We start from the raw sequence: 57,671 nt of genomic DNA, 5'->3' as shown, positions 1-57,671 counted from the left end.
CGGCGGCCAGGCACTTGCCGGAGACGCGCAGTTCGCCGGCCGTGGTCTGGGTGATGGTCTGGTTGGCGTTGCCCGAGCAGTCGTAGATCTGCACCTGGACGCCCGTCTGGCCGCTGGGGACGTCGAGGCAGCGGCCGGAGTAGCTGCCCTTGAGGGTGAAGGTGGCGTCCGTGGGGAGGGGGTCCTGGACCAGTTGCCAGTCCTGTGAGCCGTCGGTGGTCGACGCCGCCACGGTGACGGAGCCGCCCGCCGTCGAACCGGTCATGTACAGGCTGGTGTTGAGGACCGAGCGGAGCTTGTAGTACCCGCTGGTCGACGACGAGACCTGGGTCCACTGTTTGTCGGTGGCTCCGTCGTCGACCCACTGGGCCAGCTTCTGCCCGGCCGTCGCGGTGCCGGTCCAGATGGCGACCGAGCGGCCCCCGGCCTTGTTGAGCAGCGTCACGTTGCTGCCCTTGGCGGTCAGGTGCCAACGCTGGGTGGCGGCCGTGGAGTCGGCGGCACTCAGGACGAGGTCGGGGGTGTTCCCGGTGAGGTTCGCGTCCTGGGTCTTCCCGGACGCGGTGGCGAGGACCTGCCCGGTCAGCCGGTTGACGAGGCTGTAGTAGGCGCCGTCGGAGCGGCCGAGGTCGACCTCGGCGTACTTCACGGGGCCGACGCTGGTGCCGCTCCAGGACGCCTGGAGGATCAGGACGCGTCCTGTGCCGTCGACGTACTGGAGAGTGCGGCTGTATCCGGCGGCGATCGGCGTCTTGTACTCCTTCCACGTGCCGGTGCTCAGCCCGGACTCGTTGACCCAGACGTCGCCGCTGCCGGCGGCGTTGTAGACGATCCGCCCGTCCGGCATCGGGAGCAGAACCGGGCTGCCGCCGATGGACAGCGTGCTCCCGCCCGAGGGCACGGGCAGCGAGGTGATCGCGGCGTCCGTGGCCGAGAAGAACTTCGTCGGGTCGTCGGAGATCCGGTAGCGGACGTTCGTCCCGCCGCCCCAGTACTCGTACGTCAGGAGCCACTTGCCGTCGGTCGTCGGGGCGATGGTCGTCATGCCCGGGCGGCCGCCGCCGATCTCCGTCTTGCCGCTGCCCATGCTCACCGTGGAGCCCGGGACGTCGACGACGGGGCTGCTCCAGGACGTGCTGCTGCTGCCGTTCCAGGTGCGGTGGAGGAGGACCTGGCCGCCGGAGTCCGTCGCCGTGTCGTTGTCCGGGTCGAGGGTCGGGGCGCCGGTGCTGGTGTCGTAGCCGGTGTAGTCGTCCTCGTCGGAGTAGTAGGCGATGAGCGTGCCGTTGTGGGCGAGCAGGTGCGGCTCCCAGACGGGGTCGACCTGGGCGTGGGTGTTGGCCGTCGAGACACGGCCGACGCTGCCCGCGCTGCCGCCCTGCCAGCCGCCGGCGGCGATGATGTTCTCGAAGCTCCAGGTCGCGCCGTCGTCCGTGCTGGCGTACAGGGCGAGTGCCACGTCCTTGCGGTCGCCGTCACTGGTCGGCGTCCAGCTGGAGTTGGCGGCCTTCTGCTCCTCGTAGTAGTAGTCGTCGCCGGAGACGATGCTCGCGAGCAGCAGCGTGCCGGCGCTCAGGTTTCCGACGTCCTGCGGGAGGACGTAGAGATACGGGTTGGTCCAGTTGCTCGTGTACTTCGCGTACGCGCTGTCGCTGGACAGGTACGCCGGGGCTTTGACGTCGGCCAGCTTCGCCCACGTCGTGCCGCTGTCGTCGCTCTTGTAGACGGGCAGCGTCTGGCCCACCGGAGCGCTCTGGCTGTTCTCGAACGTGGCCACGAGCCGGCCGTCCGGCAGCTGGGCCGACTTCGGGTAGAGCACGCACGGGCTCTTGTTGCACGCGGCGGTGTTGTCCGCCGTATACAAGTTCGCGGGGCTCGGCTGATACGCCGACGCATTTGTCGCGGAGGCGATGGCGATTGCCACGCCTATGCCGAAGGCCGTCGCCGAAGCGAAAACCTTTCGCGCCCAGGATCTTTTCAACGGCGTTCCTTTCACCAGGGGAACAGCGCACCCCGGTCCATGGAGTTCCACGCAGTGCACGGGCTTCCATGCGGTGCACGGGTTTCCCCGCAATGCAGGGGTTTCCATGGGGTTCCACGGTTTTCCGTGGGGAGGGGGAAAGAGGGTGCGGGGCAGGAAGCCAGTATTCGCAGGCGACATCGCGCTGTCACCGGCACGTTGCGAAAGGATTTCGCGGAATTGCGGGTTACGGGGTATTGACGCGACTGCGCGCGGACGTCGAGGTCCGCAGGACGAGTTCCGTCGCCAGTTCGATGCGTGGCGCCGCGGGCGGGCGGCCCTCGGCGAGATCCATCAGCACCCGGGTCGCCTCGCGCCCCAGCTCCTCGAACGGCTGGCGCACCGCGCTCAACGGTGGGCAGGCCATGGCCGCCACGAGCGTGTCGTCGAAGGACATGACCGACAGGTCGTCCGGTACGGAGAGCCCCTGCTGCCGGGCGGCCTCCAGCACGCCGAGCGCCTGCGCGTCGCTGGCGGCGAAGACGGCCGTGGGCGGGTCGCCGGCCCGCAGGATCTGCAGGCTCGCGGCGAGCGCCTCGGCGTAGTCGAAGTCGGTCGAGCGGACGATCGCCGGGTCGTAGGCGACCCCGGCCTCCTCCAGCGCGGCCCGGTAACCGTGCACGCGCGCCGCCCCTGCCAGGGAGTGCGAGCGGCCCGCGACCATGCCGATCCGGGTGTGCCCCAGCGCCAGCAGATGCTGGACGGCGTCCCGGGCCCCGCTCCAGTTCGTCACCCCGATGCTGGGAATGTCCTCCGACGGCGCGCTCAGGGGGTCGATCAGCACCACCGGCAGCCGCTGCTCGACGATCCGCCGCTGGTCCTCCTCGGCCAGCATGGAGATCACGATCACGATCCCCGCCGCGCCGAGTGACACGCACTCCTCCAGCCACCCGGAGATCGACCGTCGGCTCGTCGTCCCGGTGACCACGTCGATGCCGAACTCACCGGCCGCGTCCACGATGCCCCGGGCGACCTCCAGGGTGTACGGGCCGGACAGGTCACGGAAGACGACGACGATCTGCCGTGGCGTCGCGGGACCCCGCTCCCACGGGCGGACGTATCCGTACCGCACCAGCAGTTCCTCGACCCGGCCCCGGGTCGCCGTACCCACGTCCCGGCGTCGGTGCACCACCTTGGACACGGTGCTGAGCGAGACCCCCGCCTCGGCGGCGATGTTCGTGAGCAGGCCGTGCTGCGCTTCCTGCCGGTCCTTGCCTCGACCTGTCACCCGATGTCCGTTCCGTACCCCGAGCCTCGACGCGCCGGACGCACCGCGCACCTGGCCAGAACTCCGCCGCAACGTAACGGGCCCGGGGACGGGGAGGCAAGACCGGTGCGCACTGTTCTGTGGCGCGGATGGATCAGGCGGAACCACCTCTGGCCGGAGGCTGGAGGGGGCGGACGCGCGCCTGGGTCGACGGACTCTGTGACCGCGCAGTGTGGTCTTCGCCGTCAGGCGGCCTGGTGCTGGAAGGTGCGGCGATAGGACGTGGGCGTGATGCCGAGGGCGTCACGGAACCGGGCGCGCATGTTGGCGCCGCTGCCGAGGCCGCACCGGACGGCGATCTGTTCCACCTGGAGGTCGGTGGTCTCCAGGAGTTCTCGCGCGCGGTTGACGCGGGCGGTCAGGAGCCATTGGTGGGGGCTGACGCCGGTTTCCTGGCGCCACAGGCGGGTCAGGGTGCGCGCGGAGACGCCGGCACGGTCGGCGAGGTGGGGGATGGTGAGGTCTTCTTCGAGGTGGAGCAGGGCCCATTCACGGGTGTCGGCGAGCGTGGTGGCCTGGGGGGTGGGGAGGGTCCTGTTGATGTATTGGGCCTGTCCGCCGTCGCGGTGCGGTGCGGCGACGATGTCCCTGGCGATGTCGTTCGCGACGGCTGCGCCGAGGTCTTTGCGGACCAGGTGCAGACACAGGTCGATGCCGGCCGTGACGCCCGCGGAGGTCAGGATGGTGTCGTTGTCGATGTAGAGGACGTTGCGGTCGACGCGCAGCCGGGGGTAGAGCTCTTCGAGGTCGTCCGCGCTGGCCCAATGCGTGGTGACGGTGCGGCCGTCGAGCAGTCCGGCCGAGGCGACGGCGAAGGCGCCGGTGCAGATGGAAGCGATGCGTATCCCGGCGCGGCCGGCGAGCTTGAGAGCGGCCCTCACCCGTGGGTGCGGAGGGCGCCGGAAGTCCTCGAAGCCCGGGACGATGATCGTGTCCGCGTCGGCGAGCGCCTCGAGACCCGCGGTCAGCCCGAGGGTGAAACCGGCGCTCGTGGTCACGGCCTCCTCGGTGTCGCCGCACACGGTGAGCTCGTAGGGGGTGTTCGGGCGGGCGTTGAAGATCTGCGTGGGGATCCCCAGATCCATGGGCAGCACGCCGTCGACGGCCAGGACCATGACCCGGTGCTTGTTCATGGCCGCAATATTACGTACGACACCAATCTCGTGGGGAAGGCCAGGGAACCGTCATGCCCTGACCCAGGGCTGTTCCCGGGATAAATCCCCTGATCAGGCCGCTGATCGTGTGACCGGAAAGCAAGGGCCCATCCGCACCGGTCTGGCCCAAAAGATGCGCATGTCGGCAGATGAGCCGTGGCCTGGAGGGGAGGTTCCGGAGCAGGATCGAAGAGCGAGCGCGGGGCAGCCGACTCCACACACCGGTGGAGCGGTCCGAGAGCCCCGGCCGTGGACGAGGAGCCGGCGATGACTTCGCAGAATGTGGGCCGCTTCTTCGACGTGCGGGGCGGCCAGGTGTACGCCCACGTCCGCGAGGGTGACGGCCCGGCGCTGGTCTTCCTGCACTACTGGGGAGGCTCACGGCGCACCTGGCTCCCGGTGCTGCGGCGGCTGGACCCCGGGCAGGGCTTCGTGGCCTACGACCACCGCGGATGGGGCGACTCCGCGGGCGTGCCGGGACCTTACGGCCTGGAGCAGCTCGCGGACGACGCGCAGCGCGTCGTCGAGGCACTCGGATACTCCCGCTACGTGCTCGTCGGGCACTCCATGGGCGGCAAGGTGGCTCAGCTGCTGGCCGCACGCAAGCCCGCCGGTCTGAGGGGAGTCGTCCTCGTGGCACCCGCGCCGCCCGCACCGATCGGGGTGACCGCGCAGGTGCAGGAGACGGTTTCCCACGCCTACGACAACGAGGAAGCGGTTCTTCAGAGCATCGACCTGATGCTGACCGACGGCGGGCTGACTCCCGAGCTGCGCCGTCAGGTGGTCGAGGACAGTCTGCGCGGCGGCGACGAAGCCCGTCTCGAGTGGCCGCGCCAGGGCCTGCTCCAGGACGTGTCGGCCGGCGTCTCGGCCATCGAGGTGCCGGTGCTGGTTCTCGCGGGCAGCCACGACAAGGTCGACCCGCCGACCGTGCTTGCCGACCACCTGTTGCCGCTGATCCCGACCGCCACGCTGACCGTCCTGAAGGACACCGGCCACCTCTCGCCCCTTGAAGTGCCCGACCAGGTGGCCGCGCACATCGGCGCGTTCGTCGCCCAGCTGTAAGCACAGCACTCCAGCCGCACATCCCTCCCCGTGGGCGATCGGCTGTCGCTCCACGGGCCGTGCAGCCGCACGCCCCATACCCGGCAGGGGTGAGCCCGCGCCGCATGGCGCCCGGCCACCGTGGCGATCTGTCCCGGACCGGGCCCAAATGAAGGAGACCATCATGACCACCGACGCACACCTGTCCGTCTTCGACCAGCTCGACCTCCCCGACACGAGCCTCGCCCGGGACGCATACGCCTATGCGGCACAGGCCACGCCTGCCTTCGTTCACCATCACAGCGTCCGCAGCTACGTCTTCGCTCGGGCCCATGCCCAGAACCAGGGTCTGCGCGCCGGTACCGACTACGACGACGAGCTGCTGTTCGTCAGCTGCGTCCTGCACGACATCGGACTGAGCGAGGAGGGCAACGGCGACCAGCGTTTCGAAGTCGACGGCGCCGACATCGCGGCGGCGTTCCTCCGTGAGCGCGGTGTCGAGGAACGGCGTATCGCCGTCGCCTGGGACGCCATCGCTCTGCACACCTCGGACGGCATCGCCTCGCGGAAGGGCACGGAGGTGGCGCTGGCCCAGGCAGGCATCGCCACCGACATCCTCGGAGCCCGGCGTGAGAGCCTTCCGGCCGGCCTCGCCGACGAAGTGCACGCCCTGCTGCCGCGTCAGGACCTGGCCTACGGGCTCAGCGACGCGATCATCACCCAGGCCCTGGCCAAGCCCCACAAGGCGTCCCCGATCACCTTCCCGGGCGAGCTGCTGCGCCGCCACCTGCCCTACGGCGCCCAGCCCAGCTGGTACGACCTGATCGCCGCGGCCGGCTGGGGCGACAAGCCGGTCGGCGTCACCGCCCGGCGCCGTGCCGAGACGCCCCAGCAGGTGGGGACCTTGTTCATGGAGTACCTGGAGGCCGGTGACGTCGAGGGTCTGGTGTCGCTCTACGAGCCGAACGCCCACTTCGTCCCCACTCCCGGAACCCACCTGGTGGGCGCGGACGCCATCCGCCAGGCCATGCGGCAGATGGTCGACAGCGGTGCCCGCCTCAAGCTCGAACCGCGCGAGATCCGACAGGTCGACGACGTCGCCCTGGTGTCGAACAACGCCACCCTCACCGGAGCCGGACCGGAGCCGGTGATCTCCACCACCACCGAGATCCTCCGACGCCAGCCGGACGGCGGCTGGGTTCACGTCGTGGACGACCCGTTCTTCAGCTGACCGCGTCGGGCGGCCTGGGCACGGATGCGCAGGCCGCCGGCCCCTCCCAGGGCTTGGCGGGCATCTGATCAATGTTCAGGATGAGGCTCCTTGTCTCCGGCATGGCCACGGCGGGGGACCAGCGGCCGGCTGCGCGGCTATGCCGCGCTCGGGTCGTACGCCTGCCGGAGAGCCCGCGTTCGGCGGCCTCGGCGCTGCCGGGCGCCCGCTGCGAGGACCCCGCCGTCCCTTCGCCGATGGGGTTTCCCCCGCACCCGGTTCTCGTCAGTCGGTGGTGAACAACAGGACGGCGTTCTGGCCGCCGAAGCCGAACGAGCAGCTGAGGCCTGCGTTCTCGGCCACCGGCCGCGGTCGGCCGGCGACGATGTCCAGCTTGTGATCGCCGTCCTGGCCCTCGAAGTTCGCCACGGGCGGCACTGTCCGACGGCGCAGGGCGAGGACCGTGTACGCCGCCTGGATCGCACCCGCCGCTCCGAGAGCATGGCCGATCACGCCCTTGGCGGCCGTCACGGGCGGCGGGTCCGTTCCGAAGACCCGGGTGAGAGCCGCAGCCTCGGCCGCGTCGTTGTGCGGCGTGGAGGTGCCGTGCGCGTTGACGAGGCCCACGTCTCCCGGATCGCACGCCGCGTCGTCCAGTGCGACGCGGATGGCCCGGACCGCTCCGTGCCCGTGCGGGTGCGGGGCGACCGGATGGTGTGCGTCCGCGCCGGCGCCGTAGCCGCGCAGCACGGCCTGCACCGGTGCCCCGCGGGCGCGGGCGTGGGAGAGGCGTTCCAGTACGAGGACGGCGGCGCCCTCCCCGAGCACGAAGCCGTCCCGTGCCGCGTCGAACGGCCGGCTGGCCAGCTGCGGGTGTTCGCGCCGCCGGGACAGCGCCCGCATCCGGGTGAAGCAGGTGGCCGTCATACGGGAGCGCGCGGACTCGCTTCCGCCGGCCAGCACGATGTCGCACGTGCCGGACCGCAGCAGGTCCCGTGCCACACCGATCGCGGTCGCGCCCGAGGCGCAGGCGCTGGACGTGGTGAAGTTCGGCCCCTGGGCGCCCAGGTCGATCGCGACCTCGCCCGCTGCCATGCTCGGCACACTGCGCGGCAGCGCCAGCGGCGAGACCCGTTCGGGCCGGTCCGCGCCGAGATGGCAGAACTCGGTGACGTACGTGCCAAGGCTGTTGGACCCGACGCCCAGCACGACCCCGACCCGTTCCGCCGGCCAGGTGCCGGTGTCCAGCGCGGCGTCGGCGACGGCCCGTCGGGCGGCGGTCAGGGCGAACTGGATGTACCGGTCCACGCGCCGGGCGAGCGACCGGCCGAGTTCGGCCGCGGCGTCGAATCCGGTCACCTGGCAGGAGAAGTCGACGGGCAGCCCGGCGAGTTCGGGATCCGGGGCGGCCAGTGAGCGGCCCCGGCACAGGGCCGCCCAGTTCGCGTCCGCCGTATGCCCCGCCGGAGTCACCAGGCCCAGCCCGGTGACCGCGATCTCAGGCCGCATGTTCGAACGCCCGCGCCGCCTCGCCGAGCGTGGAGGCCGGGAACAGGTCCAAATCGTCCTCGGCCAGAACGATCCCGAACTCCTGCTCCGCCGCCACGACCAGTTCCATCAACGACATCGAGTCCATCCCGAGGCTTTCGAACGTCGTCGCGGCGGTCAACTGCTCCGGCGCCACATCGACTTCGAGGTGACCGGTGAGCAGGGCGATGAGCCGCTCGGGCAGTGCCCGCTCCGTATCTGTTTCCGCTGCTTGTGTCATGCCGTGATCTCCCGCTCTGTCGCACCATGTGATCTTCGCGATAGCAATGACTGTGATATCGCACGCCTGGTTGCGGAGCCGCTCGCGACGTCCCGCCCCCGCACAACGCCGGAAGTTCCGCCAGGTCACGAACTGCCGATTCGGTAAGGGGCCTTCGGTGTATTCGGACACAAGATCAGCGTGGGGCGCACGGCCGCCTCCCGCGCACGCTCGTCCGTTGGGGTGGACCCTCCGGGATGGAATTGCAGTACGCAATCCTGCTAACGCACCATCCTGGGGAGTCGAGCGAAGGAGCAGTCGAGCGTGACGCGAACCGGAGCGGTCTTCACCGTCCCGTGGCCCTTGCGGGTCAACCCCCATCTGGATCAGGCGCGCGACAGCGCGCTCGACTGGATGCGGAGGTCCGGCCTGCTGGACGGCGAGCAGGCCGCGCAGGACTTCGTCGACTGGCGGCTGGCCGAAGTGGCCGCCTTCTTCTATCCCCACGCCAGTGCCGAGGACTGCTGTACGGCGGCACAGATGATGGGCTGGTACTTCCTGCCGTTCGACGACCAGTTGGACGGCGAGGCCGGCCGTGATCCCCGCACGGTGGCGGCCGTCTGCAACGCCCTGATCGGCATCATGCACGGCGCGACCGGACCGCAGCCGCACGCTGCGCCGACGGTGCGGGCCTTCGCCGATCTGTGGAGCCGGATGGTGCGGGGGATGTCGCTGCCGCTGCGCACGCGCGTGGCGTTCAACTGGGCGTCGTACTTCTCCTCCCAGGTGACGGAGGCGATGGACCGTACGACGGGATTCGCCTACCGCGACCTGGCGGACTACTTCTCGCTGCGGGCGGCCACGACGTGCGCCTTCGGTCAGAACGACCTGGGCGAGAAGTGGGGCGGCACCGAGGTGCCGCCGGAGCTGTGGCACCACCCGGTGCTGCAGCGCATGCGTCAACTGGGCGCCGACGTGGTCGCGTTGAGGAACGACTCGATGTCGCTCAGGCACGAGGACGTCACCGGCGGGCACAACGCGATCCACGTCATTCAGCGCAGCCGCGGCTGCACGCGGCAGGAGGCGCTGGTCGAGGCGTCCCGCCACGCTCAGGAAAAGGTCGATGAACTCGTGGAGTTGGAGGAGAGGGCTCTGTCACGACTGCTACGGGCCGTCGACGAGAGCCGGCGCGCGGCGCTGCGGGGTTACGCGGACATCATTCATGACTGGATCCGCGGTGACTACGAGTGGGAGCGGATCACCACACGGCACGACGAGCACCGCGTGATGCCCGACTGGGCGTCCGGTCTGCTCGTGGGCGCGGGGAGTTGAACGATGGCGACCACAAGCCTCCCGGCATCCCTCGTTCCCGCCCCGCGCGCACCCGGTGCGCTGCCCGGCGTGGGCCACCTGCGGCAGTTGCTTGTCGACCCCACCCGGTTCCTGGCCCGGCTGCCGTCCTACGGCGACCTGGTGGAGATCCGGCTCGGTCTGCGCCCCACCTACGTGGTCTGCAGTCCCGAACTGGTCTCCGAGATCCTGGTGCGCCGCCATCGCGACTTCGACAAGGGCGGCCCCTTCTTCGACAACATCTCCGAGTTCTTCGGAGACGGCCTGGCGACCTGCCCCAACGCCAAGCACACCCGGCTGCGCCGCTTCACCCAGCCGGCCTTCCACCCGAGCAAACTGCCCGGGTACGCGGAGCTGGCCGGGCGCGAGATCACGGCTATCACCCAGGAGTGGCGTGAGGGACAGGTCCTGGACGTGCGCCGGCTGATGCAGGAACTGGCGATGCGGATCACCGTCTCGACGATGCTGGGGTCATGGTTCGCCGACACAGGTGCGGACGCCGACACGATCGGCCGCACCCTGGGTGACGTGGACGTCCTGGTCAGCGGCGCGTTCCTGCGTATGGTCGCGCCAGGCATCGCCCGCCTCCCGCTGCCGAACAACCGGCGCTACGTACAGGCCCGGGAGTCGTTGTACGCGCACATCGACGCGACGGTCGCCTCCTACCGCCGGGCCGGTACCGACCAGGGCGACCTGCTGTCCATGTTCCTCGCCGAGGACGGCGACGGAAACGCGCTGTCGGACACGGAAGTACGCGAGCAGGTGATGACCATGTTCATCGCCGGTATCAGTACGACGGCCGCGATGCTCGCCTGGACCTTGTACTACCTCTCGCTGGACGACGATCTCGACGCGGCCGTCGCGGCCGAGGCACAGCAGGTGTGCGGCGACGGCCTCGCCCGGCACGAGCACCTTCCGCAGCTGCCGGCCCTGATGGCCGTGGTGACCGAGGCCTTCCGGATCAGGCCCTCCGCGTGGCTGTTCAGCAGGACCACCGTCACGGACACGTCCTTGGGCACCTACCGGGTGCCCGACGGTGCCGACATCCTGATCAGTCCGTACATCATTCACCACCGGCCCGATCTCTTCCCCGAGCCCGACCGGTTCGACCCGGGGCGCTGGACCGGCGACGGACGCACGTGGGCCAAGGCCGAGCGGGCGATGGAGTTGGTGCCCTTCGGGACCGGGATCCGCAAGTGCATCGGACACGACTTCACCGTCATGAACGTCATGCTGTCCCTGGCGTCGATCCTGGCCGGCTGGAAGCTGACCCCCGCCACCTCCCGCCCGGTCACCCTCATCGGGCGCAGCATCATCGAACCCCGCAACCTCGACCTGCGGCTGCACCGCCGCCAGGTGTCCTAGCGGGGGAGTGCGCCGCTGTTCGCCGCGTCTACTCGAGCAGTGCGCGGTGGACAGCCCGCTCGATGGCGTCGGCCAGGTCGTCGGTCTGCCGTGCGGTGAACCAGTCCGCGGCCATGACCACAGTGATGTCGAGGCCCGCCGTGTCGTCCTGGCTGCCGGTGAGGAAGACCGAGGGCAGGGGGCCGGGGGGAAGGGCGCACCCGTCGATGGGGTCGGACCTCAGGTCCGGGGGAAGCTCCAGCGGCGGAGTCTTGGTCATCAGGTTGCTGACCAGGACGCTGATCGGAGCGTGCGCCACGTCGTCCATCAGCTCGGCGGTCGCGGCGATGGCCTTCTGCACCGTGTTGTTCAGGACGGCTTCGCGCAATTGCTCCAGTACGCGGCGTCCGAGGTCGACCGGATGGACGTCGGGCCCCACCTCGACCACGACCTCCGCTGCGGTGGCGGCCAGCACCATCTCGTGCGGGGGCATGGGCGGCCTGAGCCGCCGCCGGAGATCCAGTGTGGACAAGCACGTCATGGGGACGGTTTCGTCCGGGTGAGGCGACTGCGAGTGGACCGCGCGCAGGGCGATGCCGCAGGCCAGCGCGTGCAGACTCATGCGTGCCGCCTTGGCCCGGCGCGTCAGTTGGCCGACCGACCCGGCGGACAGCCGCACCTGCCGCCGGTGGACGCCGGCCTGCGCCGGCGTGCCGTGGCCGGCCGCGAGGGCGGGGATGCACGCGGGGCTGATGTCCCGCATCCGCGCCGAGCGGTCCCGGAGGAATTCGTCCAGCTCCTCGGCGGAGAAACGGGCGCGGAAATACTCCTCGACGGGGCGGGGCAACCCGGCGGTACGCGGCGGCAGCACAGGCGTACGGCCGGTGACGCGTTCGCTGTAGCTGCGCCACAGGGTGTGCAGCAGCGTCAGCGCACTGACGCCGTCGCTGATGGCGTGGTGCACCGACAGGGCCAACCGGTGGCGGTCCTCCGCCTCCTCGGTCACGACGGCCCTGAGCAGGGGCGTGTCGGGCGCGTAGGGCGCCCCGGCCTGTTCGATGCCGTCGGCCACACCGAGACGCGGGCCGGGCACCGACGGGTCCAGCCGCAGGACGTGGCCCTGGTCCACGGCCACGATCCGCGCGGACAGCACAGGGTGCAGGACGAGCAGATCCCCGAAGGCGGCCGCCAGCGCGTCGAGGTCGAGCCGGCCCCGCAGCCGCTGACTGAAACAGATCGGCGTACCGAACGAGGCGAAGGCCAACTCGCTGGCCGCGAGCGGGCGTTCCTCCACCACGGTGGCGTCGGGCACGATGATCTCCCTGCAGAGGCGGCGGGCCGGCGCCATGATGCTCGTGCACGGCCGCCGGTCACCGCAACGCGGTCCGCCCCGGTTCACTCCGTCGAGGTCTTCGCACGTCAACGGCGTCGGGCATGGTTCAGCCGAACGACTCAAAGGGCCACTCCGACGGTGCCGTATCCCGCCGAACAGAGCCGGTCCGGTCCCGAACTGATCTAGACACGGTCCCGGACATCGGCCGCTGTTGACCCCACAGCCTGTGCGGAAGGAACCCATTCCCCATGAGCAGGACACGATCCGACTTCCGATTCGCGGACGCACCGGGCGCGTTGCCGGGCCTGGGGCACGCACTGCGGGTCTGGAGAGCGCCGTTGTCCTTCGTCTCCTCGCTGCCGAGCCAGGGGGATCTCGTACGCGTCCGACTCGGGCCGCAGCCCCTCTATGTGGTCTGCCATCCGGAACTGGTCGACCAGGTACTGCGGGACCCCCACACGTACCCCAAAGGGGGTCTGGGATACGCCCAGACACGCACGCTCCTCGGCGACGGCCTCTTCACGTGCTCGAACGCCAAGCACAAGCGGATCCGCCGGCTGCTCCAGCCACCGTTCCAGCGCACCCGCGTCGCCGATTACATCCCCGCCATGGTCGAGACGGCCGACGCGGTGACCGGGGCTTGGCGATCCGGCGTTCCGTGCGACGTGATGCGCGAGATGACGGCCGTGGCCGCGCTGATCGGCGTGCGCACGATGTTCGCCGCGGAGATCACGGAGCACTACCGCGACGAGACCCAGGCCTGCATCGGGGAGATCATCGGCGGGATCCACCACGAGGTGCTCACCTCCGCGCTCGGAGTGCGGTGGCTGTTCCCCCACCGCACCCGCCGCTTCCATCGGACGCTGACCAGGTACGAGCAGATCATCGACGAAGTGATCCTCGCCTACCGCCGCTCCGGCGAGGATCACGCGGACATCCTCTCCATGCTCATGGCGGCACGTGATGACGCAGGGGAGCCGATGAGCGACCGCGAGGTGCGCGACAACGTCATCACCATGTTCACCGCGGCGACAGCGGCGGGCCGTGCCAGCGCCATGGCGTGGGCCCTGCACCTGCTCGACCGCCACCCGGACATCGCCCGTCGTGTCCAGCACGAGATCGACTCCGTCCTGGGAGGCGATCCACCGGACGATGCGGCGCTCCGACGCCTGGAACTCACCCGGCACGTCGTCCTGGAGACATTGCGGCTTTATCCGCACGGCTGGCTCATCCCCCGCACCGTCGCCACACCCGTCGAACTGGCCGGGCAGATCCTGCCACCCGGTACCAGCCTGTTCGTCAGCCCGTACCAGCTGCACCGCCAACCGCGTCTCTTTCCCGACCCCGAGCGGTTCGACCCCGACCGGTGGGCAACCGAAGCCCCCGGCCCCCGCGAGGCGTACATCCCGTTCGGCAACGGCTCCCGCAAGTGCCTCGGAGAAGCCTTCGCGCTCACCGAGATCGTCGTCATCCTCGCCCGGGTTCTCCAGAGCTGGACCCTGGACGGGCAAGCCGCCTCCTCGCGCCCCGTGCTCCCCCGCGTCAACGCGCTGCTGGAGGCCCCGCCCCTGGTGATGACGCCTCAGCTGCGGGGCTCCCGGTCATGACCGCTCCACTCACCTCCGCCGCAACCGCCCTCAGTGCGCGGGACGTTCACAAGGCATACGGCAGACACGTCGTACTGGCAGGCGTCGACCTCACCATCCGCTCCGGGGAGATGGTCGGCATCGTCGGGGAGAACGGCGCCGGCAAAAGCACCCTCCTGCGCATCCTGTGCGGAGACCTGCGGCCGGACAAGGGCAGCGTCACGATCCACGGCACCCTCGGCCACTGCCCCCAACACCCCGTTCTCAACAACGCCCTTACGCCGTTCCAGCACCTGAGCCTGTTCCAGGAGGCCTTCGGCCTCCGGAACCTGGACCACGCCCACGAGCTGATCGACCGGCTCGCCTTCGCCGACCACCTGCACCGTCCCGTCAAAGTCCTCAGCGGCGGAACACGGCAGAAGCTCAACCTCGTCCTCGCCCTCATGCACGATCCCGACGTGGTACTGCTCGACGAGCCCTACCAGGGCTTCGACTGGCAGACCTACCTGGCCTTCTGGGACCTCGCCGCCGCCCGCCGCGCGGCCGGGCGCACCACCGTCGTCATCTCCCACCTCGCCTACGACCTCGACCGCCTGGACTCCGTCATCCAACTCACCGACAAAGTGGCCGTCCTGACCAAGGGAGCCGACCGGTGAGGGCCTATCGCATCGCGGCCCGCCACAACCTGGCCGAACTCGCCAAGAACACGCTCGCCGCCCTCCTGCTGGCCGTCCTCATCCCCGTGTGGATCCTCGCCGCGCCACAGGTCTTCGCACCCGCCTCGCTGACCTTCCGGCTACGCGCCACCGGCCGGACGCTCACCGCCGCGACGGACCACGTGGGCCTGATCCACGGTTGCCTCGGCGTGGTCATGCTCCTGATGGCCTTCCTCACCTTCAGCGCCGCCCGCCAGGCTGCCCCCTTCGACCACAGGCTCATCGCGGCCGGCTACCCGCGCACTCCGCTCCTGCTGGCCAAGGCCACCTCGCTGCTCTCGGCCGCCGCGCTCGTCGCCCTGTACACCACCGTATGGACACTGGCCGTATGGTCGCCCCGCCACCCGGAGTTCCTCTGTCTCGGGCTCTTCACCGCATGCCTGGTCTACGGAGCGCTCGGCCTCGTCCTCGCCCTCTTCCTGCCCGGTGAACTCGAAGGCATGGTCGTCATCTTCGTCACCAGCAACCTCGACCTGCTCCCACAAAGCCCCCTGGTCAACCCCGATCCGCACGGTTTCCTGGGCCCCTTGCTCCCGATGTACGGCCCCATGCAGACCTGCCTCGCCGCCGGCCTTGCCCCCTCGACCCCGCTCCGCCCCGTCATCGCAAGCCTCTCGTGGACCGGTGCCCTCACCCTCATCGCCCTCCTCGCCTTCTGGACCCGAACCCGCAGGCGGCGGCAGCCCCGTGACACTTCACGCTGGGTTCTATGCGGCGGCTGACCCACGAAAAGGCGCGGCGACTGGCGCGACCCGGAAGCGGGGTCCTGAACGACCGCGTCGGGGCATAAGTGAGGCTGAGATCATCCGTCAGGGCATCCATCTCGCGGCCATGGCGAACCGGGTCTGGGACGAGCCGTTGTTCTCGCGCACCTTCGAGGGGCCGGGTCGTACGCCGTCCAAGGGCGAGGTCCGCGAGACGGTCGCCGACGCGGTCCGCCGTGAGTCGGACCCCGGAACCGCCGCGTGATCATCGTCATCGCGGACACGTCCGGACTCCTGGCCGCCCTGGATTCGGCTCACCCTGAGCACGGGGCGGCGAGCGAGACGATCATGGCGGCCGGTCTCCTGGTCATGTCACCACTTCTGCTGGCCGAACTCGATCACGTAGCCACACGCGAACTCGGGCGGGAGGCCGCCCTCGGCACGGTCGACGACATCCGGCGCTGGATGGGCCGGGGCCGCGTCGTCATGCCGGAGATCACGGAGGGCCAGCGGGTGACGAGAATCGAACTCGCACTCTCAGCTTGGGAAGCGACGGAGCTTGGGCGAGGACGTCGCTTCTGACCTGCGGATAAGTGCTCCACGGTAGCGGTGGGACCCTGCGTGGAGGCACTCCTGCCGACCGTGGCTGTCCGCCGTGAAGGGCACGCCGTGGGCACGACGCTGCTGAGCAGTCTCGCCAGGGGTCTGGGTGGCGCTCTCTTCCATGCGCTGTTGCGCGGCTTCGCACTCCCGAAACGGGGCGGCCGAGGTACGAGCCAGGGCGGACAGTGTGCTCGTCGACCTCTTGTGCGGTCATGCCTTCAGTCGCCCCGCTGCACGAACCGGCGCGTGACGCTCAGCCGGTGTGCGGTCATCCGGCGTTCGCCGGGGCGATTTTCTTGTTGAATCGGAACAGGTTGTCCGGGTCCCAGGTGGCCTTGACCGCGGGCAGGCGCTGGTGCTTGGCCGCGCTGCCGTGGACGCCGCTGCGCCACGCGTCGCCCAGGTCGTCGGTGAGGTTGGTGTAGCCGCTGGTCAGCGACTGGGGGCGCATCGCCTCGCCGATGGTCGTGTGCTGGGGCCGGGGCGAGCGTGCCCGCCGGCACGGTCAGCACGCGATGAACCCGCTCGCCACCGCCCTGCTCGGCGACCAGACCCGACACACCGGCCTGGCCCGCAGTGCCTACTACCGCTGGTTCACCGACCCGGCCCGGCCGAGCGCTTGGTGTCGCTTTCGCTCTGCGCAGGTACCAGTGCACGGGGTGTCCGGGGCGCGTCCGCCGTTCTTCCGGAACCCGCGCCCCGAGCGATGCGTCGCCACAGCCGTCCCAGAGCCCGGTAGAAGCGGTCCGGCAGGAACACGGCGTCGGCGATGATCATCGCGCCGGAGAAGAGAGGCAGTCCCATGAGTACCGCGATACCCAGGTGCATGCCCAACAGCATGGTCAGGACCGGGTACTTGAGCCGCCCGAACAGAACGAACGGGAAGGCGACCTGCAACAGCACCGTCATGTAGCAGGCGATGGCGATCAGTAGGTCGTGCTCGTCCACCATGAGGGAGAGTCCGGGCCAGGGCCGGAACAGGTCGAGATTCAGGACGTAGTGGAGGGCGGTCCCGTTGCCCCAGGATCCGCCCTGCACCTTGTACAGACCCGCGGACCCGTAGAGGAAGCAGACCTGGGCCGCGATGACGAACATCCCGCAGTTGTGCAGCACGGAGGTCAGGGTCTGCCGGGAAGCGCGGAGGTGATGCCGGAGCCCACCCGCCATCGGGTCCACCGACGGGCGCGCCGTACCACCCGCGCATGCGCGAAGCCGGGTTCTGCGTGCGTCCAGGGACCAGCGACGGCCGCATGCGGTGAGGACGAGGTAGACGGCCATGAGGAGGATGAGGTTGTCTCCTCCGTCGGTCATGAAGATCGACCTGCTGTGGAACGACGCGACCACGACCGCGAACAGCACCGACACCGCTCTGGTCCGCCAGCCGAGGGCGAACAGTGCCGATGTGACGACGGCCAGTGCGTAACAGGCCTCGAAGTAGGCCCGGTTGTCGGACAGGGTGAGAACGCTGATCCATCCCGTCTGGTCGAACAGTTGCCTCGCCAGCTCCGGCGTCCACGGTGATCCCGGACCCCAGATCTCGTCGCGGTGCGAAAACTCGCGCAGCAGGAAGACGAGGTAGGCAAACCCGTATCCGATGCGCAGGACAGCCGCGGCGTACAGGGAGACCGGCCGCTCGGTCAGGACGTCGAGGGCCGCACGAACACGGTCGGGTACGCGGTGCTGCGCGCCCGCCCCCGCCCCCGCCCTCTCGGCGGTACGAGGGCGCGATGCGGGTAGCTGCTCAGTTTCCATGGGAGTCCACCTCCACCTTCCACCAGGGCAGATACCGCGTATCGGCCGCCTTCGGCGCGACTGCGGCCGCGCCCGCGCCGCCGGCCGGGGCGGGCGCGGCGATGGGCAGGGTGACCACCCGTAGCTGGATGGACTCGAAGCTCCCGCCACGATGGGCGGCGACGCGATCCGACGCGATGTTGGTCAGGTACTGCTGGGTCATCAGCGCCCGCTGCGAGTGCGGCTGGTCGTCGCCGACGTGGTTCTCGAGGTAGGAACTCCAGGCCCGCCGCAGCATGTTCTGCGCCGTATGACTCGGGAAGGGGTTGTGCTTCACCGCGGAATCGTCCACGGCGGTCAGATCGAACCAGCCGCTCACCTGCGCGGTTCCGTCCGGGGCGGTGTGCATGGTCCTCGCCGAGATCTGCCGGTTGACGGACTCCGGATCCGGGGCGAAAAGTCGCCAGTTCTGTTCGAACAGCGGGAAGACCCACGCGTTGACTTGCCGGCTGTACTGCTGGGAGAGCGGGTTCGGGGGCGCCACGTGCAGAAACACCAGGAGCACATGGATCAGGGCCGTCGCCAGGCAGAGAAACACGGCAGTACTCGTCACCGCTTGCAGGAAGACCGGCGGAGGCTGCGACTGTTCCGCGGATCTTTCCGCGGACTGTTCCACGGACTGTTCCACGGATTGTTCCGCGGACTGTTCCGCGGATTGTTGAGGGAATTCGTCCGCAGATTCATCCGCATCAGTCGATGCGGTGCCATCCAGCACGGCCCCACCCGGCCTTTCGATCCCGGCTTCTCTCACTGCTTCTCCTGGGCTTTCGGCGGCGGCGGCGCGCGACGGAATCGACAACGATCCGCCGCGTGCCGCCCGTCCCGTCGGGGACGTATGCACGACTCAGTGACGAACGCTGCCGTAGTCGTCGTCCTTGCCGGGTTTGTTGCCGTACTCGCTGTAACCGCCGTGCTCTTCGGGCTTCCCGCCGTGATCGTGGTGACCCGGCTTTTCCGGCTTCCCGTGGTCGTGGCCTTCGGGCTTGCCCGGATACTCGCCATGGTCGTGTCCGGTCCCGCCGATCACGCCGCCGTGGACACCGCCCGTGGCGGCGCCCGTGGCCCCGTTCGTCGAAGCGCCCGCGACGAGGCCGCCGAGCGCTCCGCCCGAGGTGCCGCCCGTCGACAGGACACCGCCGAGGAGACCACCCAGGACGCCACCGGTTCCGCCGCCCGTCGGCACGCCGCCGATGGCGCCGACCGTGCTGGTGCCACCGCTCGTGCTGGTGCCACCGCTTGTGCTGGTGCCACCGCTCGAAGCCCCGGCGACCAGACCGCCGGTGACCAGACCGGTCGTGGTCCCACCAGTGCCCCCGGTCGCGCACGGCCCCTGGAAGATCCTGTTGCTGTCCAGCGTCACGGCGCCGTCACCGCGCAGGCCCGCATCGGCCAGCAGCCGGCCGTTGATGGTCGCCCCCGTGGTGGCGGTGATCGAGGTGTCGGCCAGGATGGTGCCCACGAACGTGGAGTTGGTACCGAGCGTGGCCGAGCTGCCGACCTTCCAGTACACATTGCACGGCGAGGCGCCGTTGATGAAGCTCACTGTGCTGGCGGATGCCGTCGTCAGCGTCGAACCGATCTGGAACACCCAGACGGCACTGGAGTTGCCCTGGGCGTCCAGGGTCAGTGTGCCGGTGATCCCGGCGGAGCTGTTCGCCCTGTAGAGGCCCGGCGTCAGCGTCTGGCCACCGAACTCGTGGGGAGCGTCGTTGTAGATCGCGTCCGTCAGAGTCTGTCCGGCGGCCTGGTTGTACGCCGTATTCAGGTCGGTCTTGGCTTGGCCCGCGACGGCATCGGCAGAGTGCAGAACCCCGGGCGGGGTCACAATGCCGGGCCCTCCGTCGGACGTCTGGAACCCGGTGATGGCCGTCCCGGGGCTTACGCCGACGTTGAGACCGTTGACCACCGTGGGACCGGTGTTGGTGACTGTGGCGCCGGCCAGTACTCCGAAACTGGCTGCCGTGCCCAGAGGCACAGGGCTGGCAACAGCGCTTGCGCGTGTCGGCGTCATCGCGAGGACGACGGCGGCGATTACCACCGCCGTCACCGCCGCGATCCATACCGACATTGTGCGCCGTGGAGGCGCGTCAGGGATATTCAGCGTCATCGAGGGGGCCAACTCCTTTGAGAGGATGATCTTGGAGATTCCCGGCCACGCAGAATCTGATTCTGCGGCTGGCATATTACGTAGGAAGATGGCCCGGTTACGGCTTCTCCCGGCGCTTTCGCTGGAATGGGAGAATGCGGCGCGTAATCTGCACAAATGATTAATGGGCTGAATGGCGCTGCTGTTTATCCGGCTCGATGACGGGCGAGCCGCCCACGATTTCCTGGCAGGCCGGTCCAACAGGCGGGCGCCATACGGCGGGCCGGGCGGCGGGATACGGAGGCCGGCGGTCGGCCTCGGTCTTTGCTCGAACGCGGAAAGGCCCGCCCCCAGTCACTCGGCGAACGGGTGCGCCGAGCGACACGCCCTGGGTCTGCTGCCCCACACCCCGCTGGCAACCCGCTGGCACGCCTCCCGGCACGAACGACGCAGACCTCACGCCCCGCGGCAACCTGGCCGCCCTCGCCGCACCGCCGATCCCGGCATGCCTGTCGGCCGGTCGCAGTTCCGGGCCGGGGGGCCGGAGCTGACAAGTTCCTCACACCTCTCCTTCAGCCTGACGATCATGGCTTCATCAACTCGTCGTCTGTCCGGACGCCTGTGCCGTCGTGTCCCGGCCGGGAATCGACAAGCGACCACCTCTGCAACCCTCGGCGCGAGCCGTCTCGGGATACCGGCCGCCGGCCTGGCCCTGCTCGTCACGCTCACCGGATGCGGCCGAACGGGGACGGGTGTCAGGACGGCCGACGACGGCCGGCCGGTGACCGTGGGTGCGCACGACGGATCGGCCACCGTGTCCGCCGCTCCCAGCACGACCCAGGCCAGGCCCGGGCAGGCGTCCTCGAACAGCGCCGGCCCCGCGCGGCTGCCGGGCCTGGGGCCCCGGACGCTGGCCGAGATCCCCGGCAACGCACGCCAGGTCGTCCTGGTCACCGGCCGAGGCAAGAACTCCTCGACCTCGCGGGTGGTGCTGTACCGGCGCACCGGCACGGGCTGGGAGCCGGGAGCCACCTGGCCGGCCCACAACGCTCTCAAAGGCTGGACGGACGACCATCACGTCGGCGATCTCCGCTCGCCCATCGGCGTGTTCGCCCTCACCGACGCGGGCGGACTACTGCCCGACCCCGGCACCAAGCTGCCGTACGACCACGGGCGCGGGTTCACCATCAACGGCACTGGCTTCGAAGGCGAGCCGCTCGCGGGCTCCTTCGACTACGTCGTAGCGATCAACTACAACCACAAGCCCGGAACGACGCCCCTCGACTGGACCCGCCCGCTCGGCGCGGACAAGGGCGGCGGTATCTGGCTGCACGTCGACCACGGCGGCCCCACGCACGCCTGCGTGAGCGTGGCACAGCAGCACATGAAGGAGCTGCTGCGTACCCTCGACCCCGCCCAGCACCCGGTGATCGTCATGGGCGACGCCGCCTCCCTCGAACGCTGACGGGAGCGGTGGGAGACGAAGAAGAGCGCCCCGCCCCTTCCGACAGTGGTGTGGCGCAGGCCACAGGAACCGGGCCGGGGCGGCGGAGAGTAAAGAGTGTGAGCCATACAGAACCAGCGGAATCGTTGCGTGCGCGCATACGGGCAGGGGACCGCGCGGCGTTCGCCGACCTGTACGACCAGTACGCGCGGGCTGTCTACAACCATGCCCTGCGGCTGACCGGCAACTGGTCGGAGGCCGAGGAGGCGATGTCCGAGACCTTCCTCGCCGCCTGGCGCACCCGGGAATCGGTGGAGCCGGAGGGCGGCTCACTCAAGCCGTGGCTGCTCGGCATCGCCACGCACAAGGCGCACAACGCCAACCGCGGCCTGCGCCGGCGGCTCGCCTTCCTGGCGCGCAGCCCCGAACCCCGCCCGGTCGAGGACTTCGCGGACGAGACGGCCGGCCGGATCGACGACGCCCGCCGCCTCGCGGTGGTCCACGACGCCCTGCGCCAACTGCGGCGCCAGGACCGGGAGGTGCTCGCCCTGTGCGTGGCGTCCGGGCTGGACTACCAGCAGGCCGCCGAGGCGCTCGGCGTCCCGGTCGGCACCGTGCGGTCGCGGCTCTCGCGCGCCCGGGCGCGACTGGCCCGGCTCAGCTCCGGCCGACTCCGGGGCCTGAAAGCGGAACTGCCGGGCGTCCGCGGAGAGATGGAGAGTGAGGCCGCGTTCGCGGCCCTGTTCCTGCAGGAGGAAACCCGATGAACGCCGACAACCTGCCCCGCGCCGGGTCCGCCCGGAGTGAGACGGAGGAACTGCTGGCATCGGCCGAATGGGACCTCTCGCCGAGCCGTCATCTCCGTTACAAGGAAGCCCTGATGCAGCAGATCGACCGCGACCACGCCCCCTCCGCCCAGACGTCCCCGGCACCGCGCCGCCGCCGACTCCCGCGCCCGGTCCTGGTGTTGCCGGCTGTGTCGATGGCCCTGGCCGGGGCGCTGGTCATCACCTTCTCCGGCGGCGGCCACAGCTCCGCCCCGGCGGCCGGTTCCACCACCGCACCCGCCAAGGCGACCAGCGCCTCCGTCACCCTCGACCGGATCGCCGCCGCGGCGATGGAGACCGACGCGACGCCGGTGAAGGACGGCCAGTTCGTGTACGTCGAGAGCGTGACCCGCGAGAACACCGGCACCTTCGACGGCCCCGTGCGGCTCGGCGGCCTGCACACGCGGGAAGTCTGGACGTCGCAGAGCTCCGACCCCGTCGTCAGGACGGGGTGGATGCGCGATACGGGGAAGGACGCCGTGATGCCCGGCGAGGAGCTCCCCATCGAGTCCACCGACCCCGTTTCGCCGGGCATCGATCACCCCACGTACAAGTGGCTGGCCTCGCTGCCCACAGACCCCGACGCCCTGCTCAAGTTGCTCTACTCCCAGACCAGGGTGGAGAAGGGTGATGCGAAGGACCAGGCCGTCTTCGGGACGATCGGCGACCTGCTGAGCTCGACGATCATGCCGCCGGAGACCGCCTCCGCGCTCTACAAGGCCGTCGAGAGGATTCCCGGTGTGACCCAGATCCCCGACGCCGTCGACGCCGCCGGCCGGCACGGCATCGGCATCACCCGCGAGGACGCCGGATCCGCGACCCGGGACGTGTGGATCTTCGACGCGCACACGTTCGCCTACCTCGGCTCGCGGTCGTACATGACCAAGGACAAGGCCAAGGCCAAGGGCGCCACGGCCGACACGCTGTACGGCATCGACGCCGTCATGAAGCGTGCGGTCGTCGACCGTCACGGCGAGGAACCCGCCAAGACCGACGGCTGACCCCGGCCGCACAGACGGGGACAGGGGCCTGATCCGCTCGGCGGATCAGGCCCCTGTGCGGTGGGGGGACTGGGAATCACTCGTGCATGTGGGAAAGAGCGTGTCCCAACGGCCTGAGAAGAACGGGGAATCACCCGAGAAGATGCAAGAACAACGAGATGCCGTACGACGCTTCACACGGACACTCGCCTTGCGGCCCGCGATCGAGTTGCAGCCGGCGACCGAGGACGAACCATACGGATGGGCTCAACCGCCCGACCGGGCTGATGAGTTCAGGGCGGACACCCCCGCCGTGCCGTGTGTGGTGATCTCCCTCGCCCGGGAGCGGAGCGGTCGGCTGCTGAGGGAGGCGCGCAGAACGCAGTTGCTGCCACCGTTGGTCAACCCCTGGGGGACGCTGCCCGCGTACGGCGAGCTCCTGACCCGACGACCGCGCCCGCTGGCCGTCCTCGACGTGCCGGACGAGGGATGTGCGGATGAACTGGGGCAGCGCGTCGGCATTCTGCAGCGGCTGGCCCCGGTGACGGTCCTCGCACCCGAAGGCACCTGTCCCGCGGGGCTGCTCGAAGCGGGCGCCACCAACGTCCTGCCCCGCGGCATGCCGGTCGAGGAGCTGGCTGCCCGGCTGATGGCGGACCAGCGGTGGGTCGCCAGGGCGGCACGCGAGCCCCTGTCGCGGAAGCAGAAGCCGACTCCGATGCCGCCCGGGCCGCTTCCCGAGCACGCTTCGCAGAGAGTCCTTCTGACGCTCGTCCTCGCCGATCCACGACCCTGGTGCTGCCATGATCTGACGCTTCTCCTGGGCTCGGCCGAACAGCCCCTGACCAGGGCCGCCCTCCGTGCACGCATGCCGAGGCTGGAACCGCACCTCGGCCGCCTCGGCCTGGCCCTGCGCAGGACCGGAGGCTGGGGCCGCTTCTCCTACCTGGTCGTACCCTCGCCCGAGCTGACCCCGGCGTTATGCCACGCGGCCTGAGGCCACACGACGACGAAGGGTTCTGATCGGTTGTGGAGACCCATCCGGGCGAGATCATGATGAAGGGCACCCCGGCCGGGGCCGTCGGCACGCCGGACGCCATCGCGCATGCCGTGGTCTGGCTGGCCAGTGACGAAGCGGCCTTCGTGCACGGAACAGTGGTGGACGTCGACGGGGGCAGGACAGGGGTCGCCGTCATCGCCGTGTAGCGCGCGGACCCTGAGCCTTCCCGTCTCCGCTGCGTGCTTGCCGTGGCATCGGCAGCTCACGCGGCCCTCGGATCGGACGGGAAAACAAGCAAGGCCCGGGTCTTCGACCTGGCCTTCTCCATGGAGCGGGTGACGAGAACCGAACTCGCACTCTCGGCTTGGCAAGCGACGGCGCTTGGGCGGTCACATGGCTGCTGACCTGTGTGGATTCTTCGTGCCGAAGCCTTTGCATGGGCCCGATCACACCGCTGTCGACCGTGGTTGTCCGCTCTTACGGGCAGGCCCTTCATCTGCTCGGCCGACCGCGGAGTACACGAGACACGGACGTTGGCGGTGCCGGCCGTGCGGCTCACTCGGTGCCGGCGGGACGGTGGGCGACGGCGCCCGGGAAGAGGGCTGCGCCCACGTGCCTGGTGTCGGCGTATTCGATGACGGAGGCGATCTTGCCGTCGCGGATCGTATAGATGCCGATGCAGCGATTGTCGTAGGTGCCGCCGTACACGGTCGTGGCCTTGGAGGTCCATTCGGCCACCACGCGGTCGCCCTCGGCGATCGTGCTGACCAGTTCGATCTCCATGGTGCCGGGGACCAGGACCGGTCCCATGCTGCCGAGGAAGTCGTTGATGATCTCGTCGCGGCCGTGCCACACCTTGGATATGGGCAGGTCGCCCGGGTAGTGCCAGGTCGCGTCTTCGGAGAAGCTGTCGTGGATGACGTCGGCGTCGCCGTCGCGGACGGCCTCGACGTAGCGGATGACGACGGCCCTGGGGTCGCTGGTGGTCATGGGTGTGCTCCTTCGGTTGTTCTTGCGTCCGGTCGTCCGGGCGTGGATCAGGACAGGGTGAGGACGGCCTTGCCGCGGATGCGGCGGTCGCGCAGGTCGGTGATGGTGGTCGCGGTGTCGGCCCAGTCCGTGACGCGGCCGATCTCGGGGTGCAGGCGGCCTTCGGCGGTCAGCCGGACGAGCGCCGTCAGGTCGTCGTCGAGGCGGCTGTCCGCGTCGAGGTAGTGGAAATGGCGGACGACAGCCGATTCGGGTCCGCTGAAGAAGTCGAAGAAGTCGAGCGTTGCCGGTGTGCGGCTGGCCTGCCCGAACCAGATCAGCGTGCCGCGCTTGGCGAGCCGCGCGAGTGCGAGGGAGAGAGTCTCTCCGCCGGTCGACTCCAGCACGATGTCGTAAGGACCTTGAGCGGCGGTGACGTTGTGGACGATCTCGGTGGCGCCGAGTTCGGTGAGCCGGGCGCCGCGATCGACGTTCCTGGTCACAGCGGTGACCTGGGCCCCGGCGGCGGCCGCGAGTTCCGTGACGAAGTGGCCCACGCCTCCGGAGGCACCGGTCAGCAGGATCCGCCGTCCCAGCACCGGTCCGGCAGCGCGCAGCAGCCGCAGCGCGGTGAGCCCGGCCAGCGGCAGCGCCGCGCCCTGAAGCACGGAGACGTTGTCCGGCAGCTCGGCGAGCGCGTCGGTCGGCACAGCCACGTACTCTGCCCAGCCGCCTTCCATGGGGTGGCCGACGACCCGGGTGACCCCGGACGGTCCGCTGCCGTCGGCGGCCGACTGCACCACCAGCCCCGCGATGTCCTTGCCCGGGCGGTCGCCGGAGGCGGGCTTTTCCAGCTTGAACGTCTCACCCCGATTGACCGAGAACGCTTCGACCTTCACCAGAGCCTCGTTGGGGCGTGGTGTCGGCTCCGGGACATCGGCGAGCACGACCGGCTCGGCGGGATCTCCGGTCGGTATGAAGGCCTTCATAGTGGTCATCTCCTCGGTGGTCCTCGGTGGTGTCTTCTGGGACCATTCGGCCGGGTGGAGGGGCGGCTCTGCCAACAACGAAGCTTCCTGGCCGACAACTTGGGGTTGTCGCATAAGGTCAGCAGCATGGACCTCGACCTCGCACTGGTCCGGGCTTTTGTCGCGACCGCCCGGACGTTGCACTTCGGGCGGGCCGCCGACGAGCTGAACACCAGCCAGCAGGCGCTGTCCAAGCGCATCGCGCGGCTGGAGAAGCTGCTGGCGGTGCGGCTGTTCGAGCGCCAGGGCGGCACCCGGCTGAGCGAGGCGGGGGAGCGGTTCCTGCCGGCCGCGCGTGAGGCGCTGATGGCGGGCGAGCGCGCGATCGCGGCGGTGACGGGCGCCGGTTCGGTCGTACGGATCGACACCTGGGGGCATCTGTACGCGCCGATGCGCACTGTTGCCGACGCGGTTCAGGAGCTCGGCCCGGTGCGGTGGGAGCCGAGCCCAGGACGTGACTGGCCGTCAGTAGCAGGGGCGTTGCTGCGCGGCGACACGGACCTGGGATTCGGCCGGGTGCACCCATTGCCCGACGGCCGGGATGCGGGACTCACCCAGCGGCTGGTGCGGCTGGAACCCGTCGATGCGGTGGTCAGCCCGTCTCACCCGCTGGCCGGCGCCCACGCGCTGCGCCCGGCCGACCTGCGCGACAGCGTGTTGTGGTGCCCGGCCGAACTGAGTCGGCTGGACTTCCTGCGCCGCTTCGCCGACGAATTCCGGATCACTCGGTGGCACGATGGCCCCAATCTGGGCCTGGACCACCTTGTGCAGCACCTCCGCACCGAGCCCGACGGCTTCACCCTCTTCCCCGCCGACGCGCCGCTGCCGGACCCCACGCGCCTGCGCTGCATACCGCTCGTCGAGCCGACACCGCTGTACGCGTGGTCGCTGGCCTGGCGCGAGTCCTCCCGCCATCCCATGCTCGACACCTTGCTACGAGGCTTCACCGAGGCCGGCCGTAGCCGACGCTGGCTGGACTACACGCCGCAGCGTGACTGGCTCCCCGACATCGACCATCCGAAACTTGCGGTTCGTCAGGCCCTCCAGCTGTCGCGGACAAGCTCGTAACGTGCGGCGCGGCTCCGGCGGAGGCTTGGGCTTGGGGGAGCTGTCGGGTCAGGAAGCACATCCCGGCGTGTCCACGGCAGTCGATCGGTGCCGCATCGGGTCGAGGCGAGGATCGCGCAGCTGGCGTCGTCTCGGCCGGCGAGATCTTCGACGCCCCCGGCTCCCTCCGGAGGCGTTCCGGCGGTCGTCGGTGTGGATGTACGTGGTACCGGAGGTGCCGGCGACCGTGATGATGTCGTTGGTCTGGCTGCCGTGTGTGTGCCGTCTGCGGCTGGATGCCGGTTTTGAGACCAGAGTTATCGGTTTCTGGACAGATGCGGTGGCCACTCTTTACAGATGCAGGCGGCACTAATCGAAAATGATCGGAAGCCTGAGGTCCGGATCACTGCTCGGTGCGACTGACCACACCGCTCACGTTCAGGACCTCGTGACATCCCTGCGACCGGCGGCCGGTGGCCGGAGTGCCCGGCTTCGCGCAGGTGACTTCGATGGTCACGGTGTTGTTCGCGGGGATCTTGATGGGGGTGACCCAGTGGTAGTCCTGGTTGCGGAAGGTTTCCAGGGCGATCGTGGTGATCTTGCGGTCGCCGAAGCTGATCGTCATCACCCCTTCATCACCCTGGAAGTTGGCGACGACGATGTCCGTCACACCGAAGACGCTCTTCTCGGGCACCTTGTAGGTACCGGTTTTGGTCTCCCCGCTGGAGCTCTTCAGGTCGATGGTCGCCGAGCTCTGCTGACCGTCGCCGACCGTGGTGCCGCCCCCGGTCGAGGTGCCGTCGCCGCCCGCTCCGGAACCCTGACCCTGACCCTGACCGTCGGGCGAGGCGCTCGCGCCGCCGGAACCGTTGCCGGGTGTCTGCCCGTTGCCGCCCTGTTCTCCTGGGGGCGTGGGGCGCGGCTGGACCGCCTCGTTGGCCGCCTCCTTCGCGGCGCTGCGCACCGCCGGGCGGACCAGCATGAACCAGGCGAGCAGCAGCGCGAGCAGTGCCGCGAGCACGGCGAGCAGCCACTTCGGGAAGACGGGGATCTGGACGAACTCCGCGTCCAGCGGCGGCCGGTCGGGGGTCTCGTCCGGCTGGGTCTCGTCCTGGTCACCGGTCTCGGCGGTGGCCAGGGTGAACGGCCACACCACCGGGGAGCCGAACCACACGGGCTTGCCCGTACGGACCCGCAGCCCGACCTCGACCGACTCGCCGGGCTCCAGCTTCGGCTCGGCCGGGTTGAAGGCGAACGCCAGCTCCTCGCCCGCCTGGCCGGGGGTGAAGCCCACCTGCACCGGGGTGTTGCCCTGGTTGCGCACCGCAAGCTTGTAGCGGCCGCGCAGCCAGCCGCGCCGGCGGCGCGGGGCCAGCTCGGTCTGCAGCTCGTGGAACTCCTCGATGTGCACGGTGGTTTCGGGAACCTGTACCGCATCGGGGTGCTCGGTCGGCAGGACCCGTACGCCCAGGGGCAGCTCACCGGCGCGTATCTCCGGGGAGCGCGGCGGCTCCAGACGGATCGTCACCGTCTCGGAGGTGCCGGGATAGAGGGAGACCCTTGGGGGTTCCACGGTGGCCCAGGAGGCGCAGTCCCCGACGACCTCCAGGCTGTACGCCTCGACGATGTCGCTGTCGTTGCGGACGGTCAGACTGGTCGTGGCGGTGCTGCCGGGGGCCACCGTCACGGCCGGGATGTCGAGGCTGGGCGCACCGGGGCCGTAAGAGGCTGCAGAAGGCGTCACGCCACCACGGTAGGAGCGCGCCCGCGCCGCCACGAGGGATGCGAGGGCAACACGCGGGCAGTGGTGATGCCTTCGAAGCCAAAGTCAACTCCCTTACGCTTGTGAACGGTTGATGTGGCCCGCCGCCGTGCCCGCGCCGTGCCCACTCCGTTTCACGGCGATCGCCGTGCCGCTCCGCGTCCCAGCTCCCCCCCCACGCACTCATGAATCAGGTGGTAACCCCGCCATGTCCTGTTCGGACGAGAACAACTCGGCCATATCCGCCTCCACGGCGGACATGCCCACGTATCGCACCTCCGGCTCCGACCGTCCGGACCGGGTGAGTGTGGCCGTCTACGCCGCCGATCCGGTCCTGCGCGTCGGCGTCGTCCAGCAGTTGCGCCAGCGCCCCGAGATCGACCTGCTCGACGACGCGGACGTGGAGCGCGCCCAGGCGTCGCTGGTGGTCGTGGACCGCGTCGACGACGATGTGGCAGCCCTGCTGCACCGGCTGCGGCACAACACCGAGACCCGCGCGGGTCTCGTGGTCGGCACCCTCGGGTCCGGTGCGCTGCAACGCGTCATCGAGTGCGGCGTCTCCGCGGTGCTGCGGCGCGCCGAGGCCGACCAGGACCGGCTCCTCCACCTGGTCCTGGCGATCGCCAACGGCGAGGGAGTGCTGCCCGGCGACCTGCTCGGCACACTGCTCAGCCACGTGGGCAGCCTCCAGCGCTCGGCGCTCGACCCGCGGGGCCTGTCCCTGTCCACGCTGACCACCCGCGAGGCGGACATGCTGCGCCTGGTGTCGGAGGGCCTGGACACCTCGGAGATCGCCCGCAAGACCGCGTACTCCGAACGGACCGTCAAGAACGTCCTGCACGAGATCATCACCCGGCTGCAGCTCCGTAATCGCGCCCACGCGGTGGGGTATGCGCTGCGCAACGGGTTGATTTGACCTGCGGGCCGGTGGGGGCTGGTCGCGCCCCGCGGCGGAGCCGCAAATCGATACAGCCCCGCGCCCCTTCGGGGCGCTGCCCTAAAGCACACCGTGCGCTGCCCCGGGATACGTCCCTGCCGCCCTGCCATGTCGCCTGCGGCCATTGCAGGGTGGCAGGGGTACGTCCAGATGCTGCACCAGACTGCGAGGTGGACCGTGATGCGCACCGCTGGCCCCGGCGGGCGGTACCGCCCGGGGAGACTCGGCGCGTCGTTGCTGCTGCTGATCCCGCTGCTCGCGGTGACGGCGGCCTCCGGACAGGGCAGCGCCGAGCCCCGGGCGCAGGCGGTGGCCGACGCCGCGGACACCCGGATCGCGTACGCCGGCACCGGGCACCGCAGTCTCGGCCTGGTCGCCTCCACCACGTCCAGTACACCGCTGTTCGGCGAGGGCCCGGCCCACAACGACATTCAGCCGTCCGCCCTCGGCGACCAGATGGTCTTCGCGAGCCGCCGCGACGAGAAGAACCCGCAGATCTACCTGCGGGCCGCCGACGGTTCCGTACGACGTCTCACCAGCGGCATGGACGCGGCGCACCCCCGGCTGACACCGGACGGGCAGTCCGTGGTGTTCGACGCGGCCGGGTCCGGGGGCCTGGACGGCGGGACGCAGCGTGACCTGTGGCTCGTACGCACCGACGGCACAGGCCTGACGCGGCTCACCGACACCCCCGCCGACGAGGAGGGCCCGACGGTCTCCCCCGACGGGCAGCGGCTGGCGTACTCCAGTGACAGCGACGTGTCGGTGGGACAGCAGATCTACGTACGGCCGCTGGCAGGCGGCACCGCCACCCGGATCACCGATCCCGCGAACGGCACGGCGTCCGAGCCGGCGTGGAACCCGGTGAACGACGACGAGAACCGGGACTGGATCGCGTACACCGCCACGACCACCGTCGACGGGCAGAGCGTGCCCCGGCTGCGGGTGACGAACGCGAACGGGAACGGTGACGAAGCGCTGCTCGGGGGCACGTACGCGACCTGGCGTGCCCACGGGGTGGAGTGGAAGCCCGACGGGGACGGGGTGGTGTTCCTGAGCCCCGAGATCACCTGTACGTGCGAGGGCGACTACGACCATGTGTTCAGTACGCCCGCGCACTCCGACCAGGAACCCGGGCTGGTGCTCAACGAGGACCGCGAGGTCACCGCGGTCACCTGGCTCGGCTCGGTCGACGGCGGCAGTGCGGTGGTGGAGCGCACCACGGCGGCCGGCCCGCACGTGGTGACCCTGCAGGACGCCCGGGCGGACGGGTCCGACCCCCGCGACCTGGGGCTGACGATCCTCAACGAGGACCCGGCGGCCGACACCAACACCGATCCCGCCAAGGACCCGCTGTTCCAGCCGGCGGCCGGGTTCGACCCGTGGACCGAGCGGCAGAACTACACGCCCGACGGCCGCCGGATCGTCGTCACCCGCTTCGAGACCGACGCCGACGGCCGGCGGATCGAGCGGATCTGGAGGGTGGACGCCGACGGCTCCAACGCGGCGCCCATGCCGCTCGCGGGACGCGCCGCGACGGACTGGGACACCGACCCGACGTTCTCCCCGGACGGCAAGTTCCTTGCCTTCACCCGGACTTCGCCGGGCGGCGTCGGTGAGGCCGCGGGTCCCAGCCGCATCCTCATCGCGGACGCGACCACCGGGGCGATCACCGGCGAGGTCACTCCGCCGGCCGGGGAGCAGACGGGCGGCGACGCCCAGCCCACCTGGTCCTCCGACGGCACCACCCTGGCCTTCACCCGCAACGAGGTGATCGACGGGGGCGGCGGCAACAAGCACATCTGGACCGTGCCCGTCGGCGACCTGACCCAGCAGCGCGACCTGAGCGCCACGATCTGCCCGGGCAGCTGCGAAGTCATCGACGACAGCCCGGCGTTCTCGCCGGACGGGACCGGCATCGCCTTCAACCGCAAGAGCGGCGGCGGTGCGGTCGACGAGCGCGACGGCCTCCTCCTCACGTCCCTGTCGGGCGACGACTGCCAGGTGCTGCTGCCCGCCTCCGTCCTCGGCCTGCCCGGCGCCTGCGGCCGGGATCTGCCGGACACCTCGACCACCGGCCCGTTCCAGCCGCGCGACGCCGCCTGGACGGCCGACGGCCAGGGCCTGGTGTTCAGCTCACGGGTCGCCGTCGCGGCCAACAGCCCCGAGAAACTGAGCCTGTTGGACGTCGACTCCGGCGACGTCACCCCGCTCACCAGCACCCTCCCGGGCCGGCAGAAGGAACCCGGCGTCCAGCAGTCCGTGGACCTCGCGCTCCAGGCACCCGGCACCGCCCCCGAGGTCACCGTCGGCGACTCCACCACGGTCCAGGTCGACGTGGTGAACAACGGACCCGCCGCCTCTCCCGGCACCACGCTCACCATCGCCCCGCCCGCCGGTGTGCAGGTCACCGGGGTGACCTGGCCCGGGGGCACCTGCGACGCCGCCTCGCTCCAGTGCAACGTCGGCGTCGTGAAGCCGGGCAGCACCGTCCCGGTGACCGTCACCCTCACCGGGGTCACCGTCGGCGACCAGCCGGTCGACTGGTCGGTCACCGGTACGGTCCTGGACCCGGAGCCCAGCGACAACGCCGGCCGGACCGTGGTGCCGGTGCGCGAGGCCACGCCGACTCCGACGCCCACGCCGACCCCGACGCCCACCCCGACTCCGACTCCCACGCCGACCCCGACGCCCACTCCGACACCGACACCGACCGTGCCCCCGCAGGCGCCCGAGCCCGACGCCGGGCCCGGGGTGAGCGTTTCGGCCCAGCCGAACCCCGGCTACGTCGGCGGCCGTGTCGTGGTGACGTACACCGTGCGCAACGGCCGCAACGCGCTGGCGACCGGGCTGCGGCTGCGCATCGGCCTTCCCAAGGGCATCCCGGACAGCGGGCCGCCGGCGGGCTGCGACGCCTCCTGGGTGTGTGCGCTGCCGGACCTGGACTCGGGCGAGAGCACCGTCGTACGGGTCGTGCTCAGCCCCGACAAGGCGCTGACCGGCCAGGTCACCGGCGTTCTCACCACCACCGGGACGGACGCCGACAAGGGCGACAACACCGCCCGGAAGCGGCTGCGCATCCTCCAGCCGCGCATCGTCGCGGTGCCGGCGATCGGCAAGCCCGGCTTCGTCACCTCGGTGCGCGGCAAGGACTTCCCGCCGGGAGTGCCGGTGCGGTTCACCTGGAATCCGGGGATCACCGCGGCGGCGGCGCCGACCGTGCCGAAGCCGGACGGCACCTTCATCGGCCAGCTGCTCATCCTCGCCAAGGACCAGACCGGACCGCGCACCATCACCGCCAAGGGCCCCGGGTTCTCACCGGTGAAGACCGACTTCCTGGTGGTCAGCGGCAGCGTGCAGCCGCCCGACGAGGTGACCCGCCGGTGATCCACGAGGTCGACGAGGGGTTGCGCCGGCTGCTCGGCGAGTCCGGCCTGCAGACGTCGGGCATCGAAGTGGTGTTCGACGCCCCCACCCGGGACTGGGCGGCGCGCCGCAGCGCCCCGACGGTCTGCGTCTTCCTGTACGACATCCGTGAGGACGCCGTCCGGCGCGGCAGCGGCGCCGGGGAGGTGTACGACGCGGACGGGTACCTGGTGGCGCGGCGCACCCCGCCCCGCTGGTTCGAGCTGACGTACCTGGTGACGGCGTGGGCGAGCCGTCCGCAGGACGAGCACCGGCTGCTGTCGCAGGTGCTCGCCACTCTGGTGGCCACCGACACGCTGCCCGCGCGGCTGCTCACCGGCACGCTCGCCGAACTCGGCCTGACCGTGAGCCTGGACGCCGGAGGGGCCGGGCTCGACGCGCCGGCCGCCTCCGATGTGTGGTCGGCGCTCGGCGGAGAGCTGAAGGCATCGCTCGGGGTACGGGTACGGGCGCCGCTCGCCGGGGTGAGCACGGCCGTCGCGCCGCCGGTCACCGAAGGGCTCGTCGTGCGCTCGGCCGCCCGCGGTGAGGACGGGGAAGCGACGACGCCGGGTCGTCGGCTCCGCTACACGGAGACGACCGACCCGGGCCCGGACGGGTTCGCCGGCCCGCGCGAACGGGGGCCCGCCCCTGCGAAGCGGCGCCGCCGGGGGGACCGGCAGCCGTGAGCTCCGCTGGAAGCGTGGTGATTCGTCTGCGGGTCGGTGGGGGCTGGTCGCGCCGTTCCCCGCGCCCCTTTGGGGGCGCTGTGGCGCACCGGGCTTTGCCACGGCCGTCTAGGTGCCTCCATCGAGGGGGCCACCAGCCGTGACGCGTATCGCCGAACCGGCAGCGGTCGTGAACCCGCGGGCCGGTGGGGGCTGGTCGCGCCGTTCCCCGCGCCCCTTTGGGGCGCTGCCGAACCGTCCCGGACTTCGCCGGACCCGCTCAGCGTGCCCTGACAGGGGCGCGGGGCTGTATCGATATGCGGCTCCGCCGCGGGGCGCGACCAGCCACGACGGACCCGCAGCGCAACGACGGCACATCGCGGCACTTCGAGCGGAGCGCTCAGCGCACCGGACTTTGCCACGGCCGTCCAAGCGCCTCCACCAAAGGGATCACCAGCCGTGACGCACACCGTCGAAGCGGTCGCGACCGCCGACGCCGTTTCCCCCGACCCAGAACACCTGTGGGCGCGGCTTCGTCTCGTCGAGGAGCGGGTGCGGCACGCCGTGGCTGTCCGTCGTGCCGGCGATCCCGATCCTGACGACCCGTATCGGGGGCAGTACCTCAGCCCCGAGGCGGTGGCTCACATCCTGGACGAGCCGGGTGGTCTCGACGTACCCGCCCAGGAGCCGTGGCGACCGCCGGCCGGGTCCGTTCTCGACGGCCTCGCCCGGCGGTTCGGGCTGTCCCCGCTGGATCTGGACCTGCTGCTGGTCGCGATGGCGCCCGACCTGGACGCCCGGTTCGAGCGGCTCTACGGCTATCTCAACGACGACCTGACGCGCCGTCGGCCCACGGTCGGGCTCGCCCTGGAGCTGTGCGGGCTCGCCGGCGCGGCAGCCGCCCGGTTCCGGCTCGCCCCCGGGGCGCCGCTCGTCGAGGGCGGTCTGGTGGAGGTCACCGAGCCGGAACGGCCGCCGCTGTCCCGGGTGTTGGCGGTCCCCGACCGGGTCACCGCGCACCTGCTGGGCAGCGCGCGACCCGACGCCCGGCTCGCCGGGGTGCTCGGCGAGGCCCGCGAGGACCCGACCGCCGAGGCGGCGGAGGTCCACCGGACGGCGGCCGCGGCCGGGACCGGCACAGGCCTCGTCCATCTGCGCAGCCGGGGCGGCGACGCCGAGGGGCTGGCCACCGCTGCCCTGCACGCGGCCGGGCTGCGCCCGCTCGTCCTCGACGCGGTGGCCCTCGCCCGGCGCCCCGGCGACGTACCGGAGCTCGCCCGGACAGCCGCCCTCGAAGCCCGTCTGACCGGTGCCGGGGTCGTTGTCGGCCCGCTGGAGTCGCTGCCCGCGGAACCGGGCGAACGAGCCCGGACGCTGGGGGCGTTGTGCGCGGCGCTGCGCGGGATTCCCCTGTTCACGCACGGCACCGGCACCTGGGACCCGCTGTGGGCGGCCGACACCCCCGTCGTCCTGAACGTGCCGGCGCCTTCTCCCGAGCGGCAGGCCGAGCGGTGGCGGCACGCCCTGGACCGGGCCGCCGGTGACGTCGGTGGCGGCTCAGCGACTGGCACCGGCGACGCCGACGAGCTCGCCCAGTCCGTCGCCGCGCACCGCCTGGATTCCGGGCAGTTGCGCCGCGCCGCCGACGTGGCGACGCGTACGGCCGCCCTCGCGGGCCGCCCGGTCCGCGCCGACGACCTGCGCACCGCCGTACGTGCCCAGAACGGCGCGGGGCTCGACCGGCTCGCCCGCCGGGTGGAGCCGGGCGTCGGCTGGGACGACCTGGTGCTGCCGCCGACCACCCACCGGCGGCTGCGCGAACTCGCGCTGCGGGCCCGCCACCGCGAGCAGGTGCTCGGGGAGTGGGGGATGCGGCCCGGCGGCGGCCGGGGGCGCGGCGTCATCGCGCTGTTCGCCGGCGAGTCGGGCACCGGCAAGACCATGTCCGCCGAGGTCGTCGCGGCGGACCTGGGCATGGACCTGTACGTGGTGGACCTGTCCACAGTTGTGGACAAGTACGTCGGGGAGACCGAGAAGAACCTGGAGCGGATCTTCACCGAGGCGTCGGCGGTCAACGCGGTGCTGCTCTTCGACGAGGCCGACGCGATCTTCGGCAAGCGCTCGGAGGTGAAGGACGCGCACGACCGGCACGCCAACATCGAGTCGGCGTACCTGCTCCAGCGCATGGAGTCGTTCGACGGCATCGCGGTGCTGACCACCAACCTGCGGGCCAACCTGGACGAGGCGTTCACCCGCCGCCTCGACGTGGTGGCGGACTTCCCGGTGCCCGACTCCGGCCAGCGCCTCGCCCTGTGGGAACGCTGCCTGGGCGAGCGGCTGCCCCGGGCCGACGACTTGGACCTCGCCTTCTGCGCGGACCGCTTCGAACTCGCCGGCGGCTCCATCCGCGCCTGCGCGGTGACTGCGGCCTACCTCGCGGCGGAGTCCGGCGAGCCGCTCACCATGCGGCAGGTGGTGACGGCGGTCGCACAGGAGTACCGCAAGCTCGGACGGCTGGTCCTGGAGGGCGAGTTCGGCCCGCACCTGGCGGCGGCCAACGACGCCTGAGGGTGATGCTCAGGAGTCGGACATCCGGTCGTCGAAGTCCGAGTCGGAGCTGCTCTGCGAGCCGAACTGGATGCTGGCGAACGGCTGTCCCGGCGCCGACATCTGGGAACCGTCGGACATCTCGACGTCGGACTCGCCGCTGGAGCTGACGTCGCTGTCGGGCTCGGGCGCCGGAGCCGGAGCGTCGTGCAGGGTGTAGGTCGCGCTGGGACCGGTGCCGGTCTTGGTCACCCAGCCCGCGTCGACGTACGACTTGATGAGCTTGTCCCGGCGGTCCTTGGGGAAGGTGGACTTGGTCATGCCCTGCAAGTGGGTGCCGGCGGTACTGGCACCGGGGTTCTGGCCCTGGGCGCTCGCCGCCTCGTAGTCCCGGTAGGCGAGGAAGGTGGCCTTGTCCTCGGACAGCGCCGCCACGGCGAAGTCCTGCATCTGGGCCTCGGTCCGCGTCGTCTGGCCGTTCAGTGCTTCCTTCGCCTGCGTGTAGTACTCCGCCAGGTCGCTCGGGTCCTTTCCCGCCCTCATCAGGTCGTTGACGTCCGGCTCGTTCTCCCACACGTCGTAGGAGGCGTTGTCGAGGTAGATGTCGATGCCGACCGGGACCATCACGTGGCGGTGATTGCCCTGTGCCGTCGCGTAGTTCACCTCGAAGCGGAGGTTGCCCGTGCCCACCCCCACCAACGCCGTCTCGATCCGGCGCCACATGCCGGTGCCCTGGTTCAGGGACCACTGGGGGACGATGTTCTCCTTGACGTCGCTCCCGCCCACCTCCAGACCCATGACATGGCCGCGGTCGTAGCCCGCCCCGCCGAACAGGTCCTTCCACACGTCCGCCTCGCTGGGCGCCCCACGCTTGCCGACCTGGTTCTTGTAGGCCGTGTGGAGTTCCTTGACCGCGATCGGGTTCGGCGCCGCCGCCCGGCCGGCCGTGCCCGTCGGGTTGACGGGGCCGGTCACCCTGCTGGGACGCCGGATGGTGAGGTTCTGTGCGTTCTGGGTGCCGGCCTTGGTGGGTTGGTAGTGCGTCACGACCGCGTTCTCCAGCACGGTGCTGCTGGCCCGCTGGACCGTGTCCGCCGCTGCTTCCGCCGTCCCGTCCGGCCCGGCCTCCGGCAGGCGCTGCACGTCCGGGGCCGGCCCGGACATCACCTTGTGCGCGTTGGCCTCGGCGGCTCGTTCGAACGTGTCCGACGGGTCGGAGACCTTGAGCCCGTTGCCGTGGTCGGTGCCCGACACCGGACCGTTGCGCTGCTGGACGACGTGGGTGAGTTCGTGGGCGAGGGTGTGCTTGTCGCCGCCGCCGACGCCGAGGACGACATGGCTGCCGGAGGTGTAGGCGCGGGCCCCGATGGCGCGGGCCGAGCGGGCGGCGGAGGCTCCGGTGTGCAGTCGTACATCGGAGAAGTCGGTTCCGAACCGGGCCTCCATGTCCTGGCGTACCGGAGTGGCGAGGGGTTTGCCGGCGGAGCCCAGGACCCGGTCCACACCGTGGTCCGGCTGCTCCGGGGCGGGCGTGGTGCGGGCGCGGCGGGCGATCATGCCGGTCACCGCGGCGTTGCCCGCGCCGCGCTGCGCCGCGCGGAGCGCGTCGGCGGTGAGCGGAGGCGGTACGGCGGCGCCGCCTTCGGACGTCTCCCGGCGGGCGGCGGCCGGGCCGCGCCCCGACTTCCGGGTCCCGGCCTGCGAGGCCTGCTCGGCGTGCGACCTGGATGTCTGCATCTGCTGCCTCCTCGTCGGCACACCTGCGCTGCGGCCTCCAGTGGACCGCGCGGGCGAACGGGGCGTCCAGGTCCGCGCGGGCAGCGCGAGGGCAGAGGTGGGCGACGCCCGGACGGTCAGCGCGGGGAGTCTGGAAAGGCAGCGTTCTTGCCCCCGACCAGGTCCGCGGGTCCCTGGCGCCCCGGCGGACCCCCACGAAGACTCGGCCTGGACACAGGTGACCCGTAAGGACGCGAAGGAGCAAGCATGCCGACGTACCTCACCCCGGGCGTGTACGTGGAAGAGGTGCAGTCCGGTGCCCGACCGATCGAGGGAGTCGGCACCGCCGTCGCCGCGTTCGTCGGGTTCGCCGAGAACGGCCCCTTCCACGCGCCCACGCTGGTCACCAGCTGGGACCAGTACACCCAGCAGTTCGGCGGCTTCACCGAGGGCACCTATCTGCCCCACGCGGTCTACGGCTACTTCGCCAACGGCGGCGGCGCCGCGTACGTGGTGCGCATCGGCGGCGCGGCCGAGGACGCCTCCGCCCCGTCGGTCAACGGCGGACGGCGCGGGAACACGGCTGCGGAGCCGGTCGAGCTCGGCGGCTTCCTGGTCGCGGCCAAGCCGGGCGTGACCGGGGTGTCGGTGGAGGTCGCCGACGCCGACGGCGAGAAGCCGTCGGAGGACCGCTTCAAGGTCCTGGTCCGCCAGGGCGACAAGGTGGCGGAGACGTACGAGGCCTCCACCCGCAAGAACGTCAAGGGGTACCTGGTCAACCAGGCCCGCGCCTCCAAGCTGATCGAGGTCACCGAGCAGCAGGGCGCCACCCAGGCCAGGCCCGCCGGCCAGACCCTGGCGCTGCCCGACGGCCCGGCCGCGCCCGCCGCGAACGGCTCCGGCGAGGTGTCCCGCCTCAACCCGGCCGAGTACGTCGGCGACGCCGCGGCCCGCACCGGGTTCGGCGGCCTGGAGACCATCGACGAGATCACCATGGTCGCGGTGCCGGACCTGATGAGCGCCTACCAGCGCGGCGACATCGACGCCGAGGGCGTGCGCACCGTGCAGCTCGCGGTGATCTCGCACTGCGAGCAGATGGGCGACCGGGTGGCCGTCCTGGACACCCCGCCCGGCCTCAACGCCCAGCAGGTGCGCACCTGGCGCAACGACGAGGCGGGTTACGACTCCCGCTACGCCACCCTCTACTACCCGTGGGTGCGGGTCTTCGACCCGGCCGCCGGACGCAACACCACCGTGCCGCCGAGCGGTCACATCGCCGGTGTGTGGGCGCGCAGCGACGCCGAGCGCGGTGTGCACAAGGCGCCCGCCAACGAGGTGATCCGCGGCGCCGTGGACCTGGAGATCCGGCTCAGCAAGGGCGAGCAGGACCTGCTGAACCCGATCGGCGTGAACTGCGTACGGGCCTTCCCCGGCCGGGGCATCCGGATCTGGGGCGCCCGCACCCTCTCCTCCGACCCGGCCTGGCGCTACCTGAACGTGCGTCGCCTCTTCAACTACCTCGAAGAGTCCATCCTGTTGGGCACCCAGTGGGTGGTCTTCGAGCCGAACGACGACCGGCTGTGGTCGAGCATCCGGCGCAACGTCACCGCGTTCCTCACCGAGGAGTGGCGCCGGGGCGCGCTGTTCGGCCGCACCGCCGAAGAGGCGTTCTACGTGAAGTGCGACCGGGACAACAACCCGCAGGAGTCCATCGACCAGGGCCGGGTCATCTGTGAGATCGGCGTCTCGCCGGTCAAGCCCGCGGAGTTCGTGGTGTTCCGGCTGGCCCAGTTCTCCGACAGCACCAGCCTCATCGACGAGTGAGAACGGGTCAGTAGAGAAGCAGAGAAAAAGACCCGTAAGGAAAGGTGACAGACAGTCATGGCAACGGGCGATGCTCTTTCCACCCACGTCTTCGGCGTGCAGCTCGGCGGCTACCTGGTCGAGTCGATCCAGGAGATCAGCGGACTGACCGTCGAGGAGGAGGTCGTCGAGGTCAAGCAGGTCAGCGCGGAGGGCAAGCAGATCATCCGCAAGCAGCCCGGCGCCCGGCAGGCAGGTGAGATCACGATCACCCGGGGACTCGACCAGAGCAGCGAGTTCACCAAGTGGATCAAGGAGACCCTGAACAACGGCGCCGTGAACTCCGCGCGGCAGAACCTCACCATCGAGATCAAGGACACCGAGGGCAACACGGTCCGCCGTATCCAGCTGATGCAGGGCTGGGCCTCCAAGTGGGAGGGCCCGTCCCTGAAGGCGGGCGAGTCGTCTCCGGCCACCGAGTCGGTCACGATCGTGTTCGAGGAGATCATCGTCGAATGAGGCGTCGTACGGTGACGGCGGGCAACCTGGAGGAGATCCTCCAGGCGACGGAGCCCGCCCAGGCGTCGGAGCAGGCGGCGGCACCTCCCGCCGCCGCCCCGCCGCGCCGCGAGGACCACGGGCTGCGCACCGAGTTCGAGTTCGAGCTGCCGCGCGGGTACGTCGACGAGGCGGGCACGGTGCACCGCCACGGCTCGATGCGCCTGGCCACGGCCCGTGACGAACTGCGGCCCCAGATCGACCTGCGGGTCAAGGAGAACCCGGCGTACCTGAGCGTGGTGCTGCTGAGCCAGGTGATCACCCGGATCGGCTCGATCAGCGATGTGCACGCCGGGATCGTGGAGCGGATGTACGCCACCGACGTCGCCTTCCTCCAGGACTTCTACCGCCGGGTCAACAGCGAGGGCCACACCCGCGCGGCGGTGACCTGCCCGCATTGCGAGGGCGGCTTCGAGGTCGACCTCTCGGGTGGGCGCCTGGGGGAATCGTGACGTACGCCCTTCCCCGGCTCCGGGAGGAGATCGCGTACATCGCCTACCACTTCCACTGGCAGCGCGAGGAGATCCTCGACCTGACCCACGACGAGCGCCGGCAGTGGGTGGCGGAGATCGCTCGTATCAACACCCGTGTGAACGAAGGCGGTTGAGCACATGGCATGGCGGGACAGGCTGCGCCGCCGGGCCGCCGCGCCGGACCTCGCGGGACCCGAGTCGCCGGGCACGCCCGGCACTTCGGGCCCGGCCGCGCGCGACGACTCGGGTCCCGCCGTGCCCGGTGACTGGGACGGCGGCTGGCGCCGCACCACCGCGCCGGAACTCACCGTCTCCCGCGCCCCGTTGGGCGTCAGCGACGGCCTCGCCTTCCGCGCGGGCCTCGCCTCCTGGCAGAACCCGTCGTTCGACGCCGGCCTCGGCCACGCCCTGCTGCCCGACGCCCCGACCGGCCTGGTGAGCGGCGTCACGCGTCCGACCGCCGCCCCGAAGGCCACCCGTAGCGTCGGGGGTCCGCTGCTGCTGAGGGCGTTGCGCCCGGAGGGGGCGGGGGCGGACGGGCCGGGGGAGAGCGAGGGTGCCGCGGCGGATGCGCCGACGACCCAGGTTTCACGCCGGACGCGTCCGGGGGCGCGGCCATCCGGCCAGGCACCCCTGGGGGAGCGTTCCGGCGACAACGGCACGGCGAAGAAGGGCCGTTCGGACGGTCCTACGCCGGCCCGTGGCCTTACGTCCGCGGACTCGCCCGCTGTGCTCTCCTCGGCACCTCCCGCTGTCCAACGGGCCGTGCAGCCGGGCGCCGGCCCGGTCGTGACGCCGACTGCTCCCGCGCCTTTGCTGGTACGACGTGTGGCGGTGGTCCCGCCCGCGGCTGCTGACGGGGCCATGGCCCGGCCCGCTGCCAGGACGCAGCCCGCCCCGGCCGAGCCGTCCCGTTCGCCGGCCGGTTCCGGGGGTCGTACGCCTTCCGGACCGGCCGTCCAACGCACCGCGACGGGTCCACGGTCCGCCGGGGGAGCCAGGCAGTCGGAGGCATCCCGTGCCGCCGGCTCCGACGTGTCCCCACCGGCCGTCCGGCTCCGCCCGGTGGGGGCTGCGCTGACGGTCGCCCGGCGCCCCGCCGGACCGACGCGCCGTGTCCCCGCCCTGCGGCCCACCGCCGCACCGGTGCCCGACAGCGCCACCACCCCTGACCCACCCGGCCCGGCCTCCGGCCCGGCCTCCGGCCCGGCCTCCGGCCCCGTGCAGCGCGCCGCCACGCGCGAGGCCGGCCGCGGGCCCCTCGGCGCCCCGCTGAGTGAACTGCCCTCCACGGCAACACCGTTGCCGCAGGGCGCCCCCGCGCCCGGCGCCGGATCCGCGACCGGTCCGGCGCTGCCCGTCGTCCAGCGCCATGCGGAAGGCGGGGGCGGCACCCCGGGACCGTCCGACGGCGGTACGAGGGGAACGGCGCCCGCCGCCCCGCGCCGGACCACCGACCCCGGCAACCGCGGGGCACGCGCGCGTGGCGGCCTCGGTGCGCCGCTGTCCGCGCTGCCGCTGAGCGCCGAGTTGCCCGGTTCCGCCGCGTCCGGTGCCCGTGCCTCCCGCCCGGACATCCAGCGTGCTACGACACCTCAGGCCCCGGGGTCCGGCGCAGCTCCGGCGCCGCCCACGCCGGATCGCGACCGGACGCCCACCGAGGCCGCACCCCGCACGCCGGGCGCGCCGCTGCTGGGGACGGGCGACGTCCAACGCCGCCTCGCGGACCTGTCCGCCACCGGGGGCACCATGTCGCCCGGCCCCGCGGACCACGGAAACGGGCCCGCCACACCGCTGGTGACGCCGTCCGCAGCCGCCCGGGCCCACGGTCCGGCAGGCGCCGTAGGCCCGGAAGGCTCGGCCGGGAACGTGCCACGACCCGGCGCGACGTCCGGCGGGCAGCAGCCCCAAGGCCCCTCCGTTCCGGGTCCGGTCGTCGTCGCCCGGGCCGTGGCTGACGGCACTGGGGGCGACCAGACTCCCGGCGGGCCGGGCGCCGTCGGGCAACGGCCCCGAGACGCAGCTGTCCAGGGCCGTGCCGCCCAGGGCCCGGTCGTCGGCGCGCGGGCGACGGCCGAAGGCACGGGAGCCGGTTCCGGCTCCGGCGGGCACCGGCCTCAGGGCCCCTCCGTTCCGGGCCCGGTCGTCGTCGCCCGGGCCGTGGCCGACAGCACCGGGGGCTACCAGACCCCCGGCGCGCCGGGCGCCGCCGGGCAACGGCCCCGAGACCCCGCCGCCCAGAACCCGCTCGTCGTCGCCCGCGCCATGGCCGAAGGCACCACAGGCGCCACAGGTGCCCGGACCACCGGCCCGGCCACCTCGTCCCCGCTCACCGCGACCCGCTCCACAGCGCACTCCGCCCCGCCGGCCCCCCGTACCCTCTCGCTGCTCGCCGAGCGTCGGCTCACCCTGAACACGCGTGTCCCGGAAGGGGTGGCACAGCCCGCCGTCTCCCGCTCCGGCGGCCGCCCCGTGGTGGCGGCGCGCTGGCCCGGCGCACCGGCCGCCCCCCAGAGCGACTCCACGCCGCACGCCGGGGCGCCCGCGCGCCGGTCCGGCACATCGGCGCCCTCGCCGGGCGGCCCCGGGACCCCCGCGCGCCCGGCGCCCGGCCCGTCCGTCCTCGCCCCGGCCACGCCGCAGGTCCAGCGGGCAGCAGCCGCGTACCCCGGACCGGAGGGGTCGGGCGTACCAACGACCCGCTCCCCGGACCCCGTTCAGCGCGTCCCGGTCGTCCGGCCCTCGCCGCCCCGCCAGGGGACGGCCGCCCCGGTTGCCGCCGTACCGGCGAGGCCCCTGCCGGTGACCGCCCCGCAGGCGCCGCCGCTCGCGGGCCGTCCGTCGGCCGACTCGGCACCGGGGGGAGCCGTCCCCGTGGTCCGGCCGAGGACCGTTACGGCGGCCGGCGGGATCGGCGGGACCGGCGGGACCGACGGGCCGGCACTCGCGGTGCAGCGCGACGCACGCGGCCGTCCGCGGTCGTCCTCCGCGCCCCCCACGCCGCCAACAGGCGCACTGGCCAAGGAGGTTCCGGCACCCGGCCGGAAGCGGTCGTCGTCCGTGGCCCCCACGCCCACAGCCACCTCCTCCGCCTCCGGCAAGAACGCGGCGGCCCGCCGCACCGAGACACCCCAGGACGACCCCGGCCTCGACCTGGACGACCTGGCGCGCCGCCTGCTCGACCCGGTGGCCCGGCTGCTGCGCACCGAGCTGCGCCGCGGCCGGGACCGCACGGGCCGCCCCTACGACGGACGCCGCTGAGTGCCAGAACGGATGACGGACGAATGACGGACAGCATCTTCGCGACGAGTGTGTTCTTCCGGCTCGCGATCGGCGGCAACGACCTGGGCGCCTTCCACACCTGCTCCGGCATGGGCGCCGAGGTGGAGATGGAGAGCTACGCCGAGGGCGGCAACAACGGCTTCACCTGGCAACTGCCCGGACGCGTGACCTGGTCGAACATCACGCTCACCCGGCCGGTCACTGCCGACACGGCGAAGATCGCCCGCTGGCTCGACGAGACGCTGAAGCGCGTGGAGCCCAAGGACGGGGAGATCGTGGCCCTGAAACCGGACCTGACAAAGATCATCAGCTGGCAGGTGTTCGGGATCGTCCCGGTGCGCTGGCAGGGGCCGTCCTTCGACCCCGCCAGTTCGCAAGCGGCGGTGGAGACCCTGGAGATCGCCCACGAGGGGCTGCGCCCGTCCTGACACACCCTCATCAACCAGTTCCCCAGCACGTATCGGCCCCCGGAAAGGAGGTCCCGCCATGTCACCAGCGCGCGCCAGTCGGGCCAGGGCCAAGCTGACCTTGAAGGAGCCCCCGGCGTCGGTCGGCGCGAAGCCCGGCGGGACCATCGCACGGCTCAACCTCCAGTTCAACCCCTCCACCCTGCAGCTGAGCAAGACCACCGAGTGGCGGCGCTCGCCGTCCCGGATGGCGGGGCAGTCGGCACTGCCCGAGTTCGTCGGCAGCGGCCCGCGCACGCTGAGCCTGGAGGTGTTCCTGGACGCCACCGCCAAACACGACAACTCCGTGGAGCAGGCGGTGGAGAAGCTGATGAAGGCGTGCGTGCCGACGCCGGCCAGCCTGGGCCGCAAGAAGCCGGCCAGCCCGTGGGTGCGGTTCACGTGGGGCACCGCCCGGACGACCTCGTTCGACGGGGTGCTCTCCAGCCTGTCGGTGTCGTACACGCTGTTCGACGTCGACGGCAGGCCGCTGCGGGCCACCTGCGCGCTGTCGATCGAGGAGGCGAGCGTCGGCCCGGCGGGCCAGAACCCGACGTCCGGCGCGCGCACCGCCCGCAGTACGCACACCGTGGTGGCGGGCGACAGCCTGGCCATGCTGGCCTGGCGGGAATACGGCGACGCGACGGCCTGGCGGGTCATCGCGGAGGCGAACGGAATCGACGACCCGATGGCGCTCGTGCCCGGCACCGAACTGGTGGTGCCGGGGCTGCAGGACGCGGGCGGTGAGGAGGAGCGATGACCACCGAGGCAAGGGGCCGGTTGTTCGCGGCGGACCCCGTGGTGGAGACGCCCGCCGAACTTCCGCAGATCTGGGCCGCCCAGCTGGTGAGCTGTGTGGTGGACGAGAACGTGGGCCTGCCCGACGCGGCACAGCTCACCTTCCGCGACCCCGATCACGAGTTCCTCAAGGCGACCGGCATCACCATCGGCACCCCGCTGAAGGTGTCGGTGGTGACCGTGTCCGGGCAGGCGCGCGAGCGGCTGTTCACCGGCGAGGTGACGGCCCTCGAACTGGACCGGGACAGCACGGGCTCGTTCACCGTGGTGCGCGCCTACTCCAAGGCGCACCGCCTCCAGCGGGGCCGGAAGGTGGTGGCGTACCGGAACATGACGGCGTCGGCGATCGTCCGCAAGGTGGCCGCCGGGGCCGGTCTGGCCTGCGGCACCGTGCAGGCCGCGCCGGTCACCTACAAGCAGCTCTCGCAGGCGAACGTGTCCGACTGGGACTTCCTGCAGTTCCTGGCGGCGGAGAGCGGCGCGCTGGTGCGCGTCGACGACAAGGGGCTGCTCCAGTTCACCAAGCCGGTCAAGGCGTCCGGCGCGCCCGCGCCGTCGACCTCGTCGTCCCGCAACCCGATGGTGCTGGAGTACGGGGCGAACCTGCTCGCGCTGCGGGCCTCGCTGTCGGCGGCGGACGGGGCGTCGCAGGTGGAGGTGCGCGGCTGGGACGTCACCACCAAGAAGCCGCTGGTGTCCCGGCAGCCGTCGGTGACCAGTGACACGGTGGTGCCGGGCCTGAGCCCGGCGCTCGCCGCCGCCCGGTTCGGCAAGTCGGCGAAGCTGACCGTCACGGACACCCCGTACCGCACCCTGGCCGAGACGACGGCGGTCGCGGACGCGGTGTCCGATCAAGTCAGCGCTGGTTTCGGTGAGTTGGAGGCGGTGGCCGAGGGCAACCCGCGGCTGCGGGCGGGCAAGCCCGTGGCGCTCGGCAACGTGGGGCAGGCGTTCTCCGGCAAGTACACGGCGACGGCGGTGCAGCACGTCCTCGAACCGCACGGCGGGTACCGGACGACGGTGTGGGTGAGCGCCAGCCCGGACCGCTCCCTGACCGGCCTGGTGACCGGCGCCAACGCGCCCGGCCGCGGCTCGCGCATGCCGGGTCTGGCGATCGGCGTGGTGACGGACGTACGCGAGACCGGCGGCGCCGAGAACGGCTCGGTGAAGCTGAAGTTCCCCTGGCTGGACGACACTTACACCACTGACTGGGTGCGCACCGTGCAGTGGGGCGGCAAGGGCGGTGGAGGCGTGTTCAGCCCCGAGGTCAACGACGAGGTCCTGGTCGGGTTCGAACAGGGCCTGCTGGACAGCCCGTACGTCATCGGCGGGCTCTACAACGGCGTCGACAAGCCGTCGCCCCACAAGGTCCCGCTGATCGACAAGGGCACTGGGAAGGTCAACCGCCGCTCCATCGTGTCGCGTTCGGGGCACCGGATGGAGCTTCTGGACGCGAGGGCTCCGGGCCAGTCCGGCCTCAGGCTCGTGAGTGGTGACGAGCGCCTCGAAGTACGCCTCGATCAACGGCGGGGCGAGATCGAGCTGACGGTGTACGCCGGGAAGGGCGTACGGCCCCTCAGCTCCGTCCTGCTCGACAAGAAGGGCATCACGCTGGACGCGAGGCAGGGCAACGTGAGTGTCTCGGGTCGGAACGTGGACATCCAGGGCCGGGTCGGGGTGAAGATCGGCGGCCGCACGGTGAGCGTCACCGGCAGCTCGAACGTCACCGTCGACGGCGGTCTGCTCGGCATCCTCAAGGCCAAGCTCATCCGGATCAACTGAGGCCCCACACCGTGACCAGCGATCCGGATCAGATGACGCCCAACACCGTGACCAGCGAAAGGAGCACCGCATGCCGGCCGCAGCCCGTACCGGTGACCCCACCAACCACGGCGGCGTGATCGCCACCCCGCCGCCCGGCGCCGCCGCGGCGGTGGCCCGTGTGCTGATCGGCGGGCGCCCCGCCGCCGTCGTGGGCAGCGTGCACACCTGCGCCATGCCACCGCACCTGGCCCTGGGACCGGGCAACGTGGTCATGCCCGACCCGGCCTCGCTCGCCCGGGGCCAGGTCCTCATCGGCGGGCTTCCGGCCGCGAAGATGCGCGACAAGACCACGTGCGGCGCGATGATCTCGGCCGGCGCCCTCAACGTCCTGATCGGGGGCGTGTGATGAGCGAGCGGTTCATCGGCCGAGGCTGGGCGTTCCCGCTGCGGGTCGGGCCGACCGGAGGGATCGGCATGGTTGAGCGGGAGCGGGAGATCGAGGAGGCGATCCGCCTGGTGCTCGGCACCGCACCCGGCGAGCGCCCCATGCGCCCCGAGTTCGGCTGCGGCATCCACGACTACGTCTTCGCCCCCGGCGACGGCGCCACCGCCGGACTCATCGCACAGCAGGTGCGCGAGGCCCTGGAGCGGTGGGAGCCGCGCATCGCGGTGGACGACGTGGTGGTCGCCTACGACGCCGTCGAGGCCGGAACCCTCTACATCGACGTGCACTACACCATGCGTTCCACCAACGACCGGCGCAACCTGGTCTTTCCCTTCTACACGATCCCCTCCGAGGAGGGGGCCGAGGAATGGGGCGCCGGCTGATGGCCCTGCCCTCCCCCAACCTGGACGACCGCCGGTTCCAGCAACTCGTCGACGAGGCGAAGCGGTACGTGCAGCAGCGCGCCCCGGAGTGGACCGACCACAACGTCTCCGATCCGGGCGTCACCCTGATCGAGACGTTCGCCTACCTCGTGGACCAGCTGCTGTACCGGCTGAACCGGGTCCCGGACAAGAACTACACGGCGTTCCTCGACCTGTTGGGCATCCGGCTGTTCCCGCCGGCCTCGGCCACGGCCGAGGTCGACTTCTGGCTGTCGGCGCCGCAGCCCGACACGGTGACGCTGCCCCCGGGCACCGAGGTGACCACCGCGGGCGGCGAGGGCGACGAGGCCGTGGTGTTCACGACCGCGGACGAACTACGCATCGTGCCCAGCGAGTTGATACGGCTGGTGACCGCGCCCCGGACCGGTGAGCAGACCGACCGGACCAGGACGCTCGCCGAGGCCGGCGACGTACCGTGCTTCCAGCCCGCACCGGAGCCGGGCGACGCGCTGCTGTTCGGCCTGCCGACGGCGGTCCCGCGCTGCGTGGTCGCCGTACAGCTGGACAGCCGCGTCGAGGGCATCGGCGTGGACCCGCGCCAGCCCCCGCTGGTGTGGGAGGCGTGGGCCGGCGGCGGCTGGCAGGTGTGCGAGATCGGTGAGGACACCACCGGCGGCCTGAACCGGCCCGGCGAGGTCATCGTGTACGTACCGGCCGGGCACACGGCGTCGGTGATCGGCGGGACCCGGGCCGGCTGGCTGCGCTGCCGTGTCACCGAGGCGGAACCGGGCCAGCCGTTCTACTCGGAGTCCCCGACGGTGCGCGAGGCGGTGGTGTTCACCGTGGGCGGCACCATGTCGGTCGAGCATGCCGAGACCGTGACCGACGTACCGCTCGGCACCTCGGAGGGGGTCTCCGGGCAGACATTCCGGCTCGGCCGCCCGCCGGTCCTCCTCGACGGCGAGCCCCCCGTGGTGGAGGTGTCCTCGGAGGAGGGCTGGCAGCGCTGGGAGGTGGTGGAGCACTTCGGCCGCTCCGGCCCCGCCGACCGGCACGTCCGCGTCGACGCCACCACCGGCGAGTTCAGCTTCCCGCCGGTGCTGCGCGAGCCGGACGGCACGCTGCGCCAGTGCGGTGCCGTGCCGCCCAAGGGCGCCCAGATACGGGTGGCCCGCTACCGCACCGGCGGCGGACCGGCGGGCAACGTCGCCCGCGGCGCGATCTCCGTGCTGCGCAGCTCCGTTCCCTACGTAGCCCGGGTCGTCAACCGGGAGGCGGCGCGCGGCGGCGTCGCCGGCGAGACCATCGACAACGCCAAGCTGCGGGCACCGGACGCGCTGCGGATGCAGGAACGCGCGGTGACCGCCGAGGACTACGAGATCATCGCCCGCCAGGCGGCACCCTCGGTCCGCCGGGTCCGCTGCCTGCCCGCGGCCGAAGGCGCCGGCGCGGTACGGGTGTTGGTGGTGCCGGACGCGGTGGCCGACGAGGGCGACGACCGGCTCCGCTTCGAGCAGCTGATCCCCTCCGACCAGGTGCTCGAAGCGATCACCGCGAGCCTCGACGAACGACGCCTGATCGGCACCCGCCTCGTCGTCGAGCCGCCGGTCTACCAGGGTGTCACCGTGGTGGCCCGGCTCGCCGCGGCGCCGGGCGACACCGACCGGGTACGCGACGCGGCACTCGCCGCGCTGTTCCGGCACCTCAACCCGCTGCACGGCGGCCCGGACGGCACGGGGTGGCCCTTCGGGCGGCCCGTGCAGTACGGCGACGTGTTCGGCGTACTCCAACGCGCCACCGGCAACGCGCTGGTGGAGGAGATCCTGCTGTTCGCCGCCGACCCGATCACCGGGCGGCGCGGGGCACCGTCGGACCGTATCGACGTGGCTTCGGGCGCGCTGGTCTTCTCCTACCAGCACCAGGTGGTCGTCACGGCGGTAGAGCCGGATGCAGGGGTACGCGGGGTTCGGGGATGAGCCGCGCCGCCGTACCCGGTCTGCCCAGCCAGTACCCGATCGGCGGGCAACTGCCCGCGCTGTACGCCGACGACGACTTCGCGCAGCGGTTCACGGCCGGGCTCGACACCGTCCTCGCCCCGGTGTTCGCGACCCTCGACAACCTGCCCTCCTACCTCGACCCCCGGGTGGCTCCGAGCGACTTCCTGGCCTGGCTGGCGTCGTGGGTGGGCGCCGCCGACGACCCGCGGTGGCCGGTGGAGCTGCGCCGTGAGGCGGTCGTCCGCGCGGTGGAGCTGCACCGGTGGCGCGGCACCAGGCGCGGCCTGGTCGAGGGACTGCGGCTCGCGCTCGGCGTGCACGCCGAGGTGAGCGGGGACGGCGGCGCGGCGTGGTCCAGCACCGCCGGTACCGACCTGCCGCCCGAGCCCCCCGCCGAGACCCTGGTCCGGGTGTGGCCGGGCCGCGAGGCACGGGTGGACGAGCGCCGGGTCCACGAGGTCGTCCGGGCCATGTGCCCGGTGCACACCGTCTGCCGGGTGGAGATCCTGCCCGGCCCGCCCATCGACGAAGGGAGGTGACGTCATGCGCGCATGTCCCGCGTGCGGGGCGTCCAACGGCTCCACGGACGACTTCTGCGGCAACTGCGGGGCGTACTTGGGGTGGTCGGACAGTACGTCGTCACCGGGTACGTCGTCTCCGGGTACGTCGTCTTCGGATACAGCGTCTTCGAGTGCGTCGACTTCGGGTACGCCTGCGGAGCCGCCGGTCACGCGTGTGCCCCGACCCACGGCTTCAGAGCCGCCGGCCCTGACCACACCTGCCGAACCCCCGGCCGCACCGGATGCCACCCAGCCCGAGCCGCCGGCCGCCACTCCGGCGCCCTCGTCGCCCCCGGCCGAGGAGCCGGCGTCCGCCGCGCCCGCCCGCGGTTCGTCGCTGCGCACCCGGCTGACGGGTCGCGGCCGCGGCGAGGAGCGGGGGGCGAGCACGGCGCCGGCCGCGGACTCACGCGACGGCGACGGCGAGGGTGAGGGCTCCGGGACCACCTCCGGCCAGTACGGGGAGACGGCACGCCCCGCACCCCGGCCCGGCCCCGACGATTCCGGCGCCGAGCCCTCCGCTCCCGCCCCCCGCCCGACCACCCGCGAGGCCTCCCGCACCGACGAGGCCGCCCCCACGAGTGCGCTGTCCGCGGCCCCTGTCACCCACCCCGCTCCGGCCACTCCACCCGCTCCGGCCCCTCGGAACTCGCCGGGCCCCCGGCCCCCGGCCGGCCCCACCCCCGACACGCCGACTCCCGCCCCCATCCAGCCCGTACGCCCCGCAAAGCCGGTGGCCCCCCGCCCGGTCGTACGTCCCGCGGAGGTCCCCGACGAAGGGGCAGGCGCCCCCTGCCCCTCCTGCGGCACCCCCAACCCGCCCGGCCGGCGGTTCTGCCGACGTTGCGCGACCGCGCTGAACCCCGCCGCGAAGCCCGAACCGCTGCCGTGGTGGCGGACCGTGTGGCCGTTCCGCCGTCGGGTGCGGGCGAGTTCGGGCAGGGCGGTGCGGCTCCTGGTGATCCTGGCCGTGGTGGTGGCGCTGTGCGCCGGCGCTCTCCTGCTGCTCCCCGCCGGACGCGCCCTGTTCGAGGACACCCGGGACAAACTGGGCAAGCCCAAGCCCGTGACCCCGGTGGGCATCAGGGCGAGCGCCGAGGTCCGCGGGCACCCGGCGAAGAACACCACGGACGGACTGAGCAACAGCTACTGGGGCGCGCCCGCGCCCGGGGCCTCGGTGACGTACACCTTCGGCAAGCCGTTCCGGATGGTCGACCTCCTCATCACCAACGGCCCGTCCAGGAACCCGGAGGACTACCACAGTCAGGCACGCGCACTCCAAGTGGACCTGGAGGTGACGACGTCGGACGGCGAGCGGCAGAACAAGCAGGTCACCCTCAGCGACAAACCGGGCGACCAGACGATCCCCACCGGAATCAGCGACGTGAAGACGGTACGCCTGACCCTGCGCTCGCCCGTCGGCCTGACCTCGGGCCGTCAACTGGCGCTCGCGGAGGTGGAGTTCTTCCAGCGAAGCTGACTCGACGCCAACCGCGAACGGCTCTACGAGGACTGCTCGGCCGGCCCGTCCGTGGCAGGCCGGCGGGCGCGGCTCCGGCGGTCGTACGCCGCCTGGGCCGCCGCCCGCAGTCGTACATAGAAGGGGTTGTCCTGGCTGGTCTGCCACATGTGCAGATAGATCAGCATCTGGTTGAGCACGGTGTCGTACTCGACCAGGGTGCCGGACGCGTCTCCGGCCGCCCTGCCCCAGCCGACCAGCCGCTCCTTCTGCGTGGCGGTGATCTTGCCCGCCTTCTCGAAGGAGCTCGCGTACTGCTCCAGCTTCTGCGGCTGAGCGCCGTAGACCAGCTTCTCCTCCAGCATCCCCTGCTGGAAGTCGTCGAACTCGGGGTTCCCGGCCAGCGCCGCCTTCAGATCGGCGAGCGACTGCTTGCGCTCCGCCGCCAGCGCCGCGACCTCCGCGTCGGTCGCCCCGGACTGCACCAGCTCCATCACCGGGCTGCTGCCGAACGCCTGATGGGCCGCGACATGGGTCAGCTCATGGGCGATGTGCCCCAGCAGGAAGGAGGTTCCGCCCCTGGCCTGGGTGTCGACGTTGAACGTGAACGCCGGGTCGTCATCGGTGGCGTCCGGGCCGAGCTTCATGCCCCCCATGCCACCCCGCGGATACTGCATCACGGTCACCAGCGGCACTACGGCCATCAGTTCCCCGATGACGGCGCGCGTCTCCTCGGGCAGTGTCCCGTCCTCGCGGAGTGCCCCCAGCTTCTGGACGAAGTCGCCCATCATCGCGTGGAACCGGTCCGCGGGGATGGCCTGGGCCGCCTTCTGGGCCTCGCCGGCCGGCATGCGAAGGTCGAGGTCCGGGTTCTTCCCCTCGCTCATCACGTGGTCGATCTCGGTCAGCAGATCCCGGAAGACCGCCTCGGGGTCCAGCTGCCCCTGCGCCGCCTGGGCCTGTTCGCCGAGCCGCTGGGCGCCCCCGACCCGCGACCCTCCGTCGCCCTTGTGGGCGACATAGTCGCCGCACGCCCTGACGATGTCCTTGAGGGCGAGCAGCCGGGCGCCCTGTCTGGCGTCCGGCAGGGCGTAGAACGCCTGGAGTGCCTTGTCCACCTGGGTGATCTCGGAGCGGCCGCGCATCCCGGTGGCCGACGTGCCCTGCCTGAACTCGTCCTCGGTCATCATCCGGGACACCGTGATCATCTGAGAGACGACCGCGTTGCCCACGGTGCTCTGCAGTGCCCCGAGGGTGCGAGGACCACGGCTGTTCCGCGCAGGCGTCACATGCGGCGTGCCGTGTGTCTGCCCGGGGACTTCGTGGGTACGCATGGACCCACGCTAGGAGGCCGGAGCCGAGGGCCCCAGGGACGGAAGGGCACGGTGGGGGCAACACACCTTGCCCCCACCCGCTGACGGGCCGACCGCCGCGGAGCCGACGGCCTTGTCTTCCGCGGGGACGAATCTGGCACGCGACAACTGGTCACCACGGACAGCAAAAAGGCCCGGGTCGATGACCTGGGCCTCTGCCATGGAGCGGGTGACGAGAATCGAACTCGCACTCTCAGCTTGGGAAGCGATGGCGCTTGGGCGGGCTCTATGGCTCTGACCAGCGCAGTTACCTGGTTCTCGGGGTGGTCGTGTGGGTTGGATTGCACCGCTGTTGACCGTGGTTTTCCGTCCTTACGGGCACGCTGTGGGCACGACTCCCGAGAGAGTGGTCTCGGGTTCGGGCCACGGGCCTCGGGAGGATTCCGCGTTCCGGTGTCTCGTACCCAGGACCGCTGTGGTTGCGGATGCGTATGTGTGCCGGCCTCCGGCTCATTGGACGTCGACGCCGGCAAGCGGATCCCGGTGGCGTCATAGGGCTTCGGTCCGTACCCACGATGAAAGTCCACGAAAGAGAGGAACCCCAGCCGACGCGCGGCTGGGGTTCCTCGAAGCGGTGAGTATCGGTCAGCGGGTGGAGTTGCCCACGCCGTAAGCAGCTCGTCTACGCGTCGGCGGACCGCACCACATCGCGATCACCGTGGATCAAACGGGTCAGCGCTGCAGGGTAAGGACGCCCGGCCGGTACGGCAGTTGCTGGTAGGGGGTGCCCGACGGTGTGGTGGTGGACATGCCCTGGTAGAGGAACTGCAGGTTGCAGGGGTCGATGGTCATGGTCTGGTCGGGGTTGTTGCGGACCAGGTCACCGTGGCTGATGTCGTTGGTCCAGGTGGCACCGCTGTTGGCCTTGCCCGCGAAGGGGTTGCTCTCGGTGGCGGCCTGCGGGGTCCACGGACCGTTCAGGCTGGAGGCCGTGAACGAGCGGAAGTAGCGCTGCTCAGTGGCACCTCGAGCCTCAACGATCATGAGGTACTGGTTCTGGCCCTGGACCTTGTAGACCTGCGGCGCCTCGAACAGGTTCTTCACCGTGTCGCTCATGACCGTGGTGTACGACGAGCCGAAGTTGCCCGGGAAGTTCCCGATCGGCATGGTCGACTTGTAGATGTTGCCGTTGTCACCGGCGAAGAACAGGTACATGTTCTGGTCGTCAGCGATCAGGGTCGGGTCGATCGGGCCGCCGGTGGGGAGGCTGCCGGTGAACAGCGGCTGCGGCGCGGACCAGCCGTTGGGGTTGGTGGGGTCGCTGGACGTGCGGTAGGTGAAGGGCCAGGCGGTACCCCACCCCAGTGAGGCCAGCACCCACGTGTTCTTGGGCGCGAAGTAGAACAGTTGGGGCGCCACCGCGGACTGGCTCATCCCGGTCTGGGTGGCCGTCGCCATGTCCGACCAGTTCGTGAAGGGACTGAAGCCCATCGTGCCCCACGACGATCCGTCAGAGGTGGTCGCGTAGACCAGGTGCTTGCCGTTGTACGTCACGGTGGTGAAGTCCTTCAGCGAGACCCATCCGTTCGCCGGCTGCGCCAGCGGACCTGTCGAGGTCCACCGGTACGTCGACGGAAGAGAACACGTGCTGCCCGTCCCGGACAGGCCGGTCCACTTCTGGTTGCTGCCGCCGTGGCACGACCAGATCTGCACCGCCGTGCCGTTGGCCGTACCGCCGCCCGAGACGTCCAGGCACAGCCCGGACTCCACGCCGACGATCGTGCCGTCGGAGTTCACCCGCCACTGCTGGTTCGCACCGCCGTTACAGGCCCAGATCTGCACCCGGGTCCCGGACGTGGTGGCGTGGCCCGGGACATCCAGGCACTTGTTGCCGTACACGGTCAGCTGGTTGCTGTCCGTCAACGTCCACTGCTGGTTGGTCCCGCCCGTGCAGTCCCAGATCTGCAGGAACGTGCCGTCGGTCTGGCTGGCGTTCGGCACATCGAGACACCGGCCGGAGCCGACACCGCGTAAGGCACCGGTGGTGGCCGCCTGAGCCGGGGTGGCGACGAGCATCGCCGCCAATGCGGCCAGGGCCGCAACCGCGGCAGCGAGCACCGCAGACGGACGTCTGCGTCTGAAACTCAGTCTGTGCATGGGGACCTCGTCATCCTTGAGCGAGCGGTTCTGGTTGGCCCGTCGGAGGCTTTACGGACTGGAGATACGGCGCGGCTCTGGCGCGTTCGTCATACCGAACAAGGGTCGAAGTGTCGAGCGAAGTGGATGACGGGAGGAACGGTGAACGGCGTCAATACCTCTCGCATAATTCGGGAGCCGAAGCGAGGTCCCTCCGCCCTGGCGGGGCCGCAGGCCGAGGTGCCTGCGGCCCCGCCAGGGCGTTGAGGTCAGGACGGGTCGCCGTACTGGAGGCCGCGCCCGTTGGTGCCGACGTAGACGCGCCCGAAGGTGTCGGGGTCGCCGGTGATGACGCCGCCGCTGCCGATGCTGCCCCACTGGTGGGCGTCGTCGTTGACGCGGAGCCAGGTGGCGCCCTTGTCGGTGGAGCGGAAGACGCCGGTGACGTCCTTGACGGTGCCGATCAGGTACAGGGCCTGGTAGGAGGCGCCCGGCGCGGCCTTGCCGAAGCCGAGCGCGGAGGCGGACTTCACCGTGGTGAGCGTGGTGAAGGCGTGGCCGCCGTCGGTGGAGTGCAGCAACCCCTTGCCGCCGTCGGCGATCCACAGGTCCCCGGCGATGCCGGGGACGGCCGTGAGCTTGCCGGAGGGCAGGCTGGTGGCGCGGGCGGTGAAGGTCGCGCCGCCGTCGGTGCTGGCGTAGAGGGTGCCGCCGGCCAGTGAGTAGAAGGTCCTGGCCGACGAGCGGTCGGCGACGACCACGGCGCCGGTGCCCAGTCCGCCGACCTTCGACCAGCTCGCCCCCTGGTCGGTCGAGCGGTACGGGGCCTGGCCTTCCTCGGTCCAGACGATGGCGGAGCCGTCCGCCGAGAGCGCGACACGGCCGCTGTCGGCGCTGCCCACCGGCTCCGACTTGAAGCCGTTCCAGCTGCTGCCGCCGTCGGTGGAGTAGGCGCCGTCCTGCGCGCCGCCACGGCCGACGCGGACCATCGCCGAGGGGTTGGACTGGGCGAAATCGATGTCGGTGCTGGTGACCATCATCGGGTTCTTCAGCCGCCCGGCGGGCACCTTGGTCAGGGAGGTGGAGGAGCTGTAGCGGAAACCGCCCAGGTCACCCATGGAGGAGATGACGGTGGCACCGCCGGGCGGGGCGACCGCGTCCTGCACCGCGGTCTCCTCCAGCCCTCGGGCCGCCACAGTCCAGTGACTGGTGCCGCCGCTGTCGGAGGCGCCCGCGTCCTTGCTGCCCCAGATGCCGCTGCCGGTGCCGTACAGCACGTGCCCGGAGGCGAAGGGATCGATGGCCAGGGCGGTCATCCAGTGCCCGATGCCGGTACCGACGTAAGGAGCGGCGGAGGCGTCCCGCACCGACTTGTCGGCCAGTGCCTTCCAGTTCGCGCCGCCGTCGGTGCTCCGGTAGAGCTCGTCCTGGGGCCACCAGCGGTCGAGGGTCGTGACCATCACCGTCGACGGGTGCTGCGGGTCGACGGCCAGACCGGAGAACCCGTAACTGCCCTGGGACGGCGAGACGTTCTTCCACGCCCCGCCGGCCGGCGTGTACTTCCACACCGAGCCCGCGGTCACGCCGTTGGGTCCGACGGCGTTGGTGTACGTCAGGTACAGCGAGCCGTCACCGGAGAACACGCCGTGCTGCGGCATCTGGCCGGTGGGCTGTCCGGAGACGGCCTGCCAGGTGCTTCCGCCGTCGGTGGAGCGGTAGAGGGAGGTCGACTTGTCGGCGACACCGACGTAGATCGTCCTGCTGTCGGCCGGGCCGTACGTCACGAAGGAGATGCCCGCGCCGCTGCTCGCCCCGTCCTTGACGGGGAACGAGGAGACCTGGCTCCACGTCACGCCGTAGTCGGTGCTGCGCCACAGGCCGTTCTTCCGGGTGCCCAGCAGCAGGGTGTCGTGGTGCGCGGGGTCGATCACGAGCCGTTCGCCCGCCCCGCGGCCGTCCTCGTTGCTGC

46 protein-coding genes and 3 pseudogenes (2 of these 49 only partly in view) are annotated in these 57,671 nt (G+C 71.3%); 32 read left to right on the top strand and 17 right to left on the bottom strand.

The features are described 5' to 3' along the window. The 3 genes from OIC96_RS23190 to OIC96_RS23180 all read right to left on the bottom strand — a co-directional run. On the bottom strand, window positions 1-1,924 hold the 5' portion of the coding sequence (locus tag OIC96_RS23190; protein WP_406501833.1) for an RICIN domain-containing protein. 128 nt of this gene lie to the left of the window's left edge; only the first 1,924 of its 2,052 coding nucleotides appear in the window; it begins with the start codon at window positions 1,922-1,924; its stop codon lies beyond the left edge, outside the window. 283 nt (window positions 1,925-2,207) lie between these two features. Next, window positions 2,208-3,248 carry a LacI family DNA-binding transcriptional regulator gene (locus OIC96_RS23185; protein WP_330305988.1) on the bottom strand — a complete coding sequence of 347 codons (1,041 nt, stop codon included), beginning with the start codon at window positions 3,246-3,248 and terminating at the stop codon, window positions 2,208-2,210. Between the two features lie 224 nt (window positions 3,249-3,472). Beyond that, on the bottom strand, window positions 3,473-4,420 hold the full coding sequence (locus OIC96_RS23180; protein ID WP_330305989.1) for a GlxA family transcriptional regulator: 948 nt from the start codon (window positions 4,418-4,420) through the stop codon (window positions 3,473-3,475). A gap of 288 nt (window positions 4,421-4,708) precedes the next feature. Here OIC96_RS23180 and OIC96_RS23175 point away from each other — a divergent pair, with 288 nt between their 5' ends. Then, window positions 4,709-5,506: an alpha/beta fold hydrolase gene (locus tag OIC96_RS23175; RefSeq protein ID WP_330305990.1), complete on the top strand. Its 798-nt coding sequence runs from the start codon at window positions 4,709-4,711 to the stop codon at window positions 5,504-5,506. A 163-nt stretch (window positions 5,507-5,669) separates the two neighbouring features. Further along, entirely contained in the window at window positions 5,670-6,716 is a 1,047-nt protein-coding gene (locus OIC96_RS23170) for an SgcJ/EcaC family oxidoreductase (RefSeq protein ID WP_330305991.1), read from the top strand. Window positions 6,717-6,980: 264 nt separating this feature from the next. On the opposite strand, the gene OIC96_RS23165 is transcribed toward OIC96_RS23170, so the two are convergent. Together OIC96_RS23165 and OIC96_RS23160 are read right to left on the bottom strand one after the other, a co-directional pair. Then, window positions 6,981-8,204, bottom strand: coding sequence for a beta-ketoacyl-[acyl-carrier-protein] synthase family protein (locus OIC96_RS23165; RefSeq protein ID WP_330305992.1), 1,224 nt, complete (start codon window positions 8,202-8,204; stop codon window positions 6,981-6,983). Continuing rightward, the gene (locus OIC96_RS23160; RefSeq protein WP_330305993.1) at window positions 8,194-8,634 is read right to left on the bottom strand and encodes an acyl carrier protein; all 441 of its coding nucleotides are present in this window, start codon (window positions 8,632-8,634) and stop codon (window positions 8,194-8,196) included. The genes OIC96_RS23165 and OIC96_RS23160 overlap by 11 nt, the downstream gene beginning before the upstream one ends. Window positions 8,635-8,766: 132 nt before the next feature. Here OIC96_RS23160 and OIC96_RS23155 point away from each other — a divergent pair, with 132 nt between their 5' ends. Both OIC96_RS23155 and OIC96_RS23150 read left to right on the top strand, forming a co-directional pair. Continuing rightward, entirely contained in the window at window positions 8,767-9,774 is a 1,008-nt protein-coding gene (locus OIC96_RS23155) for a terpene synthase family protein (RefSeq protein ID WP_330305994.1), read from the top strand. A gap of 3 nt (window positions 9,775-9,777) precedes the next feature. Then, window positions 9,778-11,157: a cytochrome P450 gene (locus tag OIC96_RS23150; protein WP_330305995.1), complete on the top strand. Its 1,380-nt coding sequence runs from the start codon at window positions 9,778-9,780 to the stop codon at window positions 11,155-11,157. 28 nt (window positions 11,158-11,185) lie between these two features. On the opposite strand, the gene OIC96_RS23145 is transcribed toward OIC96_RS23150, so the two are convergent. After that, window positions 11,186-12,448 (bottom strand): phthiocerol/phthiodiolone dimycocerosyl transferase family protein, encoded by a 1,263-nt coding sequence (locus tag OIC96_RS23145; RefSeq protein ID WP_330305996.1) that lies wholly within the window; start codon window positions 12,446-12,448, stop codon window positions 11,186-11,188. A 269-nt stretch (window positions 12,449-12,717) separates the two neighbouring features. Between OIC96_RS23145 and OIC96_RS23140 the strand changes: the two genes are divergently transcribed. The 5 genes and pseudogenes from OIC96_RS23140 to OIC96_RS23120 form a co-directional block, all read left to right on the top strand. Next, window positions 12,718-14,076, top strand: a complete 1,359-nt coding sequence (locus OIC96_RS23140; protein WP_330305997.1) for a cytochrome P450 — start codon at window positions 12,718-12,720, stop codon at window positions 14,074-14,076. Beyond that, window positions 14,073-14,711, top strand: coding sequence for an ABC transporter ATP-binding protein (locus tag OIC96_RS23135; RefSeq protein WP_330305998.1), 639 nt, complete (start codon window positions 14,073-14,075; stop codon window positions 14,709-14,711). The genes OIC96_RS23140 and OIC96_RS23135 overlap by 4 nt, the downstream gene beginning before the upstream one ends. Next, window positions 14,708-15,493, top strand: a complete 786-nt coding sequence (locus OIC96_RS23130; protein WP_330305999.1) for a hypothetical protein — start codon at window positions 14,708-14,710, stop codon at window positions 15,491-15,493. Before OIC96_RS23135 ends, OIC96_RS23130 begins: the two co-directional genes overlap by 4 nt. A 55-nt stretch (window positions 15,494-15,548) precedes the next feature. After that, window positions 15,549-15,740: pseudogene (locus tag OIC96_RS23125) on the top strand (hypothetical protein); the annotation flags it as partial. Then, a pseudogene (locus tag OIC96_RS23120) lies at window positions 15,737-15,979 on the top strand (PIN domain-containing protein); the annotation flags it as partial. The pseudogenes OIC96_RS23125 and OIC96_RS23120, both read left to right, overlap by 4 nt. A gap of 367 nt (window positions 15,980-16,346) precedes the next feature. Here the strand turns inward: OIC96_RS23120 and OIC96_RS23115 are convergent. The 4 genes from OIC96_RS23115 to OIC96_RS23095 all read right to left on the bottom strand — a co-directional run bounded on the left by OIC96_RS23115 (window position 16,347) and on the right by OIC96_RS23095 (window position 19,916). Then, window positions 16,347-16,529, bottom strand: a complete 183-nt coding sequence (locus OIC96_RS23115) for a BBE domain-containing protein (protein ID WP_330306000.1) — start codon at window positions 16,527-16,529, stop codon at window positions 16,347-16,349. 143 nt (window positions 16,530-16,672) lie between these two features. After that, window positions 16,673-17,830, bottom strand: a complete 1,158-nt coding sequence (locus tag OIC96_RS23105; RefSeq protein ID WP_330306001.1) for an HTTM domain-containing protein — start codon at window positions 17,828-17,830, stop codon at window positions 16,673-16,675. After that, on the bottom strand, window positions 17,820-18,620 hold the full coding sequence (locus tag OIC96_RS23100) for a DUF5819 family protein (RefSeq protein WP_330306002.1): 801 nt from the start codon (window positions 18,618-18,620) through the stop codon (window positions 17,820-17,822). The genes OIC96_RS23105 and OIC96_RS23100 overlap by 11 nt, the downstream gene beginning before the upstream one ends. A 93-nt stretch (window positions 18,621-18,713) precedes the next feature. Next, a complete protein-coding gene (locus OIC96_RS23095; protein WP_330306003.1) occupies window positions 18,714-19,916 on the bottom strand; it encodes an ice-binding family protein in 1,203 nt (400 codons plus the stop codon). A gap of 625 nt (window positions 19,917-20,541) precedes the next feature. On the opposite strand from OIC96_RS23095, the gene OIC96_RS23090 reads away from it, so the two are divergent. The 5 genes and pseudogenes from OIC96_RS23090 to OIC96_RS23070 form a co-directional block, all read left to right on the top strand. Further along, entirely contained in the window at window positions 20,542-21,420 is an 879-nt protein-coding gene (locus OIC96_RS23090; RefSeq protein WP_330306004.1) for a L,D-transpeptidase family protein, read from the top strand. A 125-nt stretch (window positions 21,421-21,545) separates the two neighbouring features. Continuing rightward, window positions 21,546-22,166 (top strand): RNA polymerase sigma factor, encoded by a 621-nt coding sequence (locus OIC96_RS23085; protein ID WP_330306005.1) that lies wholly within the window; start codon window positions 21,546-21,548, stop codon window positions 22,164-22,166. After that, on the top strand, window positions 22,163-23,227 hold the full coding sequence (locus OIC96_RS23080; protein WP_330306006.1) for a CU044_5270 family protein: 1,065 nt from the start codon (window positions 22,163-22,165) through the stop codon (window positions 23,225-23,227). Before OIC96_RS23085 ends, OIC96_RS23080 begins: the two co-directional genes overlap by 4 nt. 142 nt (window positions 23,228-23,369) lie before the next feature. After that, window positions 23,370-24,203 (top strand): hypothetical protein, encoded by an 834-nt coding sequence (locus OIC96_RS23075; RefSeq protein WP_330306007.1) that lies wholly within the window; start codon window positions 23,370-23,372, stop codon window positions 24,201-24,203. A gap of 35 nt (window positions 24,204-24,238) precedes the next feature. Then, window positions 24,239-24,412: pseudogene (locus tag OIC96_RS23070) on the top strand (SDR family oxidoreductase); the annotation flags it as partial. Between the two features lie 349 nt (window positions 24,413-24,761). Here OIC96_RS23070 and OIC96_RS23065 read toward each other — a convergent pair. Together OIC96_RS23065 and OIC96_RS23060 are read right to left on the bottom strand one after the other, a co-directional pair. Beyond that, the gene (locus OIC96_RS23065) at window positions 24,762-25,196 is read right to left on the bottom strand and encodes a nuclear transport factor 2 family protein (RefSeq protein ID WP_330306008.1); all 435 of its coding nucleotides are present in this window, start codon (window positions 25,194-25,196) and stop codon (window positions 24,762-24,764) included. Window positions 25,197-25,243: 47 nt separating this feature from the next. Further along, the gene (locus tag OIC96_RS23060) at window positions 25,244-26,164 is read right to left on the bottom strand and encodes a zinc-binding dehydrogenase (RefSeq protein WP_330310207.1); all 921 of its coding nucleotides are present in this window, start codon (window positions 26,162-26,164) and stop codon (window positions 25,244-25,246) included. A 126-nt stretch (window positions 26,165-26,290) separates the two neighbouring features. Between OIC96_RS23060 and OIC96_RS23055 the strand changes: the two genes are divergently transcribed. After that, window positions 26,291-27,271, top strand: coding sequence for a LysR family transcriptional regulator (locus OIC96_RS23055; RefSeq protein ID WP_330306009.1), 981 nt, complete (start codon window positions 26,291-26,293; stop codon window positions 27,269-27,271). 382 nt (window positions 27,272-27,653) lie between these two features. Here the strand turns inward: OIC96_RS23055 and OIC96_RS23050 are convergent, their stop codons facing one another. Continuing rightward, the gene (locus OIC96_RS23050) at window positions 27,654-28,994 is read right to left on the bottom strand and encodes a COG1470 family protein (protein WP_330306010.1); all 1,341 of its coding nucleotides are present in this window, start codon (window positions 28,992-28,994) and stop codon (window positions 27,654-27,656) included. A 277-nt stretch (window positions 28,995-29,271) separates the two neighbouring features. Between OIC96_RS23050 and OIC96_RS23045 the strand changes: the two genes are divergently transcribed. The 4 genes from OIC96_RS23045 (at window position 29,272) to OIC96_RS23030 (ending at window position 36,590) form a co-directional block, all read left to right on the top strand. After that, window positions 29,272-29,928: a helix-turn-helix transcriptional regulator gene (locus OIC96_RS23045; protein WP_330310208.1), complete on the top strand. Its 657-nt coding sequence runs from the start codon at window positions 29,272-29,274 to the stop codon at window positions 29,926-29,928. Window positions 29,929-30,129: 201 nt separating this feature from the next. After that, window positions 30,130-33,336, top strand: a complete 3,207-nt coding sequence (locus OIC96_RS23040; protein WP_330306011.1) for a hypothetical protein — start codon at window positions 30,130-30,132, stop codon at window positions 33,334-33,336. After that, window positions 33,333-34,043, top strand: a complete 711-nt coding sequence (locus OIC96_RS23035; RefSeq protein WP_330306012.1) for a DUF4255 domain-containing protein — start codon at window positions 33,333-33,335, stop codon at window positions 34,041-34,043. The genes OIC96_RS23040 and OIC96_RS23035 overlap by 4 nt, the downstream gene beginning before the upstream one ends. A gap of 438 nt (window positions 34,044-34,481) precedes the next feature. Next, the gene (locus OIC96_RS23030; RefSeq protein WP_330306013.1) at window positions 34,482-36,590 is read left to right on the top strand and encodes an ATP-binding protein; all 2,109 of its coding nucleotides are present in this window, start codon (window positions 34,482-34,484) and stop codon (window positions 36,588-36,590) included. 9 nt (window positions 36,591-36,599) lie between these two features. Here OIC96_RS23030 and OIC96_RS23025 read toward each other — a convergent pair whose 3' ends face one another. Next, window positions 36,600-38,306 (bottom strand): eCIS core domain-containing protein, encoded by a 1,707-nt coding sequence (locus OIC96_RS23025; protein ID WP_330306014.1) that lies wholly within the window; start codon window positions 38,304-38,306, stop codon window positions 36,600-36,602. 246 nt (window positions 38,307-38,552) lie between these two features. Here OIC96_RS23025 and OIC96_RS23020 point away from each other — a divergent pair, with 246 nt between their 5' ends. From OIC96_RS23020 to OIC96_RS22960, 13 genes are all read left to right on the top strand, one after another. Then, window positions 38,553-40,109 carry a phage tail sheath family protein gene (locus tag OIC96_RS23020; RefSeq protein ID WP_330306015.1) on the top strand — a complete coding sequence of 519 codons (1,557 nt, stop codon included), beginning with the start codon at window positions 38,553-38,555 and terminating at the stop codon, window positions 40,107-40,109. Between the two features lie 57 nt (window positions 40,110-40,166). Then, a complete protein-coding gene (locus OIC96_RS23015; protein WP_189151609.1) occupies window positions 40,167-40,607 on the top strand; it encodes a phage tail protein in 441 nt (146 codons plus the stop codon). After that, window positions 40,604-41,098, top strand: coding sequence for a hypothetical protein (locus OIC96_RS23010; protein ID WP_330306016.1), 495 nt, complete (start codon window positions 40,604-40,606; stop codon window positions 41,096-41,098). The genes OIC96_RS23015 and OIC96_RS23010 overlap by 4 nt, the downstream gene beginning before the upstream one ends. After that, on the top strand, window positions 41,095-41,253 hold the full coding sequence (locus OIC96_RS23005; protein WP_020938517.1) for a DUF6760 family protein: 159 nt from the start codon (window positions 41,095-41,097) through the stop codon (window positions 41,251-41,253). Before OIC96_RS23010 ends, OIC96_RS23005 begins: the two co-directional genes overlap by 4 nt. Window positions 41,254-41,257: 4 nt before the next feature. Then, window positions 41,258-44,380, top strand: a complete 3,123-nt coding sequence (locus OIC96_RS23000; protein WP_330306017.1) for a hypothetical protein — start codon at window positions 41,258-41,260, stop codon at window positions 44,378-44,380. A 23-nt stretch (window positions 44,381-44,403) separates the two neighbouring features. After that, window positions 44,404-44,829 carry a phage tail protein gene (locus OIC96_RS22995; RefSeq protein WP_330306018.1) on the top strand — a complete coding sequence of 142 codons (426 nt, stop codon included), beginning with the start codon at window positions 44,404-44,406 and terminating at the stop codon, window positions 44,827-44,829. Window positions 44,830-44,887: 58 nt separating this feature from the next. Continuing rightward, window positions 44,888-45,607: a CIS tube protein gene (locus OIC96_RS22990; RefSeq protein ID WP_330306019.1), complete on the top strand. Its 720-nt coding sequence runs from the start codon at window positions 44,888-44,890 to the stop codon at window positions 45,605-45,607. Then, window positions 45,604-47,427 (top strand): VgrG-related protein, encoded by a 1,824-nt coding sequence (locus tag OIC96_RS22985; protein ID WP_330306020.1) that lies wholly within the window; start codon window positions 45,604-45,606, stop codon window positions 47,425-47,427. Before OIC96_RS22990 ends, OIC96_RS22985 begins: the two co-directional genes overlap by 4 nt. 70 nt (window positions 47,428-47,497) lie before the next feature. Next, window positions 47,498-47,815 carry a PAAR domain-containing protein gene (locus OIC96_RS22980; protein WP_330306021.1) on the top strand — a complete coding sequence of 106 codons (318 nt, stop codon included), beginning with the start codon at window positions 47,498-47,500 and terminating at the stop codon, window positions 47,813-47,815. After that, entirely contained in the window at window positions 47,815-48,237 is a 423-nt protein-coding gene (locus tag OIC96_RS22975; protein WP_330306022.1) for a GPW/gp25 family protein, read from the top strand. The genes OIC96_RS22980 and OIC96_RS22975 overlap by 1 nt, the downstream gene beginning before the upstream one ends. Further along, on the top strand, window positions 48,237-50,213 hold the full coding sequence (locus tag OIC96_RS22970) for a putative baseplate assembly protein (RefSeq protein ID WP_330310209.1): 1,977 nt from the start codon (window positions 48,237-48,239) through the stop codon (window positions 50,211-50,213). The genes OIC96_RS22975 and OIC96_RS22970 overlap by 1 nt, the downstream gene beginning before the upstream one ends. Continuing rightward, window positions 50,210-50,773, top strand: coding sequence for a phage tail protein (locus OIC96_RS22965; protein ID WP_330306023.1), 564 nt, complete (start codon window positions 50,210-50,212; stop codon window positions 50,771-50,773). The genes OIC96_RS22970 and OIC96_RS22965 overlap by 4 nt, the downstream gene beginning before the upstream one ends. Window positions 50,774-50,969: 196 nt before the next feature. Next, the gene (locus OIC96_RS22960) at window positions 50,970-52,274 is read left to right on the top strand and encodes a zinc ribbon domain-containing protein (RefSeq protein WP_330306024.1); all 1,305 of its coding nucleotides are present in this window, start codon (window positions 50,970-50,972) and stop codon (window positions 52,272-52,274) included. A 23-nt stretch (window positions 52,275-52,297) separates the two neighbouring features. Here OIC96_RS22960 and OIC96_RS22955 read toward each other — a convergent pair whose 3' ends face one another. The 3 genes from OIC96_RS22955 to OIC96_RS22945 form a co-directional block, all read right to left on the bottom strand. Then, entirely contained in the window at window positions 52,298-53,587 is a 1,290-nt protein-coding gene (locus tag OIC96_RS22955) for a hypothetical protein (RefSeq protein WP_330306025.1), read from the bottom strand. Window positions 53,588-54,298: 711 nt separating this feature from the next. After that, window positions 54,299-55,723: a non-reducing end alpha-L-arabinofuranosidase family hydrolase gene (locus tag OIC96_RS22950; RefSeq protein ID WP_330306026.1), complete on the bottom strand. Its 1,425-nt coding sequence runs from the start codon at window positions 55,721-55,723 to the stop codon at window positions 54,299-54,301. Window positions 55,724-55,971: 248 nt separating this feature from the next. Continuing rightward, window positions 55,972-57,671 carry the 3' portion of an RICIN domain-containing protein gene (locus OIC96_RS22945; RefSeq protein WP_330306027.1) on the bottom strand. Its footprint extends 961 nt past the window's final position, so only the last 1,700 of its 2,661 coding nucleotides appear in the window; its start codon lies off the right edge, out of view; the stop codon is at window positions 55,972-55,974.

It is taken from the genome of Streptomyces sp. NBC_00775, from assembly GCF_036347135.1.
In the GTDB taxonomy this organism is placed as follows: domain Bacteria; phylum Actinomycetota; class Actinomycetes; order Streptomycetales; family Streptomycetaceae; genus Streptomyces; species Streptomyces lutosisoli.
The sequence above is the reverse complement of the archived record's forward strand: the minus strand, read 5'-3'. Positions and strand labels throughout refer to the sequence as shown.

Bases quoted from the DNA above. Each gene is read 5' to 3' on its own strand.
- OIC96_RS23180 (WP_330305989.1), bottom strand. From the start codon at position 4,420: ATGAACAAGCACCGGGTCATGGTCCTGGCCGTCGACGGCGTGCTGCCC.
- OIC96_RS23175 (WP_330305990.1), top strand. From the start codon at position 4,709: ATGACTTCGCAGAATGTGGGCCGCTTCTTCGACGTGCGGGGCGGCCAG.
- OIC96_RS23170 (WP_330305991.1), top strand. From the start codon at position 5,670: ATGACCACCGACGCACACCTGTCCGTCTTCGACCAGCTCGACCTCCCC.
- OIC96_RS23165 (WP_330305992.1), bottom strand. From the start codon at position 8,204: ATGCGGCCTGAGATCGCGGTCACCGGGCTGGGCCTGGTGACTCCGGCG.
- OIC96_RS23150 (WP_330305995.1), top strand. From the start codon at position 9,778: ATGGCGACCACAAGCCTCCCGGCATCCCTCGTTCCCGCCCCGCGCGCA.
- OIC96_RS23140 (WP_330305997.1), top strand. From the start codon at position 12,718: ATGAGCAGGACACGATCCGACTTCCGATTCGCGGACGCACCGGGCGCG.
- OIC96_RS23135 (WP_330305998.1), top strand. From the start codon at position 14,073: ATGACCGCTCCACTCACCTCCGCCGCAACCGCCCTCAGTGCGCGGGAC.
- OIC96_RS23115 (WP_330306000.1), bottom strand. From the start codon at position 16,529: ATGCGCCCCCAGTCGCTGACCAGCGGCTACACCAACCTCACCGACGAC.
- OIC96_RS23105 (WP_330306001.1), bottom strand. From the start codon at position 17,830: ATGGAAACTGAGCAGCTACCCGCATCGCGCCCTCGTACCGCCGAGAGG.
- OIC96_RS23090 (WP_330306004.1), top strand. From the start codon at position 20,542: ATGGCTTCATCAACTCGTCGTCTGTCCGGACGCCTGTGCCGTCGTGTC.
- OIC96_RS23080 (WP_330306006.1), top strand. From the start codon at position 22,163: ATGAACGCCGACAACCTGCCCCGCGCCGGGTCCGCCCGGAGTGAGACG.
- OIC96_RS23075 (WP_330306007.1), top strand. From the start codon at position 23,370: ATGCAAGAACAACGAGATGCCGTACGACGCTTCACACGGACACTCGCC.
- OIC96_RS23065 (WP_330306008.1), bottom strand. From the start codon at position 25,196: ATGACCACCAGCGACCCCAGGGCCGTCGTCATCCGCTACGTCGAGGCC.
- OIC96_RS23060 (WP_330310207.1), bottom strand. From the start codon at position 26,164: ATGAAGGCCTTCATACCGACCGGAGATCCCGCCGAGCCGGTCGTGCTC.
- OIC96_RS23055 (WP_330306009.1), top strand. From the start codon at position 26,291: ATGGACCTCGACCTCGCACTGGTCCGGGCTTTTGTCGCGACCGCCCGG.
- OIC96_RS23045 (WP_330310208.1), top strand. From the start codon at position 29,272: ATGCCCACGTATCGCACCTCCGGCTCCGACCGTCCGGACCGGGTGAGT.
- OIC96_RS23040 (WP_330306011.1), top strand. From the start codon at position 30,130: ATGCGCACCGCTGGCCCCGGCGGGCGGTACCGCCCGGGGAGACTCGGC.
- OIC96_RS23025 (WP_330306014.1), bottom strand. From the start codon at position 38,306: ATGCAGACATCCAGGTCGCACGCCGAGCAGGCCTCGCAGGCCGGGACC.
- OIC96_RS23020 (WP_330306015.1), top strand. From the start codon at position 38,553: ATGCCGACGTACCTCACCCCGGGCGTGTACGTGGAAGAGGTGCAGTCC.
- OIC96_RS23015 (WP_189151609.1), top strand. From the start codon at position 40,167: ATGGCAACGGGCGATGCTCTTTCCACCCACGTCTTCGGCGTGCAGCTC.
- OIC96_RS23010 (WP_330306016.1), top strand. From the start codon at position 40,604: ATGAGGCGTCGTACGGTGACGGCGGGCAACCTGGAGGAGATCCTCCAG.
- OIC96_RS23000 (WP_330306017.1), top strand. From the start codon at position 41,258: ATGGCATGGCGGGACAGGCTGCGCCGCCGGGCCGCCGCGCCGGACCTC.
- OIC96_RS22995 (WP_330306018.1), top strand. From the start codon at position 44,404: ATGACGGACAGCATCTTCGCGACGAGTGTGTTCTTCCGGCTCGCGATC.
- OIC96_RS22990 (WP_330306019.1), top strand. From the start codon at position 44,888: ATGTCACCAGCGCGCGCCAGTCGGGCCAGGGCCAAGCTGACCTTGAAG.
- OIC96_RS22985 (WP_330306020.1), top strand. From the start codon at position 45,604: ATGACCACCGAGGCAAGGGGCCGGTTGTTCGCGGCGGACCCCGTGGTG.
- OIC96_RS22980 (WP_330306021.1), top strand. From the start codon at position 47,498: ATGCCGGCCGCAGCCCGTACCGGTGACCCCACCAACCACGGCGGCGTG.
- OIC96_RS22975 (WP_330306022.1), top strand. From the start codon at position 47,815: ATGAGCGAGCGGTTCATCGGCCGAGGCTGGGCGTTCCCGCTGCGGGTC.
- OIC96_RS22970 (WP_330310209.1), top strand. From the start codon at position 48,237: ATGGCCCTGCCCTCCCCCAACCTGGACGACCGCCGGTTCCAGCAACTC.
- OIC96_RS22965 (WP_330306023.1), top strand. From the start codon at position 50,210: ATGAGCCGCGCCGCCGTACCCGGTCTGCCCAGCCAGTACCCGATCGGC.
- OIC96_RS22955 (WP_330306025.1), bottom strand. From the start codon at position 53,587: ATGCGTACCCACGAAGTCCCCGGGCAGACACACGGCACGCCGCATGTG.
- OIC96_RS22950 (WP_330306026.1), bottom strand. From the start codon at position 55,723: ATGCACAGACTGAGTTTCAGACGCAGACGTCCGTCTGCGGTGCTCGCT.